The sequence below is a fragment of the Pseudarthrobacter sp. C4D7 genome (genome assembly GCF_013359725.1).
Lineage (GTDB): Bacteria > Actinomycetota > Actinomycetes > Actinomycetales > Micrococcaceae > Arthrobacter.
In genome coordinates, this window is sequence record NZ_JABFMW010000025.1 from 1 (window position 1) to 56,537 (window position 56,537).

51 protein-coding genes are annotated in these 56,537 nt (G+C 66.8%); 24 read left to right on the forward strand and 27 right to left on the reverse strand.

The genetic code is table 11. From position 1 onward, the window contains the following. Positions 1-93 precede the first annotated feature (93 nt). Both HNO81_RS15565 and HNO81_RS15570 read right to left on the reverse strand, forming a co-directional pair. A complete protein-coding gene (locus tag HNO81_RS15565) occupies positions 94-1,164 on the reverse strand; it encodes a quercetin 2,3-dioxygenase (protein ID WP_175319018.1) in 1,071 nt (356 codons plus the stop codon). Positions 1,165-1,290: 126 nt separating this feature from the next. Beyond that, positions 1,291-1,590, reverse strand: a complete 300-nt coding sequence (locus tag HNO81_RS15570) for a DUF4193 domain-containing protein (protein ID WP_175319019.1) — start codon at positions 1,588-1,590, stop codon at positions 1,291-1,293. A 220-nt stretch (positions 1,591-1,810) separates the two neighbouring features. Here HNO81_RS15570 and HNO81_RS15575 point away from each other — a divergent pair, with 220 nt between their 5' ends. The 4 genes from HNO81_RS15575 (at position 1,811) to HNO81_RS15590 (ending at position 5,424) form a co-directional block, all read left to right on the forward strand. Next, complete coding sequence (locus HNO81_RS15575) at positions 1,811-2,581, forward strand: SDR family oxidoreductase (RefSeq protein ID WP_175319020.1); 771 nt, start codon at positions 1,811-1,813, stop codon at positions 2,579-2,581. Next, positions 2,581-3,660 (forward strand): L-idonate 5-dehydrogenase, encoded by a 1,080-nt coding sequence (locus HNO81_RS15580; protein WP_175319021.1) that lies wholly within the window; start codon positions 2,581-2,583, stop codon positions 3,658-3,660. The genes HNO81_RS15575 and HNO81_RS15580 overlap by 1 nt, the downstream gene beginning before the upstream one ends. A gap of 76 nt (positions 3,661-3,736) precedes the next feature. Continuing rightward, entirely contained in the window at positions 3,737-4,348 is a 612-nt protein-coding gene (locus tag HNO81_RS15585; protein ID WP_175319022.1) for a TetR/AcrR family transcriptional regulator, read from the forward strand. After that, positions 4,345-5,424: a DMT family transporter gene (locus HNO81_RS15590; protein WP_371818288.1), complete on the forward strand. Its 1,080-nt coding sequence runs from the start codon at positions 4,345-4,347 to the stop codon at positions 5,422-5,424. Before HNO81_RS15585 ends, HNO81_RS15590 begins: the two co-directional genes overlap by 4 nt. Here HNO81_RS15590 and HNO81_RS15595 read toward each other — a convergent pair. Further along, positions 5,368-5,664, reverse strand: a complete 297-nt coding sequence (locus HNO81_RS15595; RefSeq protein WP_254703513.1) for a DUF3040 domain-containing protein — start codon at positions 5,662-5,664, stop codon at positions 5,368-5,370. The genes HNO81_RS15590 and HNO81_RS15595 overlap by 57 nt on opposite strands. A gap of 104 nt (positions 5,665-5,768) precedes the next feature. Further along, the gene (locus HNO81_RS15600) at positions 5,769-6,815 is read right to left on the reverse strand and encodes an aldo/keto reductase (RefSeq protein WP_175319023.1); all 1,047 of its coding nucleotides are present in this window, start codon (positions 6,813-6,815) and stop codon (positions 5,769-5,771) included. Between the two features lie 178 nt (positions 6,816-6,993). Between HNO81_RS15600 and HNO81_RS15605 the strand changes: the two genes are divergently transcribed. Together HNO81_RS15605 and malQ are read left to right on the forward strand one after the other, a co-directional pair. Beyond that, positions 6,994-7,728: a GAF and ANTAR domain-containing protein gene (locus tag HNO81_RS15605; RefSeq protein WP_175319024.1), complete on the forward strand. Its 735-nt coding sequence runs from the start codon at positions 6,994-6,996 to the stop codon at positions 7,726-7,728. Between the two features lie 174 nt (positions 7,729-7,902). Further along, positions 7,903-10,125, forward strand: a complete 2,223-nt coding sequence (malQ, locus tag HNO81_RS15610) for a 4-alpha-glucanotransferase (protein ID WP_175319025.1) — start codon at positions 7,903-7,905, stop codon at positions 10,123-10,125. A gap of 69 nt (positions 10,126-10,194) precedes the next feature. Here the strand turns inward: malQ and HNO81_RS15615 are convergent, their stop codons facing one another. Continuing rightward, positions 10,195-13,335: an alpha-amylase family glycosyl hydrolase gene (locus tag HNO81_RS15615; protein ID WP_175319026.1), complete on the reverse strand. Its 3,141-nt coding sequence runs from the start codon at positions 13,333-13,335 to the stop codon at positions 10,195-10,197. Positions 13,336-13,581: 246 nt separating this feature from the next. On the opposite strand from HNO81_RS15615, the gene HNO81_RS15620 reads away from it, so the two are divergent. After that, positions 13,582-14,625: a putative protein N(5)-glutamine methyltransferase gene (locus HNO81_RS15620; protein ID WP_175319027.1), complete on the forward strand. Its 1,044-nt coding sequence runs from the start codon at positions 13,582-13,584 to the stop codon at positions 14,623-14,625. Positions 14,626-14,752: 127 nt separating this feature from the next. On the opposite strand, the gene HNO81_RS15625 is transcribed toward HNO81_RS15620, so the two are convergent. From HNO81_RS15625 to HNO81_RS15675, 11 genes are all read right to left on the reverse strand, one after another. Continuing rightward, complete coding sequence (locus HNO81_RS15625; protein ID WP_175319028.1) at positions 14,753-15,166, reverse strand: YtxH domain-containing protein; 414 nt, start codon at positions 15,164-15,166, stop codon at positions 14,753-14,755. Between the two features lie 125 nt (positions 15,167-15,291). Further along, entirely contained in the window at positions 15,292-15,558 is a 267-nt protein-coding gene (locus tag HNO81_RS15630; protein ID WP_043451908.1) for a GlsB/YeaQ/YmgE family stress response membrane protein, read from the reverse strand. A gap of 132 nt (positions 15,559-15,690) precedes the next feature. Further along, positions 15,691-16,524, reverse strand: a complete 834-nt coding sequence (locus HNO81_RS15635; RefSeq protein ID WP_175319029.1) for an aldo/keto reductase — start codon at positions 16,522-16,524, stop codon at positions 15,691-15,693. Positions 16,525-16,558: 34 nt separating this feature from the next. Next, positions 16,559-19,120: a rhamnogalacturonan lyase gene (locus tag HNO81_RS15640; protein ID WP_175319030.1), complete on the reverse strand. Its 2,562-nt coding sequence runs from the start codon at positions 19,118-19,120 to the stop codon at positions 16,559-16,561. 195 nt (positions 19,121-19,315) lie between these two features. After that, entirely contained in the window at positions 19,316-20,872 is a 1,557-nt protein-coding gene (locus HNO81_RS15645) for a long-chain fatty acid--CoA ligase (RefSeq protein ID WP_175319031.1), read from the reverse strand. Between the two features lie 40 nt (positions 20,873-20,912). Continuing rightward, positions 20,913-22,109, reverse strand: a complete 1,197-nt coding sequence (locus HNO81_RS15650) for an acetyl-CoA C-acetyltransferase (protein ID WP_175319032.1) — start codon at positions 22,107-22,109, stop codon at positions 20,913-20,915. 49 nt (positions 22,110-22,158) lie between these two features. Continuing rightward, a complete protein-coding gene (locus HNO81_RS15655) occupies positions 22,159-23,415 on the reverse strand; it encodes an acyl-CoA dehydrogenase family protein (RefSeq protein ID WP_175319033.1) in 1,257 nt (418 codons plus the stop codon). 136 nt (positions 23,416-23,551) lie between these two features. After that, the gene (locus tag HNO81_RS15660) at positions 23,552-24,286 is read right to left on the reverse strand and encodes a TetR/AcrR family transcriptional regulator (RefSeq protein WP_175319034.1); all 735 of its coding nucleotides are present in this window, start codon (positions 24,284-24,286) and stop codon (positions 23,552-23,554) included. Between the two features lie 86 nt (positions 24,287-24,372). After that, positions 24,373-25,395 (reverse strand): NAD-dependent epimerase/dehydratase family protein, encoded by a 1,023-nt coding sequence (locus HNO81_RS15665; RefSeq protein WP_175319035.1) that lies wholly within the window; start codon positions 25,393-25,395, stop codon positions 24,373-24,375. Continuing rightward, positions 25,389-26,360, reverse strand: coding sequence for an aldo/keto reductase (locus tag HNO81_RS15670; RefSeq protein WP_175319036.1), 972 nt, complete (start codon positions 26,358-26,360; stop codon positions 25,389-25,391). The genes HNO81_RS15665 and HNO81_RS15670 overlap by 7 nt, the downstream gene beginning before the upstream one ends. A gap of 57 nt (positions 26,361-26,417) precedes the next feature. Next, a complete protein-coding gene (locus HNO81_RS15675) occupies positions 26,418-27,239 on the reverse strand; it encodes an aldo/keto reductase (RefSeq protein ID WP_175319037.1) in 822 nt (273 codons plus the stop codon). Between the two features lie 212 nt (positions 27,240-27,451). On the opposite strand from HNO81_RS15675, the gene HNO81_RS15680 reads away from it, so the two are divergent. Then, positions 27,452-28,372: a helix-turn-helix domain-containing protein gene (locus HNO81_RS15680; RefSeq protein WP_175319038.1), complete on the forward strand. Its 921-nt coding sequence runs from the start codon at positions 27,452-27,454 to the stop codon at positions 28,370-28,372. Positions 28,373-28,520: 148 nt separating this feature from the next. Next, on the forward strand, positions 28,521-28,727 hold the full coding sequence (locus tag HNO81_RS15685; protein WP_175319039.1) for a hypothetical protein: 207 nt from the start codon (positions 28,521-28,523) through the stop codon (positions 28,725-28,727). A 76-nt stretch (positions 28,728-28,803) separates the two neighbouring features. Here HNO81_RS15685 and HNO81_RS15690 read toward each other — a convergent pair whose 3' ends face one another. Both HNO81_RS15690 and HNO81_RS15695 read right to left on the reverse strand, forming a co-directional pair. After that, positions 28,804-29,016, reverse strand: coding sequence for a dodecin (locus HNO81_RS15690; protein ID WP_175319040.1), 213 nt, complete (start codon positions 29,014-29,016; stop codon positions 28,804-28,806). Between the two features lie 114 nt (positions 29,017-29,130). Beyond that, positions 29,131-29,835, reverse strand: a complete 705-nt coding sequence (locus tag HNO81_RS15695; protein WP_175319041.1) for a FadR/GntR family transcriptional regulator — start codon at positions 29,833-29,835, stop codon at positions 29,131-29,133. Between the two features lie 173 nt (positions 29,836-30,008). Between HNO81_RS15695 and HNO81_RS15700 the strand changes: the two genes are divergently transcribed. The 7 genes from HNO81_RS15700 to HNO81_RS15730 all read left to right on the forward strand — a co-directional run bounded on the left by HNO81_RS15700 (position 30,009) and on the right by HNO81_RS15730 (position 37,246). Then, a complete protein-coding gene (locus HNO81_RS15700) occupies positions 30,009-31,496 on the forward strand; it encodes a four-carbon acid sugar kinase family protein (protein ID WP_175319042.1) in 1,488 nt (495 codons plus the stop codon). A gap of 105 nt (positions 31,497-31,601) precedes the next feature. After that, the gene (locus tag HNO81_RS15705) at positions 31,602-32,501 is read left to right on the forward strand and encodes an NAD(P)-dependent oxidoreductase (protein ID WP_175319043.1); all 900 of its coding nucleotides are present in this window, start codon (positions 31,602-31,604) and stop codon (positions 32,499-32,501) included. A 152-nt stretch (positions 32,502-32,653) separates the two neighbouring features. Further along, positions 32,654-34,120, forward strand: a complete 1,467-nt coding sequence (locus HNO81_RS15710; protein ID WP_175319044.1) for a GntP family transporter — start codon at positions 32,654-32,656, stop codon at positions 34,118-34,120. Continuing rightward, a complete protein-coding gene (locus tag HNO81_RS15715) occupies positions 34,120-34,983 on the forward strand; it encodes a class II fructose-bisphosphate aldolase (protein ID WP_175319045.1) in 864 nt (287 codons plus the stop codon). The genes HNO81_RS15710 and HNO81_RS15715 overlap by 1 nt, the downstream gene beginning before the upstream one ends. 108 nt (positions 34,984-35,091) lie before the next feature. Continuing rightward, on the forward strand, positions 35,092-35,496 hold the full coding sequence (locus tag HNO81_RS15720) for a DUF1304 domain-containing protein (protein WP_175319046.1): 405 nt from the start codon (positions 35,092-35,094) through the stop codon (positions 35,494-35,496). A gap of 85 nt (positions 35,497-35,581) precedes the next feature. After that, positions 35,582-36,901 (forward strand): acyltransferase, encoded by a 1,320-nt coding sequence (locus tag HNO81_RS15725; protein ID WP_175319047.1) that lies wholly within the window; start codon positions 35,582-35,584, stop codon positions 36,899-36,901. A 15-nt stretch (positions 36,902-36,916) separates the two neighbouring features. Then, the gene (locus HNO81_RS15730; RefSeq protein WP_175319048.1) at positions 36,917-37,246 is read left to right on the forward strand and encodes a GNAT family N-acetyltransferase; all 330 of its coding nucleotides are present in this window, start codon (positions 36,917-36,919) and stop codon (positions 37,244-37,246) included. A gap of 33 nt (positions 37,247-37,279) precedes the next feature. Here HNO81_RS15730 and HNO81_RS15735 read toward each other — a convergent pair whose 3' ends face one another. After that, positions 37,280-37,603 carry a hypothetical protein gene (locus HNO81_RS15735; protein WP_175319049.1) on the reverse strand — a complete coding sequence of 108 codons (324 nt, stop codon included), beginning with the start codon at positions 37,601-37,603 and terminating at the stop codon, positions 37,280-37,282. A gap of 200 nt (positions 37,604-37,803) precedes the next feature. Between HNO81_RS15735 and HNO81_RS15740 the strand changes: the two genes are divergently transcribed. Then, positions 37,804-38,577 (forward strand): SDR family oxidoreductase, encoded by a 774-nt coding sequence (locus HNO81_RS15740; RefSeq protein ID WP_175319050.1) that lies wholly within the window; start codon positions 37,804-37,806, stop codon positions 38,575-38,577. A gap of 26 nt (positions 38,578-38,603) precedes the next feature. Here the strand turns inward: HNO81_RS15740 and HNO81_RS15745 are convergent, their stop codons facing one another. Continuing rightward, the gene (locus tag HNO81_RS15745) at positions 38,604-39,680 is read right to left on the reverse strand and encodes an FUSC family protein (protein ID WP_175319051.1); all 1,077 of its coding nucleotides are present in this window, start codon (positions 39,678-39,680) and stop codon (positions 38,604-38,606) included. A 206-nt stretch (positions 39,681-39,886) separates the two neighbouring features. Then, a complete protein-coding gene (locus HNO81_RS15750; protein WP_175319052.1) occupies positions 39,887-41,476 on the reverse strand; it encodes an MFS transporter in 1,590 nt (529 codons plus the stop codon). A 433-nt stretch (positions 41,477-41,909) separates the two neighbouring features. On the opposite strand from HNO81_RS15750, the gene HNO81_RS15755 reads away from it, so the two are divergent. Continuing rightward, a complete protein-coding gene (locus tag HNO81_RS15755) occupies positions 41,910-42,167 on the forward strand; it encodes a hypothetical protein (RefSeq protein WP_175319053.1) in 258 nt (85 codons plus the stop codon). Between the two features lie 152 nt (positions 42,168-42,319). Here the strand turns inward: HNO81_RS15755 and HNO81_RS15760 are convergent, their stop codons facing one another. Further along, entirely contained in the window at positions 42,320-44,806 is a 2,487-nt protein-coding gene (locus HNO81_RS15760; RefSeq protein ID WP_175319054.1) for an ATP-dependent DNA ligase, read from the reverse strand. A gap of 40 nt (positions 44,807-44,846) precedes the next feature. Between HNO81_RS15760 and HNO81_RS15765 the strand changes: the two genes are divergently transcribed. The 3 genes from HNO81_RS15765 (at position 44,847) to HNO81_RS15775 (ending at position 47,401) form a co-directional block, all read left to right on the forward strand. Further along, positions 44,847-45,971, forward strand: coding sequence for a Ku protein (locus tag HNO81_RS15765; protein ID WP_175319055.1), 1,125 nt, complete (start codon positions 44,847-44,849; stop codon positions 45,969-45,971). A 153-nt stretch (positions 45,972-46,124) separates the two neighbouring features. Beyond that, the gene (locus HNO81_RS15770; RefSeq protein ID WP_175319056.1) at positions 46,125-46,973 is read left to right on the forward strand and encodes a class I SAM-dependent methyltransferase; all 849 of its coding nucleotides are present in this window, start codon (positions 46,125-46,127) and stop codon (positions 46,971-46,973) included. Next, positions 46,970-47,401 (forward strand): SRPBCC domain-containing protein, encoded by a 432-nt coding sequence (locus tag HNO81_RS15775; protein ID WP_175319057.1) that lies wholly within the window; start codon positions 46,970-46,972, stop codon positions 47,399-47,401. Before HNO81_RS15770 ends, HNO81_RS15775 begins: the two co-directional genes overlap by 4 nt. Positions 47,402-47,519: 118 nt before the next feature. Here the strand turns inward: HNO81_RS15775 and HNO81_RS15780 are convergent, their stop codons facing one another. The 5 genes from HNO81_RS15780 to HNO81_RS15800 all read right to left on the reverse strand — a co-directional run bounded on the left by HNO81_RS15780 (position 47,520) and on the right by HNO81_RS15800 (position 52,252). Continuing rightward, the gene (locus HNO81_RS15780; protein ID WP_175319058.1) at positions 47,520-47,798 is read right to left on the reverse strand and encodes an HPr family phosphocarrier protein; all 279 of its coding nucleotides are present in this window, start codon (positions 47,796-47,798) and stop codon (positions 47,520-47,522) included. A 65-nt stretch (positions 47,799-47,863) separates the two neighbouring features. Beyond that, positions 47,864-49,942: a fructose-specific PTS transporter subunit EIIC gene (locus HNO81_RS15785; protein ID WP_175319059.1), complete on the reverse strand. Its 2,079-nt coding sequence runs from the start codon at positions 49,940-49,942 to the stop codon at positions 47,864-47,866. 2 nt (positions 49,943-49,944) lie between these two features. After that, positions 49,945-50,925 (reverse strand): 1-phosphofructokinase family hexose kinase, encoded by a 981-nt coding sequence (locus HNO81_RS15790; protein ID WP_175319060.1) that lies wholly within the window; start codon positions 50,923-50,925, stop codon positions 49,945-49,947. Beyond that, a complete protein-coding gene (locus HNO81_RS15795; RefSeq protein ID WP_175319061.1) occupies positions 50,922-51,728 on the reverse strand; it encodes a DeoR/GlpR family DNA-binding transcription regulator in 807 nt (268 codons plus the stop codon). Before HNO81_RS15795 ends, HNO81_RS15790 begins: the two co-directional genes overlap by 4 nt. Before the next feature lie 266 nt (positions 51,729-51,994). After that, entirely contained in the window at positions 51,995-52,252 is a 258-nt protein-coding gene (locus HNO81_RS15800) for a DUF6458 family protein (RefSeq protein WP_175319062.1), read from the reverse strand. Positions 52,253-52,425: 173 nt separating this feature from the next. Here HNO81_RS15800 and HNO81_RS15805 point away from each other — a divergent pair, with 173 nt between their 5' ends. The 3 genes from HNO81_RS15805 to HNO81_RS15815 all read left to right on the forward strand — a co-directional run bounded on the left by HNO81_RS15805 (position 52,426) and on the right by HNO81_RS15815 (position 56,462). After that, complete coding sequence (locus tag HNO81_RS15805) at positions 52,426-53,043, forward strand: dienelactone hydrolase family protein (RefSeq protein WP_175319063.1); 618 nt, start codon at positions 52,426-52,428, stop codon at positions 53,041-53,043. Between the two features lie 197 nt (positions 53,044-53,240). Continuing rightward, positions 53,241-53,978: an HAD family phosphatase gene (locus tag HNO81_RS15810; protein ID WP_175319064.1), complete on the forward strand. Its 738-nt coding sequence runs from the start codon at positions 53,241-53,243 to the stop codon at positions 53,976-53,978. A gap of 138 nt (positions 53,979-54,116) precedes the next feature. Further along, positions 54,117-56,462 (forward strand): glycoside hydrolase family 65 protein, encoded by a 2,346-nt coding sequence (locus HNO81_RS15815; RefSeq protein ID WP_175319065.1) that lies wholly within the window; start codon positions 54,117-54,119, stop codon positions 56,460-56,462. The last annotated feature ends 75 nt before the right edge of the window (positions 56,463-56,537 follow it).

Below are 56,537 nucleotides of genomic sequence, written 5' to 3' on the forward strand. Positions count from 1 at the left end.
AACGGCAGTTACTCAGCAATCGATGGTTTTTAAAGACCAGAAGGCCCGGATTTCCTCTCGGACGTCCGGGCCTTCTGTGGTGGTGGATGTGGGTTAGGGGATGTCCAGTGCTGCGCGGCGCTGCGGCGGCGGCCCGACGACGGTCAGGTCCATCTCCGCCTGGGCGCGGCCGAAGCCTTCCATATCCATGTAGGGCTCGCCGCCCTCCGTGTACATGTAGTCCTCGGTGGGTTCGTTGAAGTACTCGAAGAAGCCGTTGAACACCGACGGGGTCAGGAAGCCCACCATCTGGGTATTGTGCGCATCGAGCGCGAATGAGTGGACGGTCCCTGCGGGGGCATGGACAAAGTCGCCCTTGGTCAGGAGCATCTCCCGGCCGTTGGCGTAGAGCCACATCCGGCCTTCGGTGCACAGGAAGTTCTCCGTGTGCTGGGAGTGGAAGTGCAACGGGATGTAGGGGCTCTTGGCACCCTTGGTGTGCACGGCGAAATAGTTGGATCCCGTATTGGCGGGCCTGGACAGGTAGGTGAACATGGTCTGGTAGCTGACCAGGCGATCACCCTCGCCGGCACTGAGGAAGTACGGGCTCTGCGTGGGCGGCAGCCCGGCGTCGTGCTTGAACGACGGCGCCACCCGCTCAACGTCGGGGAACGTGATGCCAAACTCGGCGCCCACCTCGGCCTGGTGCTGCAGGCTGGCCTGGTGGCCCGGGCGCACCGGCGGGACGTGCGAATCGATGGGCGTGCCCACCCGCTCGTAGTAGGCCTCGCCGCCGCCGGGGGTCATCCAGTTCAGGAAGCGGGTGTAGTGGCTGGCCATCCGGTACGCATGCGGGGTGTTCGGCGGGATGACCACGGAGTCGCCGGGGGTGAGGATGCGGCTTTCGCCCGGCAGCCAGACGTGCAGGATGCCATCGAAAACGTAGAGCGTCTTGTGCTCCACTTTGTGGCTGACGAACGGGGACTCGGCACCCATGCCGCCGGAAATGTAGGCAGCGCTGAAAATGCCCCCGGTGTCGGCGGCGCGGGCGATCACCGTGACCAGCTGGCCGTTGATCTCGTAGCGCGCACCCTCGCCTGACGCCATGTAATACGGCACCGCCTCGCCGGGCAGCGCGTTGGCCACCGGGAGCTGCTTGTTCATTTCCTCAACGCTGAGGGACATGGTTTCCTTCTTTCCAGTCAGCCGGCCCTTGCCGGAGCGTGACCTACATCATGGCTGCCCCGCCGCCGGACCACGAGCCCGGATTCCATTGGTTGAAATCCGAACCTGGCTGCCCGTCACGTCCTGTTACCCCTCACATTCCTTGCAGTACTTCTTGCCGTCCTTCTCACGTGCCAACTGGCTGCGGTGGTGCACCAGGAAGCAGGACATGCAGGTGAATTCGTCCGCCTGCACGGGTACCACCTGGACGACGAGTTCCTCGTTGGAGAGGTCCGCGCCGGGCAGCTCAAAGCTGTCCGCAAGGTCCGCTTCGTCCATGTCGGGAGCGGCCTCCCGGCGGCCGGACTTGTCGGACTTCAGCTCATCCAGGGCGACGTTGGATTCATCCTCGGGAGCCACCCGTGGAGCGTCATAGTCAACTGACATGTGGTGTGTTCTCCTGTCCAGCGGCTGGTGTCCAGATTGTTCTGGACAGATCGACAACGCCGGATGGGCCCAACTAATTCCCACACCGGGTGGAAACCGCAATCTTCGGCGGCAGCGGGTGATTGTTGGCATGCTTGACCTGTGGCCAACCTGTTGAACACGGGTAGCGGCACCGGACCACAAGGGCGCCGGACAACAATCTAGAGGAAGTAACCAGGACATGACAGGGCTTTTTGATCTCACGGGGCGCGTAGCCCTGGTCACCGGTTCCAGCAGGGGCATCGGCTCGGCCCTTGCCAGGGCGTTGGCCGACGCCGGAGCCACGGTGGTGCTGAACGGCGTCAACGAGGAGCGGCTCAAGGATGCCGCTGCCGCCATGGCGGCGGATTTCCCGCCAGGCCGGATCCACAGCGTGGCCTTCGACGTCACCAGCGACGACGCCGCGGCCCGCAGCATCCGCTGGATCGAGGAGAACGTGGGCCCGCTGGAAATCCTGGTGAACAACGCCGGCATCCAGCACCGGGTCCCCATGCTGGACCTGGACGTAGCGGACTGGGAACGCGTCCTTTCCACGGACCTGACCAGCGCCTTCCTGGTGGGCCGGGAGGCCGCCCGGCACATGATCGGCCGTGGCCGGGGCAAGATCATCAACATCTGTTCCGTGCAGACCGACCTGGCCCGGCCCACCATCGCCCCCTACATCGCGGCGAAGGGCGGGCTGCGGAACCTCACCCGCGCGATGACCGCGGAGTGGGCGGCTTCGGGGCTGCAGATCAACGCCGTGGCGCCCGGCTACATCCACACCGAAATGACCCAGAACCTGGTGGACGATGAGGAGTTCAATTCCTGGATCCTGGGCCGGACACCGGCGCACCGCTGGGGGACGGTGGAGGATCTGGCCGGCCCCGTCGTGTGGCTGGCCTCGGACGGCTCCAACTTTGTCAATGGACAGACCATCTTCATCGATGGCGGAATGACAGTGGTGGTCTGATGGCAACGCCTGTTGATATTGCCTTGCCCGCCACCGGCCCGGCGCTGGTGGCACACGCCGCCGGGGACTTGCGGATCGATGAGGTCCCGCTGGCCGAACCGGCGCCGGACCAAGCGGTGGTGGAGGTCCTGTATGGCGGCATCTGCGGCTCGGACCTGCACTACTGGCTGCACGGGGCGGCGGGGGAGTCCATCCTCAAGGCGCCGCTGGTCCTGGGCCACGAAATTTCCGGCACGGTGGTGCGGCAGGCGGCAGATGGGTCCGGCCCTGTTGTGGGGACCGCCGTCGCCGTCCACCCGGCTACACCCAGCCCGGGTGCTGCGCGCTATCCGGCGGACCGGCCCAACCTCTCGCCCGGCTGCACGTACCTGGGCAGCGCCGCCCGCTACCCCCACACGGACGGTGCCTTCAGCCGGTACGTCACCCTGCCGGTCCGGATGCTCCGGCCGCTTCCGGACGGCATGGACCTGCGCACCGCGGCGCTGATTGAACCGGCCTCCGTCGCCTGGCACGCCGTGTCCAGGGCCGGGGACGTCCGCGGTAAAACCGCGCTGGTCATCGGGTCCGGCCCCATCGGCGCCCTCGCCGTCGCCGTCCTCAAGCGCGCCGGCGCGGCGCACATCACCGCCGTCGACCTCCACCCCAAACCGCTGGAAATCGCCACGGCCGTGGGCGCCGACCAGGTCATCAACGCCGCGGACACCGACGTCATCGCGGCCGTGGAGGCTGACGTCGTCATCGAATCCTCCGGCAACCACCACGGGCTGGCCTCGGCCATCCGGGGCGCGGTGCGCGGCGGCACCGTGGTGATGGTGGGGCTGCTGCCCACCGGCATGCAGCCGGTGCCCATCTCGCTGGCGATCACCCGCGAACTGGACCTCAAGGGATCCTTCCGCTTCAACGACGAGATCGATTCCGTGATCGCCGCCCTCGCGGACGGGTCCCTGCACATCAGTCCCGTCATCACGCACGAGTTCCCGTTGGCCGATGCCCTCCACGCCTTCGGGGTGGCCAAGGACTCCACCACCTCCGGAAAGGTGCTCCTCTCCTTCGGCGAAGCGGGGCAGCAGGTCCACTAAGCGCCGCTGGGATACTCCGGGCCAACAATGGTGGTAGGTAGACTGGTCTACCTACCACCCATTGTGAGGAGTACCCGTGGCTGCTTCAGGCCTTCCGGCGTCCGTCCGTTCGGCCCCTGCCCGCCGCCCTGCCCGCGAGCTTCTGCTGGAGGCGGCCGCGAGGCTTTTCTACGCGCACGGTGTGGCGGCTACCGGGATCGACACCATCACGGCCGAGGCAGGAGTGGCCAGGAAGAGCCTCTACAACAACTTCAGCTCCAAGGCGGAGCTGGTGGCTGCCTACCTGGAAGCCAGGCACGGGGAATGGCTCGGCCTGTACCGCCGGCGGCTGGACACGGCGCGGACACCGCGGGACGGGGTCCTGGCGGTCTTCGATGCCTACCTGGACCATGCCAACTCCGCCTACCAGCACGGTTTCCGGGGCTGCGGGTTGCTCAACGCCGCGGCCGAACTCCCGGCAGGGGACCCCGGCCGCCAGGCTGTGCGCCGCCATAAGGAAGAAGTCCAGGAACTCCTGGCCCGGCACGTGTCCGGGATGTTGCCCGGCCTGCCGGAACAGGCGCCGGCAATCGCGGCCCACCTGGCGTTCCTGCTCGAGGGCGCCATGGCCAGGGCCGGACTGGAAGGCAACGACGGCCCGCTGACGGAAGCCAGGCGCATGGCCGGGCAGCTGCTGGACACCCTGTGACCAACAGCCAGGCCCACCCCCGGACGCAACTATGGGGAGCCCTGTCCGTGGTGGCTGCTTCCGTCCTGTGGGGCACCACCGGCACCGCGGCCACTTTCGCCCATGGCGTGGGCCCGCTGGCCATCGGCGCCGTGGCCATGGGCCTGGGCGGACTGCTGCAGGCCCTCTACGCCGCCCGGCAGATTCGCAGCCAGGCAGGCATCCTGATCGACCGGCGGCGCCTGGTTGCGCTCGGCGCCGCAGCCGTTGCCGTCTACCCCCTGGCCTTCTACAGTTCCATGCACCTCTCCGGGGTGGCCGTGGGAACCGTCGTCTCCATCGGCTCGGCCCCCGTGGCGGCAGCCCTCATCGAACGCTTCGCTGACAGGAAACCGCTGAGGCGGCAATGGCTGGCCGGGGCCGTGCTGGCAGTCGGCGGCGCCGCGCTGCTGTCCTTCGCCGGCCACGCTCCGGCAGGACCGGCTGCGGCGGGTGCAGCCAGGGATTGGAGCTCGACGGCGGGAATCCTCCTGGGCCTGCTGGCCGGCACCACCTATGCCCTGTATTCCTGGGCAGCCCACCGCCTGACCGACCAGGGCATCACCCCCCGGGCTGCCATGGGGTGCATCTTCGGGCTGGGCGGACTGCTCCTGATGCCCGTCCTGGCCCTGACGGGCACGCCCTTACTGGAGTCCTGGGGCAACGCGGGCGTAGGAGCCTACATGGCCGTAGTGCCGATGTTCGCCGGGTATGTCTTCTTCGGCTGCGGACTTGCCCGGGTGGGAGCGAGCACCGCCACCAGTATTTCCCTGCTGGAAACCGTGGTGGCTGCCGTGCTGGCGGTGCTCGTGGTGGGAGAACGGCTCCCTGCGCTGGGGTGGCTCGGCGCCGCCGTCGTGCTAACCAGCCTGTTCATCCTGACGCCCCGCGCCCGGACTGCGACGCCGGCGGCTGCCCAGGCCGGAGCCAGCGGCCCGCATGCAACGGCACGGCCACCCATGAGTGCGCAGCCGCAGGACAGGGAAGAGCCGGCAGCAGGGTCAGCCGGTGTGCTGCCGGCGCGCGCTCCGGGCCAGCACAGCGGGGACCAGCACTAGGGAGGCGCCCAGCCCCAGCAGCAGAATCCCCAGGAACACCGCACCCGGTGCGGGGATGCCGGCCCCGGCGAGGATGAGCACCACCCCAATCAGGACCGCCGCCACTCCCGGGAACAGGCCGGCAGGAAGGCGGCGCGCCGGATAGCCGGAGAGCAGCTCCATGGCCAGGTGGGGATCGTCCGCAATCAGGCCCAGTTCGAGCTCTTTGAGCAGGCGGCGCTCCTCGTCGGACATTGGCATGGCAGGTCCCTGAATTCCTTGGGAGGCGGTTAGGTTTCGACCGTAGGAGCCTGCCGGGGGTTAGTCAAGGGCTCCGGCCGCCCGGGCTGCCTCGGGGAAGCCGGCTACCGTCGTCGCAATTCCGCGAACTCGATGGAGGGCACGATGGCGCCGGCGTCCCGCTCCACGAAGTTGGTGCCCGGTGGCACCAGGTCGTCGATGGCGTCGAGCACCGTTTCGCCCGGCTGGACGTCCGCGGCGCGGAGGTACGCCTGGAGGTGTTCGCTGCTGCGCGGTCCGATGATCACGCTGCTGATGGCAGGGTGGGCCAGGGCGAACCCCACGGCCAGGTCCACCAGGGACAGCTCCAGCTTGTCCGCGAGCCGGGCCAGCGAGTCTGCGGCGAGCAGCTTCCGCTCGCTGGCGGGGCCGGACAGGTCGTACCGGCCGGGAAGCGAGTGGACGCGGGTGGGCGGCTTGCCCGATTCCAGGACGAAATTGCCTGAAAGCCAGCCGCCCGCCAATGGGCCGTAGGCGAGGACGCCCAGGCCGTACTGCTGGGCGATGGGCAGCACGTCACGCTCGTTGCCGCGGACCAGCATGGAATACGGAACCTGGTTGCCCAGCGGCGGAATGAGGTGGTTGGTGGTGGCCAGCCACTGAGCCTCCACCAGTTGGGCGGGTGTGAACACGGAGGTGCCGTAGTACAGGATCTTGCCCTGGCGGATGAGGTCGTTCAGGGTGGTAATGGTTTCCAGGACATCGGTGTTGTAGTCCGGCCGGTGCGCCTGATACAGGTCGATCCGGTCCGTCTGCAGCCGGCGGAGGCTGCCCTCCACGGCCTGGGTGATCCAGCGCCGTGAGTTGCCCGAGTGCGCGGGATTGGGGCTCATCTGGCCGTGGAACTTGGTGGCCAGGAAGACGTCGTCCCGGCGGCCGCGGAGTGCCCGGCCCACCACCTGCTCCGATTCGCCTTGGGAATAGACATCTGCGGTGTCAATCGCGGTGACACCGGCGTCCAGCGCGGCATGGATGATGCGGATGCTTTCATCAGCGCCGGTGGGGGCGCCCTGGCCGTTGCCGGTCCCTTCACCGAAATTCATGGTCCCAAGGGTGAGGGGACTGATGGGGGTTCCCGACCTTCCGAACACCCGCAGCTCGCTCAGGCTCATCTCCGGTCTCCTCCACTCATTTGCCGTGCCCTGGATCGTCACGACGCTACACAGATCCGGCAGGCCGGCGAAGATTTCCGTTGCAGTCCTTCGCTTTTCGTCGCATGGAGTAACCGGGGGCCGCGGGGATGACGATTTGTGGCGCGCAAACAGCGGGAAAGAGTGCCTATATTGAGGCATGGGCACCATCAGCAGCGATGAACAGTTCGTCCAATTGCACGACCTTGTGATCGGCAGCAGCAACGTTGCGGACTTCCTGTCCGAGTTGTCCGCTGTTGCCGCGTCAACGCTCACCGAAGCCGCGGGCGTCCTCATCGAATGCGGGGTCACGCTGCGCCGCCGGAAGCGCAACGCCACCGTTGCCGGCAGCAGCGAGCGGGCCGCCGTCCTGGACAAGCTGGAACAGGCCCTCGGGGAGGGGCCCTGCATTGCCTCCCTGGACGCGATGCGCACCATGGTCCTGTCCGACGTCCAGACCGATACCCGGTGGCCCGACTACCAGAAGGTGCTGGCAGAGAACGGCTGCCGCAGCGTGCTGGGCGTTCCCTTGGCGCTGGACCAACACCAGGCTGCCGCCCTGAACTTCTTTGCCGCCGAGCCTGGAGTGTTTGCCCCCAACGTCATTCGCACGGCGGAGGGGTTCGCGGACCTCGCCGGGCGGGCGCTGAGGCTGGCCCTGCGGATCGCCGACGCCCAGAACCTGGCGGATGACCTGAAGGCGGCCATGGCGAACCGCACCACGATCGACCTCGCGTGCGGGGTGATCATGGCGCAGAACCGGTGTACCCAGGATGAGGCCATGGCCCTGCTCACCAAGGCATCCAGCCACCGGAACCAGAAACTGCGGGACCTGGCCGGCGACGTTCTTGGCCGGGTGAGCGACGGCCCGGTGACCACGCACTTCGAACCATAACCGGCCCGGGATGCACGCTAAAACTACGTCCTGACCTGCTGGTATGCCGTCCGGGTTTCGTCTCTGCGCTGCCCTGCAATAATCTGAACGAACGGTTGTGCACGGGGGTGTATGCGCCCGGCATGGCAGGCAGCACTGTAAGTTCCGGGACCATCACAGACGAGGCGGACACCCATGACGGCTTCAGACCAGCAGTATGCAGCACGCCCGGCAACGCCCGCAGGCACGCCGGCCGCTGCCGCGGGGACGGTGGATCCGGACCTGCTGCAGCAACTGGCCGACGCACATGGCGTGGGCACGTCGTTCCAGGGCTGGGACGGGCTTCCGCACTCCGTTGCCGAACCCACGCTGATCAAGGTGCTGGCCGCGCTGGGGGTCCAGGCCCACACCAACCAGCAGATCGAGGCCGCCCTCGCGGAGGTGGAACTGGCGCCCTGGCGGCGCATGCTGCCACCCGCCGTCGTCATCAAGCAAGGCGAACCCGCGCAGGTGCCCGTCCACGTACGGGACGGTGCCACAGCAGGCCTGAAGATCACCCTCGAAGGGGGCACCGGAATCCGGGACGCGGTCCAGGAGGACCTGTGGATCCAGCCCCGGGAAGTCGACGGCGTTTCCACCGGGCGGGCCACGTTCTCCCTTCCCGGGGACCTGCCTTTGGGGTGGCACACCCTGCACGCGGAATCGGAGGGTGCCACGGCCACCGCAGTCCTGGTGGTCACGCCGGCCCGGCTGGCCACCGCACAACCACTGGAGGAACGCCGCGGCTGGGGCCTGGCCACCCAGCTGTATTCGGTCCGGTCCAAACGGTCATGGGGCATCGGCGACTTCGCGGACCTGGCAGACCTGGCGGCGATCAGCGGCGCACGCGGCGCCGACTACGTCCTGGTCAACCCGCTGCACGCCGCCGAGCCCATCCCTCCCATCCAGCCCTCGCCCTACTCGCCGTCCACCCGCCGGTTCTTCAACCCGCTGTACATCCGTGTTGAAGCCATCCCCGAACTGGCATACCTCCGGCCACGGAAACGGGCGGCACTGGAAAAACTGCACGAGGAAGCTGCAGCCCTGAACAAGGACGGGGACCGGCTGGACCGGGACACTGTCTACGCGGCCAAGCTGCAGGCACTGGAGATGCTGTACCACACACGGCGCTCGCCGTCCCGGCAGGCGGCCTTCGATGAGTTCTGCCGCATCTCGGGCAGCGGGCTGGATGACTTTGCGCTGTGGTCCGCCATCCGTGAGGACCTGCCGCCCGGTGACCCCTTGTGGGCGGATCCGTCCTGCGCCATCGGAACGCCGGAGGCGGAAGCCCTGCGGGAGAAGCTGGCGGACCGGATCGGCTTCCACCGCTGGCTGCAGTGGATCTGTGACGAGCAGCTGGAAAACGCCCAGCAGGCTGCGCTCCGCTCCGGCATGCGGCTGGGTGTGGTGCACGACCTCGCCGTCGGCGTGGACCACAACAGCGCCGACGCATGGACGCTGGGCGGCGTGCTGACTCCGAACACCAGTGTGGGTGCCCCGCCGGACATGTACAACCAGCAGGGCCAGGACTGGGGCCAGCCGCCGTGGCACCCCGCCCGCCTGGCCGAGGCGGGCTACCAGCCGTTCCGCAACATGCTGGCCAACGTGCTCCGCCACGCCGGCGGTATCCGCGTGGACCACATCCTTGGCCTGTTCAGGCTGTGGTGGATCCCCAGGGGGAACGCGCCCGGGGATGGTGCGTACGTCCGGTATGACCACGAGGCCCTGATCGGCATCCTGGCCCTTGAGGCGCACCGCGCCGGTGCCGTGGTGATCGGAGAGGACCTGGGCACCTTCGAACCGTGGGTGCGTGACTACCTTGCCGCCCGCGGCATCCTGGGCACGTCCATCCTCTGGTTTGAGTACGACGCCGATGCGCCCCTTGCGCCGGAAAAGTACCGCACGCAGGCGCTGGCCAGCGTGAACACCCACGACCTTCCGCCCACGGCCGGCTACCTTGCGGGGGACCATGTGGGGCTTCGGAGCCGGCTGGGACTGCTGGAACGGTCTGAGGAGGAGGAGCGGGCCGAGCACAACGCCTCGCTGGAGAAGATGTTTGCCCTGCTGCGCGACCGTGGATACGCCTCCGGTGGCACTGCGCCCGGAACCGACCGGCAGTCCGCGGAGGAGCGCACCATCGAGGCGCTGCACCTGCTGCTGGCCGAGGCGCCGTCTGTGCTGTTGGGCGTGGCATTGGTGGACGCGGTGGGGGAGCGGCGGGTCCAGAACCAGCCCGGCACTACCGGTGCCGTGTACCCCAACTGGCAGGTTCCGCTGGGCGGCCCGGACGGCAGGCCTGTCTACCTGGACGATCTTCCCGGCAACAGGCGCTTCAACGCCCTGCTTGCCTCCGTGGAGGGAGCCCTGCACGGGTCCTGACTGGCTGGTTAGGCACCAAGGCCCCGCCGCTTCCTTAAGCGGCGGGGCCTTGGTGCTTGTCCGCTGGGCCTAGCCGGCGGTGATCACATGGGTGACGTGGTCGTACCGGAACGTGACCGGGCCGCCGTCGTGCTCAAACACGATGTTGGCTCCAGGCGTTGCCCCGCCGGCCCCATAACTGAGGTCCCATGATTTGTTCAGGGCCGCCTTGAACTCGTAGCTTCCCGCCGGCAAGTCCGGCACGGTGAGCTTCCAGACGAGGTCTGCCGGGTCCAGGACCAACTGCGCCTGCTGGCAGGCCGGCTCCCAGTCGGTGGCGCAGCCCAGTTCGCTGTCCATGCTTCCGGCTGCCGCCACGGCGGACGGCTGCTGGGACGCGTAGGCGGCGCTGAGCAGGTGTGTGCTGTTGTCGTAGCGGAAGGTGACCTTCCCGCCGGGGTGGTCCAGCACGATGTTCTGGCCGTTGAGCTGGCCGTCAGCGCCGTAGTTTTCATCCCAGCCGCCGTTGATGGCTGCCTTGTACTCGTACTTCCCGGCCGGTAGGTCGGTGGTCAGCCGCCAGATGCGGTCCGCCGGGTCCAGGACCATTTTGGCCTGCGGGCAGGTAGGATCCCACTGTGCGGTGCAGCCCATGGCCTGGTTCAGTGATCCGGCCACCGTCACCGAATCGGGCTGCGGCGCCTGGCCTACCGTGACGGTCCTGGTGCCGCTGGTGGCATCGAATCCCTTGCCCGCCATGACGGCCCGGTATTGGACTTTCGTACCTTCAACAAGGGTGGAGACGTCATCGATCGCCGAATACACGGGCGAGGAGGAATCCGTGCCCACCTCGGTCCAGTTCCCGCCGTCCACGCTGCGCTGGAAGGCCACCACGTAGCTGGCCTTCTCCGGATCGGCGGTGGCGCTCAACTCCACTTTGCCTTCCACGCTGGCGCCTTCGGCGGGCTTCTGCAGGGCCAGGACGGGCGCGGGGACGCTTGCCGGGCGGCTTTGGCTGGTGGCGGTGTGGCCGCCGTTGTCCAGTACGGTGGCGCGGTACTCCAGGGGCGTGCCGGCGTCCAGGGCCGCGACGTCGTGAAACACCTGGTACGGCGCGGTGTCGTCCGTGCCAATCGGCTGCCATGGGCCGCCTGCCGTCCGGGCTTCGAAGGTGACCTCATAGAACGAAGCACCCTCGACGTCGGCCGTCACGTTGATGCGCCCGTTGTCAGTCGGTGCTGCGGCCGGCTGCTGGAGGGCGACGGCGGGGGCGGCCTTTGAGTGCGGGATCCGGCCGGAGGATTCATAGACGACGGCGGAGAGCGGCGGCACGGTGACCGTCAGCTTGGCGTCCTCCGAGGTCTTGGCTTCGTCGGGCCCTTGCCCGTAAATCCTGGTGTAGCTGCGCTTGGCGATGTAGGTGGGGATCGCGGCTGTCTGTGGCTGGGCGCTGTTGTTCAGGGCCACCACGTATTCGCGCTGGTCCTGGGCGTCCGTGCGGGAGAAGGCGTAGATGCCGGGTCCGTCCGCGGCGTAGCGGTGCTGGTGGGCACCGTTGCGCAGTGCCGGATGGTCCTTGGTGAGGGCAGCCAGCTCCTTGATCTTGGCGTACAGCGGGTGGCCCGGGTTGAAGTTGTCCGTGGCGTGCGTGGCATCGGTGCCCAGCAGGTCATCGTCAAGGTACTCCGGCACCTTGCTGGCGAAGAGGGTCTGGCGGGCATCCTGGTCCCCGCCGGGGCCGGTGAAGCCCTGTTCGTCACCGTAGTAGACCACCGGGTTGCCGCGGGAGAAGTACATCAGCTCGTGGGCCAGTTCGTCGCGGGCCACCTTCTCGGCGTCGCTGGCGGCCGGGTTGTCCTGGCTGATGAAGCTGCCGATGCGGCCCATGTCGTGGTTGCCCAGGAAGGTGGGGAGCTCGTAGACGTTGGAATCGGCGTCGGTGTACCAGTCGTCCCCGGCGAAGAAGTCCTGCAGCGCCGTGGCGTCCTGGCTCTTGGACGCGAAGTTGCGCGCCGCGTCCTGGAAGGGGAAGTCCAGGACTGCCTGCATCTTGTTGCGGGTGGTGAACTGGGAGGTGAAGCTCTTGGAGGTGTCGAAGACTTCGCCGAACATGAAGAACTCGTCCTTGCCGTGCTCCTTGGCGTAACTGAGGACGTTGGGGCCGAATTCCTGCCAGAACTCGTTGTTGACATGCTTCATGGTGTCGATGCGGAAGCCGTCTACGCCGAAGTCGCCGATCCAGGACTGGTAGATGTCCTCCATGCCGTGGACCACTGTGGGGTTCTCGGTGAAGAGGTCGTCAAGGCCGAAGAAGTCCCCGTACATGGAGTCCTCGCCGGTAAAGGTGGTGTCGCCCCGGTTGTGGTAAAGCGTGGGGTCGTTCAACCAGGCGGGCACCTTGAGGTTTTCTTCACCGGGGGCCAGGAGGGGCTTGTAGGGGAAGGAGGTGTTGGCGTCCAGCTGGGGGAAGGTACCGGTGCCGGCGTAATCGCGGTCGTCGAAGGGTTCGCTTGTGGCCGTTTTGTAGGGGACGGCGTCCTTGGAGACGTAGCCCTTGCGGTCGCCTTCCTGGTAGCCGATGACATCGGCCGTGTGGTTGGTGATGATGTCGAAGTACACCTTCATGCCGCGTGCGTGGGCTTCGTCGATGAGGCCCTTGAGTTCGTCATTGGTGCCCAGGTGCGGATCGATCTGGGTGAAGTCGGTGACCCAGTAGCCGTGGTAGCCGGCGGACTTGTCCTCCGGCTGGACCGCCTTGTTCTTGAAGCTGGGGGTCAGCCAGATCGATGTGGTGCCCAGGCCCTGGATGTAGTCGATCTTGTTGCGCAGGCCGGCCAGGTCACCGCCGTTGTAGAAGCCCTTTTTCGTGGGATCGAAGCCCGACACCATGGGGTCCGGGCCCAGGCCGCCCTGGTCGTTGGCCGTGCTGCCGTTGCTGAAGCGGTCCGCCATGACGAAGTAGAAGTTTTCGTCGGTCACGGGCCCGCGGAGCGAATGCAGGGCAGCTGCGGAGCCTTGGTTAGTGTTGCCGGGGCCCTTGGAACCGGGGCCGTTGGGGGCGGCCTGGGCCGGGAGGACTGCCGCGGAGACGGCGACGGCGGCCGCCAGGAGCCCGGCGGCGGACCGGGCAGCAACGCGGTGTTTCCGGGTTGGCCGGGGGTGCGGGGTACCTGCCGGGCCTGCCGGCAGCTGGGCGCGCGGGGGAGCGCCGGGTGGGGTGCGGAATAACAAGGGCGAGACCTTCCTGGGAAGCAGCGCTGCTGTACAGGCTTGCCGTTGACATTGGGGATGCGGCAGGAGGGTTCACAGGTCAGCATGCTGACCTGTGAACCGAGTCACAACTGTAAGCGCTTGCACTGGATTACTCCAGTGTTTGGGGGAGGGCCGTGGGGCGGCCGGCGCCTGCGGTCCAGTCGTGCCAAATGATGGTCCTGTTCCCGTACCTGGGCCCGCCGGTTAGCATGGAATCTCCGGCAGATGCGGACGGAAGGTGGGCGCGGTGACGGAAAAATCCATGCCGGGCGGGCCCTCCCGCCGCCCTTCAAGGGCCTGGGCCTAGGCCGCGTGCCGGTGCCTGCGGGTTCCCCTGGCGGTACCGCTCCGCTGACCCCTGGGCCCGGGGAGGCTGGGAACCAGTTGCCGCTGGGGTTCGGCCGGATCGTCTCCCTGCTGAAGTCTGCAGGCTGTGTCTTTGCCGAAGATGAGGCCACCCTCCTGCTGGCTGCGGACAGCAGCCCCGCGCAACTTTCACTCAACGTCCAGCGCCGGATCGAGGGCGTCCCGCTGGAACACATCCTGGGATGGGCAGAGTTTGCCGGCGGCCGGATTGCGGTTGAACCCGGCGTTTTCGTGCCGCGGCGGCGCACGGAACTTCTGGTCAATCAGGCCCTGGATCTGCTGTCCGGCGGGGTCTTGGAGGTGCCGCCCGACGGAGTGCTGGCGGCACCTCCGGTAGTGGTGGATCTCTGCTGCGGCTCCGGTGCCGTGGGGACGGCCATCCTCCGCCGTGCCCCCTACGTGGAGCTGCACGCGGCGGATATCGAGCCTGCCGCTGTACGGTGCGCCTGGCGGAACCTGGAACCCCTGGGCGGCCATGTTCATTGGGGTGACCTGTTCTCAGCCCTCCCGCCCGCGCTGCTTGGCCGGGTGGCGGTGCTCGCGGTGAACGCTCCGTATGTGCCGACGCAGGCAATTCGCACCATGCCGCCGGAAGCCCGCCTTTATGAACCTGCCGTCTCCCTCGACGGAGGCCCCGACGGCCTGGACTTCCATCGGCGGGTCGCTGCCGGGGGTATTCACTGGCTGGCCCCCCACGGTCACTTGCTGATCGAAACCAGTGACCGGCAGTCGGGCCGCACCTCCGACATCATGGCCGCCGCCGGATTTGCCGTTCGTACGGTGCGGTCAGACGAGGTGGACGGGACCGTGGTCGTTGGACGCCGGCCAGCCATCACCGACATCCAAGGAGCCACGAAAGCGCTCCATGGGAAGCGGCCGAACAGCAATGGACCAGCGCCTTAAACACTGCCGGCCGCCGCGTCCCCCAAGGATCGCGACGGCCGGCAAGGCGATTCAGTTGTAGCACACGGCCGTGTCATCGCCATGTCACATGGCGGACCGCCCGTAATAAGCGGCGCCGAAGCACCAATCAGGACTTCGCGGCGGTCCCGCCGGAGGTACCAAGGTTGGTGGTTTCCGGGTGGGTGCTGTGGGCGGGGATATGGTCCCCGCCCAGGCCGGCTGCCTCGCCGGCCACGGACGTATCGGCGGAAGTTCCGGCAGCAGGCCCTGAGTGCTGGTCGCTGGCCGCTGCGCCGTCACGGTGCATTGCGGAGCCGATGACGGTGCCTGCCCTGCGTGCCGCTTCCCCCAGCTGGTCTGCCACCTCAGGGGCTTTTTCCTTGATGGTCTCCGTCGCCACGGACACTTTGTCCTGGACGGGCTTGCTGTCCCAAATGCCGGCCGCGCGGGCCTTCAGCTTGTCGTACGCTGCGCGGCCTGACCGCGAACCGAGGACGTATCCCACGGCTACGCCGACACCCAAAAGAAGCTTGTTTTTCACGTTGAACTCCTGCTCTGCGAGAAGGTTGTCAGTCCCGGCCGGGCAGCGGGCGCCCGTTACCGGAGAAAACGAAAGCCGGCCCGGGGATGATGTCCCCAGGCCGGCTTCCTGGCTTGCCCGTGCAGTTACCCGCGGGCGCTGCGCTTGGTGACCATGCCGTAGATGGCAAGGACGATCAGCGAGCCGACGATTGCCAGCAGCCACGTCTGGATCGAGAAGAACTCCTGCAGTCCACTGCCGAAGATCATGCCGCCCAGCCAGCCGCCGAGCAGAGCGCCAACGACGCCCAGGATCAGGGTGATGACCCAGCCGCCACCCTGCCTGCCCGGGAGGATCGCCTTAGCGATCGCACCAGCAATAAGTCCGAGAATCAGAAATGCAATAAATCCCATTTGAAGCTCTCTTCCTAAGTAAAGGAGGCCTCCAGTTCCTGGAGGCACTTCATCCTTCTGGCTCAATAGTAATCATGCTTACTATCTTTTTGCCAACCCCACTTTTCGAAAAAGATGCAGTTCAGGCCGGTTTCAGTGACCGGTTTTGTCCGAATCGTTGCCAGCTCCGGGACCCTCGTCAAGGATCGATAATTCCGCTAGATCCTGCGGGTCCAGGGTGAAATTGTAGATGTCCAGGTTCTCTGCCATCCGTTCCGGCGAAGCGGTCTTGGGAATCGTTACCAATCCGTTTTGTATGTGCCACCGCAGGACGAGTTGGCCAGGGGTTTTGCCGTGCTTTTCGGCCAGTTGGGAGAGGATGGGGGCGCCCAGCAGGCCTGCTCCCGAGCCGCCCAGCGGGCTGTAGGACTCCGTGACGATGCCATGGCCGGCATGGAATTCCCGCTCGGCGCTCCGGGTGATGGCAGGGCTGAGCTGGATCTGGTTTACCGCCGGAATTACATCGGTTTCCGCCATGAGCCGTTCCAGGTGAGCCGGCTTGAAGTTGGAGACTCCGATGGAACGGACTTTCCCTTCTGCCTGCAGCCGTTCAAACGTCTGCCAGGTGGAGATGTACTGGTCCCTGCCAGGCAGCGGCCAGTGGATCAGCAACAGGTCCACATATTCCAGGCCCAGCCGCTTCAAGGACCCTTCCAGGCCGGCGACGGCACGGTCGTGGCCCTGGAATTCACCGTCCAGCTTGGTGGTGATGAACAACTCGCTGCGGTCCACGCCGCAGGCCCTGATGCCGTTGCCCACGCCGCGCTCGTTGCCGTACTTCACTGCGGTGTCGATGTGCCGGTACCCGGCTTCCACGGACTGCACGACGGCGGTCGCCGCCTGTTCGTCGTCCAGCGGCCAGGTGCCAAGCCCCAGCTGCGGAATCCTGTTGCCGTCATTGAGTTCGATGAGCGGTGCAAGTGTCATGCCATCAGTCTCTCTCTATCGGCCGCTCCGGCCTTCAGTGCCCTGGATGCGGGAAGGCCCGGAGGATGTTGCCGGCGTTGTAGTCCAGCGATACCCGGGCCGTATTTGATACCGTATCCGGCTTCTTCTGCTGGGCAAGGAAATCCACGAATCGCTGAACCGCCTGGCCGGCCTTGGCTGGGTCGCCGTCCTGCACGGCCTTGGCCGCCTGCCTGATGCTGGCGCTTAGCTGGCTGGCCACCGGACCGGAGACATCCCCCGACTCAACCAGGTCCGCCAGGACGTCCTGCAGTGCCTTGATGCTGCCCGGAAGCCACGCGCCCCGCAGGGGAACGTCGCCGAAGTCCATGTCGGAGGCGAAGTAGAAATCGGTGTAGGCCGGCTGGTTGTAGGCCGTGTTCTGCCGGGCCACCTCGGCCCGGTACTGCGGATCGTGCATCAGGGTGTACAGCTTATGGTTCGTCACATCGGTGCTGAGGTGGATGCGCAGGGCCGAACTGTCTGCAGTCCGCACCACCATCTCCTCCCGCCAGTCGCCCATGATGTCGGCCACCAGGCCGGGAGTGCCCTTGGTGCTGTTATTGGTCCGGGTGCTGTCAGCCGTCAGCAGTCGCCCGCGCTTCCAGTCCTCGATGGTGGGCGTCTGGTCGCCGGAGCCGCTGATGATCTGCGTGGTCATGTCCGCGGCCCACTTGATGCTCATGTTGGTGCCCGGTGCGCTGCTGGAGAGCTTGCGTCCGTCTGCTGCCTGCATGCCGATGGCCCAGTTCTCAATGCCGGGAACGGAGGGGTCCACGTCGCCGATCATGCCGCGTCCCGTGTCCTTTCCGGAGTAGGCGCCGAACAGGACCTCGCCCGTTGCGGCGTCCCGCATGGCGTAGCCGTACGGGGCGTACGCAGCTCCTTCGTGCACGGTGAAAATTTCCTTGCCCGGCCGGTTGGGATCGATGTCGGTCACATGCATGGCATCGCCGTGTCCCAGCCTTGCCTCGTCGCCGGGAGCGGCGCTGCCCGCCGGCAGGGTGTCGAACGACGTGTACAGAACCGAGCCATCGTCGTCGAGCGTGGCCGATCCGTACACGATCTCCTGCCTGCCGTCGCCATCAACGTCGGCGGCGCTCAGGGAGTGGAAGCCCTGGGTGGTGAGCTTGCCGTAGGTGGGATCTGTTCCGTCCCGGCCGTGCGGGGAGTCATTGAAGGGATTGGTCATGGGGGTCCAGCCCGAATCCACGTTCCAGACGGGCGAGAGGTTGGTCCCGTCCCAGGTATAGGTGGCCAGCGTGGTGCGGGTGTAGTACCCGCGGGCGAACACCGCGGCGGGTTTCCTGCCGTCCAGGTAGGCGACGCCGGCGAGGAACCGGTCCACGCGGTTGCCCGGTTCAATCCGGGCCATGGCGTAGTCGCCCCACATCAAGCCGTCGTCGGTTCGACCCGGCTGGTAGGCGACCGTCTTCAGTTCCTTGCCCGTGGCCCCCTCGAAGACGCTCAGGTATTCGGGGCCGGACACGATGAATCCTTCGAACGCGCGGAGGTTGTTCCGGGCGCTGCGGGAGGGGGCGTAGACGTCCATGAAGTAGTCGGTCAGCGCCTCGGCATCAGCCTGGGACAGCGGGTACTTGTACTTCGGTGCGATGCCGAACGCCTCTTCGAGGGTGGCCGGCCAGTTCCCGGCCTTCACCTCCGGGTGCTCCGTCCAGCCCTGGAAGGTCTTCACCATGTGCCGGTAGTAGTCCGCCGCGCTCATCCGGTAGTCGTCGGTATTCGCATAGCCGGCGTTGATGTCGGACTGGAGCATGGTGATGAACGATTCCGCGGCCACGCTGCCGTCCGCGTTGAAACTGGTGCTTTTGGTCCCCGGGGCGGTCTTCATCATCATCTCCGCCCGGCCGTCGCCGTCGAAGTCGTTGACCAGCAGCTGGGTGTAGTGGGCGCCGGAGCGGATGTTGACCCCCAGATCGATGCGGCTGAGGAGGGTGCCGTCGGCCTTGTATGTGTCCACATAGGTGTTGCCCGTGTAGCCCACCTGCGAGACGTCCTTGGAGTTGTTCGGGTCCCATTTGACGATGAACTCGTACTGCCCGTCACCGTCCACGTCGCCCACCGACGTGTCGTTGGCGGAGTAGGTGTAGGCCTGGCCGGCCGGGGTCACGCCGTCGGCCGGCTTCTTCAGCGGGATGTCCTTGAAGTTGCCGCCCCACGGGGTCGCGGCGGCGCTGCGGTCCACTTCGGCACCTCCGACGACGGCCCGCACCACGTACGTCGACGTGGCGGTCCCGGCGGGGTCCTGGTAGTTGGTGCTGTCCGTGACCGTGGCCAGCTTCTGCCCGTCCCGGTACACGGTGAAGTCCGTTCCGGTCAGGCCGGTTGCCGAGGACCCGGTGGCCTCGTTGCCGAGCAGGCGCCAGCTGAGGAAGACGCCTTCGGAAGTCTTCGCGGCCACCAGGCCGCGGTCCAGGTAGTCGAGCTGGATGCCCGGATTCCCGGGTTTGGGTGAAGGCCCGACGGCGGAGGCCGGGGCGGCGAGGCAGCTCAGTGTCAGTGCCAGGCCGGCTGCGCCCACCGACAGCATGCGAAGGGGAAGAGTGCGGGGATTCATCAGTGAATCCTTTCAATTTTGAGACCGGAAAACGCTTCCCCAGCAATCTAGCGGTGGGGGAGGGGGTAGCGGAAGCCTTGTTTTCCTGCCGCAAAAGGACTATTTAGAACGTTGTAGAAGGGTGCGGGGCCTGCCGCAGCCGGCGCAGGCCATGCTGCGGGCCCTGCGCCAGGCCCCGCATCCTGCAGGCTGCGCCTAGCTGGGCTCCTCCGCCAGCTTCCGCTTGAGAATCTTTCCACTGGGTCCCAGGGGGAGTTCGGACAGGATTTTGACCACGCGCGGATACTTGTACGCCGCCAGCTGGGCGCTGGCGAAATCCATCAGCTCGGACTCGGTGACCGACGCCCCTGCGTCCAGGACGATGGCCGCCGCGATCTCCTGGCCGTGGACGTCGTGCGGGATGCCGTAGACGGCTGCGCTGACCACCGCAGGGTGGGTCAGCAGGACTTCCTCCACTTCCCGCGGGTACACGTTGTAGCCGTTGCGGATGATCATGTCCTTCTTGCGGTCCACGATGGTGAGATAGCCGTCGTCGTCCTTGGTGCCAAGGTCCCCGCTGCGAAACCAGCCGTCCACCACGGCCTCCGCGGTGGCTTCGGGCCGGTTGAGGTAGCCCTTCATCAGCAGGTGGCCGCGGATGACCAGCTCTCCGAGTTCCCCGTTGGGCAGCAGTTCGATCCGCTCCGTCACCTCGGGCCGGGCGATTTCAATATCCACGCCCCAGATCGGGACGCCGATGGTGCCTGGCCGGGGCTGCATACCCACGTGGTTGAAGGCCGCCACCGGCGATGTCTCGGTCAGGCCGTAGCCTTCATGGATTTCCACGCCGAAAACGTCGCGGAAACGGTCCATGACGGCCAAGGGAAGCGACGCCCCGCCGGAGATGCCGTACCGCAGTGCGGTGGGCCGGTCCGGCACGGTCTTGGCCGCTTCCAGGAGCGCCACGTACATGGTGGGCACGCCAAGGAAGATGTTCACGTCATGCTCCGCCAGCAGCTTCAAGGCATCCGGGCCGTTGAACCGGGGCATCAGGACAATGGTGGCACCGGCACGCAGCCCCGTGTTGAGCACCACCGTCTGGCCGAAGGTGTGGAACAGCGGAAGCCCCCCGAACAGTGTGTCGCCCGGCCGGAAGTCCATCACGCTGGTCAGCAGGACGGACGTCTGCTCCACCAGGGCAAAGTGGCTCCCCAGCGCGCCCTTCGGTTTGCCCGTGGTGCCCGAGGTGTAGAGGATGGTGGCCGTATCCGAAGGCCGGCACGGTTCGTACGTCCGGATCGGTTCCGCGGCGTCCGCCTCCGCTTCGAGCCGCGGGAACCCGCCGTCGTCGCCGGCCATGACGGTCAGCACATCAACTCCGCTGGCTGAAGCTCCGGCGGCGCCCTCGGCGAGCAGTGGAGCGGCGCACACCAGCAGCCTGGCGCCGCTGTCCTGCAGGACGTACTCGATTTCGCGGGCCTTGAGCAGGGCGTGCACCGGGACCACGATGGCGCCCAGCGACAGGATGGCGTAGTACACGCGGGCGAAGTCCGGGACGTTGGGGATCAGGACGGCGACGGCGTCTCCCGCACCAATGCCTCGGGCCCGCAGCGCCCCGGCGTAGGCGCGGGTTTGGTTCCAAAGGTCGGAGTAGCTGACCCGGTCCCCGCCCACCACCAGGGCGATGCTGTCCGGAGTCCTTTTGGCTGATTCAGCAAGGATCGCTGCCACGGAGATGGTGGCGAAGCCGTCGGCGGTGGAGGTGTTGGTCATGGCCTGCTTCTTTGGTGGGAGGGTTGCGCTGGTGGGTTGGTTACGCGGTGAGGATGAGGGCGTCGCCTTGGCCGCCGCCCCCGCAGAGGGCCACGACGCCGGTGCCGCCGCCGCGGCGTTTCAGCGCCAGCGCCTGGTGCAGCACCAGGCGTGCGCCCGAGGCGCCCACCGGGTGGCCCAGGGCGATGGCGCCACCTTCAGCGTTGACGGTTTCGGTGTCGATGCCCAGATCGTTGGCGGACTGGATGAGGACCGAGGCGAAGGCCTCGTTGATTTCCACCAGGTCCAGGTCCTGCGCGGAAAGCCCCTGGTCCTTAAGCGCGCGCTCAATGGCCCGGGCCGGCTGGGAGTGCAGGGATCCGTCGGGGCCCGCGGTCTGGCCGTGCGCGCCGATCTCGGCGATCCACTCCAGGCCTGCCGCTTCGGCGGCTGCCTTGCTGGCAATGACCAGGGCCGCGGCACCGTCGGAAAGGGGCGATGACGACCCGGCCGTGATGGTGGCGTTCTCTGCCTTGGAGAATGCCGGGCGGAGCTGGGCCAGGGATTCTGCGGTGGTGTCCGGACGGATGCCCTCGTCGTGCTCGATCTTTACGGCGGGTCCCTTGCGCTGCGGGACCTCGATTGGTGCGATCTCCTCCGCCATGGTCCCGGCGGCCCGGGCGGCCTCGGCGCGCTGGTGGGACCGGGCTGCCACAGCGTCCTGCTCCTCGCGCGTGATGCCCCGTTCGGCGTTGCCGGAGTCGGTGGCCTCACCCATGAGCTTCCCGCTTACCGGATCCTGCAGTCCGTCGTGGTTCAGCGAGTCCAGCATGGGGGCATCGCCGATGACGACGCCGGCGCGCAGGCCGGGGACCAGGTGCGGTGCGTTGGTCATTGATTCCTGGCCGGCGGCCACGATGAAGTCGGCTTCGCCGGTGCGGATAATTCGCGCGGCGTCAATCACTGCCGTGAGGCCGGACAGGCAGAGCTTGTTAATGGTGATGGTGGGGACGTCCCAGCCGATTCCGGCGGCCAGGCTTGCCTGGCGTGCGGGACCCTGGCCGGCTCCGGCCTGGATGACCTGGCCGACAATGACGGCGCCGATCTGCTCGGGAGCCACGCCGGTGCGTTCCAGCGCGGCACGGATGGCGTGGGCGCCCAGTTCGCTGGCGGAAAAGGGCGTGAGGCCGCCGCGGAACCTGCCGAACGGGGTGCGGGCGCCGCCCAGGATAACGGGGATGTTGGCGTTCTGGTTCAAGAACGGTCCTTTCAGAGGGGGTGACGGGTGGCGGCGCCGGGCGGCGGGCTCAGGCAAAGGCGGAGGTACCGGTGATGCCGCGGCCGATGATGAGGGCCTGCATGGTTTCGGTGCCTTCGTAGGTGTGGATGGCTTCGATGTCGGCAAGGTGCCTGGCGACACGGTTTTCCAGCAGGATGCCGTTGCCGCCCAGCAGGTCGCGGGCGTTGGACGCGATGCCACGTGCGGTCCGGGTGCAGGTGTACTTCACCAGCGAGGCCTGTTCGGGCGTGAGCATCCCGGCCTCGTCCAGGCGGGTCATCTGCACCACCATCAGCTGCATGGTGGCCAGTTCGCTGAGCATCCGGGCCAGCCGTTCCTGGACGATCTGGGAGGCGGCCAGCGGCCGGCCGAACTGCTTGCGCTGCTTGGCGTACTGGACGGCCGTTTCGTAGCAGGCGGTGGCATGGCCGACGGCGGACCAGGCCACGCCCAGCCGGGTCGCCAGCAGGACCCGGGCCGTGTCCTTGAACGTGCGTGCGCCCGGCAAAACGTTGTCTTCCGGGACGAAGACGTCCTCCAGACGGATATGTGCCTGCCAGATGGCGCGGAGGGCGAGCTTGCCTTCAATCTTCCGGGCGGTGTAGCCGGGGGAGTCCTGCGGGACAAGGTAGCCGTGGACCTGGCCGTCGTCGCCGCGGGCCCAGACAACCGTGACGCCACCCACGGACCCATTGCCGATCCACTTCTTTTCACCGTTAAGCAGGAAGCCGCCGTCCGTGCGGGTTGCTGTGGTTTCCAGGGCTACGGAGTCGGAGCCATGGGTGGGCTCGGTGAGGGCAAACGCGGCGTATTCCGTGCCTTTGGCGATTGTGGGCAGCCAGCGTTCCCGCTGTGCTGCCGAACCACAGTCCGCCACGGAGCGCAGGGCCAGGCCGCCCTGGACGGCGATCATGGTGGCCACGGAACCATCGCCCCGGCTGATCTCCATATTGACCAGCCCGGCGGCCATTTTGCTCATGGGCGCGAAGCCCTCCACGGTGATGCCGTCGCGGAGCAGGTCCAGTTCGCCCAGGCGGCGGAGGAGGTGCAGCGGGTACTCGCCGCGTTCCCAGTAGCCGTCAATGACAGGGAGGACCTCATCCTGGACAAAGGTGCGGGCGCGGTCCCAGTACACACGGTCCTCGTCGCTGACGCCGGCCAGGATCGACGCCGGGTCCGTCCCGAGGGCTTCGGTCAGCAGGTACTCCGGCTCAACGGTTCCGGAGGGGAAGCCTGTAGGGTCTCCGGTGCGGGCGGGCGCGGGACTGGGCGACGTCGTCGTCATGACTATGCATCCTTTGGATCAGCGGCGGCGGGGTGGCCGGGGCCATGTGGCATAAACCACACCGTCCAAGAATGCAGTGAAACCCAGTTCCACGTCAAGAAACTCGGTGCCAGGCGGGTGGGCGTGGCGCGGCGGCCTACGGAAGCGCGTCCCGCACTGCCCGGGCAATGGCGTCCTTGTCAGCGGGGCCGGGAAGGACGGTGACCACGACGGTCGGCGCAGCCGGGGCGGCAGCAGCCCCGGCGGGGGAGCCCAGGAGCGCTGGTCGGAACGTTTCGGCCAGCGACTGGAGTTCCGCGGCGAGGGCGGTGGCCCGGCGCTGATCGGCCGCGGAGGCGTCCCCGGCACCGGGTCCGGACCGCAGCCAGTCCCGCAGGAAGGCGTTGTGCACAGCCACCACGGCAGCCGCGAAAGCGACGGCCTTGTATTCGTGCGGGCCGTTCCGGGGCAGTTCGGCATTCAGGTAGTGCAGGAACGCCCGCTCGTACCGGTGCGAGGTCACCAGCTCCCGGTCCCGGAGCGCCGGGACCGCCTGCAGCAGGCCGTACCGGGCCCGTGAAGTTTCCGGGCTCCGCAGGTGGTGGTCGAAGACCAGGAGCGCCGCATCCGCCACGGCGGCCGGCGGCTCAAGCCTGGATGCGGCGAGCCGTTCGTTGACCTGGCGCAGGATCCGCTCGTGGTCGGCAAAGACGACGTCCTCCTTGGAACCGAACCTGCGGAAGAACGTGCTGCGGCTCATGCCCGAAGCTTCTGCGAGTTCCTCTACGGATGTTGCGTCGAAACCCTGCTCCGCCAGGAGCCTGATGGCAGCCGCCACCGGCACGTCGGCAGGATGGCCGTCGGCGGGACGGCTGGGAAGGGGCGAAGTCATGCGCCGAAATGTAGCACAGCAACTCCCGGTGCCTTCTTGTCGCGGCGGGGCGGCAGGAAGGCGCCGGGAGTGTCATTCGGCCCGGTTCAGGCCCCCTGCCGTGCCCAGCCGGTGAGCTTGTCGGAAAGCTGCATGTAGGACTCGTTGACCTGCTGCAGTTCCGGGTGGCTGTCGTACCACTCCACGATCTCCCTGGCACCGTCCGCGAACGGGATGGTGGCCGTGTAGTCCGGGATCAGGGACTTGATCTTGGTGTTGTCGAAGACCACGGAGTGGGACCGGTCGCCCAGGAGGTTGGAACCCAGCTCGGGGTCATGCGCGGCGATGGTTTCCGACGCCACATGCACCAGTTGGGGCTCCTTGACGCCTGCAGCCCGGGCGAAGAGCCGGTAGATCTGGTTCCAGGGCAGGTACTCGTCAGAGGTGATGGTGTAGCTCTCGCCGATTGCCTGCGGCCTGCCGAGCAACCCCACGAACGCCTTCGCGAAGTCCTTGCTGTGCGTCAGCGTCCACAGGGAGGTACCGTCGCCGTGCACCATGACCGGCAGCCCGCTGCGCATGCGGTGGATGTCTGTCCAGGCGCCCACCATGGCGATCTTGGTGCGGTCGTAGGTGTGCGAGGGGCGGATCACCGTCAGCGGGAAGTCGTCCTCCCGATAGGCCCGGAAGAGCAGTTCCTCGCAGGCGATCTTGTCCCGGGAGTACTGCCAGAACGGATTCTTCAACGGCGTGGACTCACGGATGGGCAGCCTGGTGGGCGGCTTCTGGTAGGCGGAGGCAGAGCTGATGAAGACGAACTGCCCGGTCCGCTCCCGGAACAACTCCATGCTGGCTTGCGCCTGGTCCGGCGTGTAGGAGATGAAGTCCGCGACGGCGTCGAACTCTCTCCCGCCCAGAACCTCCCGGACGGAGGCCGCGTCACGGATATCCGCGTGCAGCACTTCCGTTCCCTCCGGGATGGGCCTGCCTGACTGGCCCCGGTTCAGGATGGTCAGGCGGTGGCCCAGCGCGGCGGCGCGTTCCGCCGCCGCCGCGCTGATGACCCCGGTGCCGCCAATGAAAAGGATGCTCCGGGGTGCCACCGTGTCCGCCGGGATGGTGACTACCACGCGTAGTCTTCCGGTGCCGTGCGGTGTCCCGGGAAGATATCGTCCAGCCGCTTGAGCGCGTCGGCGTCGAGGGTGACGTCCAGGGCGCGGATGGCAGCGTCCAGTTGGTCCTGGGTCCTGGGTCCCACGATCGGGGCCGTCACGGCCGGCTGGTGAAGGAGCCAGGCCAGGGCGACGTCGCCGGGTTCGTGGCCCAGTTCGTCCGCGAAGTCCTCGTACTGGCGGATCTGCTCGTGGTGCTTCTGCAGCGTCTCCGCTGCCCGGCCCTCCATGCGGCGGACTCCCTGGCGTTCCTTCTTCAGCACGCCTCCCAGCAGGCCGCCCTGCAACGGAGACCAGGGAATGAGGCCCAGGCCGTACTGCTGCGCGGCTGGAATGACTTCCAGTTCCACCTGCCGCATGAACAGGTTGTAGATGGACTGTTCGCTGACCAGGCCGGTGTAGTTCCTGCGGTGGGCGGCTTCCTGGGCCTGGGCGATGTGCCAGCCGGCAAAGTTGCTGCTGCCCGAATACAGGATCTTTCCCTGCTGCACGGCTACGTCGATGGCCTGCCAGATCTCGTCCCACGGGGTGTCGCGGTCGATGTGGTGAAACTGGTACACATCGATGTAATCCGTCTGCAGGCGCTTGAGGCTGGCATCGAGTGCGCGGCGGATATTCAGTGCCGAGAGCTTGGACTCATTGGGCCGGTCCGTCATGGTGCCGTAAAGCTTGGTGGCCAGGACGGTGTGCTCCCGGCGCTCGCCGCCCTTGGCAAACCATCGCCCGATGATTTCCTCGGTCCAGCCGCGGTGCTCGGCCCCGCCGTACACGTTGGCGGTGTCAAAGAAATTGATGCCGGCTTCGTGGGCGGAGTCCATGATGCTGTGGGCGTCCGCCTCCTCCGTCTGCGGCCCGAAGTTCATTGTGCCCAGGCAAAGGCGGGAGACTTTCAGGCCGGAGCGGCCCAGATGTGTGTACTGCATGGAAATTCCTTTCAGTGGCAAATCGCTGCGGCCCTTGGCGGGCGGGTGCGCTGGAACCTACATCTGGGTGAAGGATGCGACGGCGGGATCGGAGCCGATGCGCGCCCCGGACTCCAGTGCGGTGATGGCGGACAGTTCGTCGTCGGACAGCGTCAGCGAGGACGCCGCGAAGTTCTCCCTGATCCGGCCGGGGTTCGCGGACTTCGGGATGACGATGTTTCCGTTCGCGAGGTGCCAGGCGAGCACCACCTGTGCGGTGGTGGCGCCGTGCGAGTCGGCGATGGACGTGACGGCGTTCCCATTGAGGTCCCCGCCCTGTCCGAGCGGGCTGTAGGCCTCCACCGCGATGCCGTGCCGGCGGCACTTGGCGGCAAGATCTGCCTGCTGGTAGCTGGGATGAAGCTCGATCTGGTTGACGGCCGGCACCGTTTCCGCGGATTCCAGCAGGGTGTCAAGGTGGTCGGAGAGGAAGTTGGAAACACCGATGGCGCGGATTTCCTTGTTCTCGTACAACCGCTCCATTTCCTTCCACGCCTGGACGAAAAGTCCCTGCGACGGGACCGGCCAGTGGATGAGGTAAAGGTCAATAAAGTCCAGGCCCAGCGCCTTGCGGCTGTTCTGGAACGCTTCCTGTGCCCGCCCCTGCTCTCCGTTGCGGAGCTTGGTTGTCACGAAGATTTCCCCGCGGGGGATCCCGGTGGCCGCCAGTGCGGCACCTACTCCTGCTTCATTGCGGTACGCGGCAGCGGTGTCGATGTGCCGGTATCCGGCTTCGAGGGCGTCCTCCACGGTCCGCTGCGTGTCCTCCGGCGGGACTTGGAAAACGCCGAAGCCAAGCTGCGGAATGGTGACGCCGTTGTTGAGTGTCAGCTCTGACATGGGTGTGCTCCTTGAACGTATGGTGCTGGGCAGTGATGCCGGCTGCTCGACAAGAGGAACGAGGGTGAGAAATCGGTTTCCACCGGCTCACTCCTGAGCCTATGCACTTTCGGCAGGCAAGTCAGCAGCCAAAGCTGATCCTGCTTTTCCTAGGACTGCCAGTCCTACCTTCGTTGTAGAGCGGGACGCCTGGCGCGGGCACAATGGTCTGCATGGGTCAAAGCGCCGAGTTCGGAAAATTCCTCAAAGCCATGCGTTCCCGGTTAAGTCCGGAAGTCGCCGGGGCGGGTCCCAGCACCGGCGCCCGCCGGGTTCCGGGCCTGCGGCGGGAGGAAGTGGCGCGGTTGGCCGGGGTCAGTACCGATTACTACGTGCGGCTGGAGCAGGGCCGCAACATCCATCCGTCACGTACGGTCCTGGACGCCGTGGCCAGGGCCCTTCGGCTGGACAGCAGCGAGCACGCGCACATGTTGGACCTGCTTGAGAACTGTGCGGGGGCGCCCCGTGAGCCAGGTGCCAACGCTGCCCAGGGTGTACGGCCGGCGCTGCGTCAGCTCCTGGAAGCCGTGGGCGAGGTGCCCGCCCTGGTGCTGGGGCGGCGCAACGACGTGCTTGCCGGAAACAGAATGGCCTTCCTGCTGTTCGCCGATTTCCCTGCGCTCCCGCCGGCCGAGCGGAACCTGACCCGCTGGACCATCCTCGACCCCGCCGCGCGGGAACTGTTCCGGGACTGGAAGACTGTGGCGGCGGAAGCGGCCGGCTCGCTCCGCCTGGATGTGGGGCGGCATCCCAATGATCCCCAAGCGAGCCACCTGGTGGGCGAACTGGCGGTCCATAGTGAACACTTCCGCCAGTGGTGGGCGGGGCACCGGGTTGCCACCCGGGCCGCCGGCACGGTCCGGCTGCACCATCCCTCGGTGGGGGACCTGGAACTGAACTTTGAAAACCTGGTCCTTCCAGAGGACCCCGACCAGACACTCCGGGTGTATTCGGCCCGGCCGGGATCGCCGTCGTCGGACGCGCTGGCGCTCCTGGGCAGTCTCGGGGCGGTGCGGGATCCCGGCGCGGTGCAGGATCCCGGCGGGGAGCGGAATTCCGCCGCCGCCGTTGCCGAGGGCGGGGACGCGGGCTGAGCAGTCCGCGCGGCCAATCTGCTGTACATTCGTCCAGCAGATTGTGGTGATTCTGGCCAGCCGTCCATTGGTGGCGGCTGTGGCGTTTCCTAGGCTGGGAGTACCAGTTCCCCTGCCCACTCCGCAACACCCCAGGATGGTCTCAACGATGAAACGCATCGCCCTGCTGAAGGAGCGCCAGGCGTCTGCCGGCTCTCCCGCCACCGCCACCGGCTCACACTGCCCGGCCTCAGGCCTGTGGAGCCCGGACCTCGACCCCCATACAGTCCTGTCCTTCTTTGAAGGCCATGTGTTCCCGGCATTCGATGGCGTTCCCACCGTCTGGCGGCGCCGCAGCCCGGGCACTGCCAACTGACTCCTGGCTTAATGCCGGCTGGCCCGCGGCCGGCACCGCGGGTGCGGTGCCGGCCGCGGGCCAGGCGCGTTTAAGGTCAGTGTTCTTCCAGGCGGAAACCAATCTTGATGGTGACCTGCCAGTCCGCGATTTTCCCGTCCTCCAGGTGTCCGCGGACCTCCTTGACTTCGAACCAGTCGAGGTTCCGTACGGTCTTGGCTGCCTGGGCAATCCCGTTGCGGACGGCGTCGTCCACACCCTGGGTGGAGGTGCCGACAATTTCAGAAATGCTGTACGTATGGTTGGACAACTTCGCTCCTCGTGATCGTCGATGCTCCCGGTTGCGGGCCGTTCCTGAAGCCTAGTGGGACGGCGGGAGCGTTGAACAGGGCCCCGCGGCTTTCGGGAGTTGTGTGCCGGGGAGCTACTTGGCGTCCAGGACCAGCTGCTTCAGGTCATCGAGCGTCTGCTGCATGTGCGCGTCCATGGCTTCCCGGGACCGGGTGGCATCACGGGATTCCAGGGCCTCGGCGATCTTCTGGTGATGGCCGATCGCGTGTTCCTGGATCGCGGGGACGGCTGACGTTTCGGTCCTGCGCTTTTCCAGGACCCGGTGCAGCGGTTCAAACAGGACCGACACGAAGACATTTCCCGAGGCGTGCAGGATGACGTCATGGAAGGCGAGGTCCGCTTCCACGAACGCGGCAACGTCGTTGATGCTGTGGGCGGCCTTCATTGCGGAAATGTAGTTGAAGAGGGCCGTGATGTCCTCTTCAACGATCCGTCCAGCGGCCAGTTCGCAGGCTCCTGTTTCCAGCATCCTGCGCAACTCGATGAGCTGGATGGAGGCGTCGGCGTCGTTCTTGCCCTCGGACGCGAAGCGGAGCACGGCTTCCAGCGACGCCCAGCGGCTTAGGGGGTTGACGAAGGTTCCCCGGCCGCGCTCCACGCTGAGGATGCGCTGGGCCTGCAGCGTCTTCATGGCCTCGCGCACCGTCATGCGGCTGACCTCGTGGCGGGCGCTCAGTTCATGCTCGCCGGGAACGGTGGAGCCGGGCGGAAACTCACCTTCGATGATGCGGTCCAGCAGCTCGTCGGCCACCACGCCCACCAGTGACTTCCTTGCCATGTTGCCCCCGATCACTCTTTCCGGCCGACGCCTGGCGGATATGTCAGACAAGTGTACTTGCGCGTCCGTATGCCGTGTGCCACACTAATTTTCAAATGCAAGATGTCAGACATCTTACAGTTACCTTTACATCAGGATCCGCCAGCCCGGATCGCTACACAATGGAGTGCACTGTGACGCTTGAAGCAGACGTTCTGGCCGCCTACCCGGCAGACCTCGAGATTCCGGCCAGCGTGGTTGCCCGCTCGCTGGCAGCTTCCAACGCGGCCGTTCCCCGCGTCCTGGTAGTGCTCGACGACGACCCCACCGGCACGCAGTCTGTGGCGGACCTGCCCGTGCTCACCCGCTGGGAAGTGGAAGATTTCACCTGGGCCTTCAGCCAGGGCAAGCCCGCCGTGTACGTCCTGACCAACACCCGCAGCCTTGACCCCGCCGAGGCGGCAGCCCGCAACGAGGAAGTGGTCCGCAACGCACTGGCGGCGGCAGGATCTGCGGATTCCGCTGGTTCCGGCCTTCGGCTCGGCTTCGTCAGCCGGAGCGACTCCACCCTCCGCGGCCACTTCCCCCTGGAACCGGACGTCATCGCCGCCACGGTGAAGGAAGCCAGCGGCGAGAAGACCGACGGCGTTGTCCTGGTGCCCGCGTTCCCGGACGCCGGCCGGCTCACGATCGGCGGTGTCCACTACATGCGCGGGGCTGAAGGCACCCTGGTCCCCGTGTCCGATACCGAGTTCGCCAAGGATGCTTCCTTCGGCTTCAGCACATCCGTCATGGCCGACTACATCGCAGAGAAGTCGCACGGCAGGTACCCGGCCGATTCCGTGATCGTCCTGGACCTGGACATCATCCGTGCCGGGTCCGCCGCCCAGGATCCAGCCATCTCCGCCAAAGCGATCGCGGACGCCATTGAACCGGCCACCGATTCCACCCCGATCGTGGCGGACATCGTCACCGAAAACGACTTCTGCGCCCTGGCCCTGGGACTTGAGGAAGCCGAGCGCCGCGGCAAAAAGCTCCTGTACCGCGTGGGCCCGCCGTTCGTCCGCGGCCGCATCGGCCAGGAAATCCGCACCGCGCTGACCTCCGAAGAGGCCTACGAAGGCAACACGCCGTCGGAAGCTGGGGGCCTGATCGTGGTGGGCTCGCACGTCGGCGTCACCACGCGCCAGCTCAACGTCCTCACCGCGGAGCACAGCTCCGCGCGCATTATCGAGATCGACGTCGAGAAGTTCCTCGGCGACGAGAATGAGGCCAAGGCGCACCTGGACCAGACAGTTGCCGCCGTCGTCGAGGCCCTGCACGCCGGCGACGTCATCGTCCACACCAGCCGCCTCCTCATCAAGACCGACGACCCCGCCGAAAGCCTCCGGATTGCCCGGACCGTTTCCGCCGCCGTCGTCGCTGTGGTCAACCGGACCCTGAAGACCTTCCCGCCCCGGTTCGTCATCGCCAAGGGCGGCATCACCTCCTCGGATGTGGCAGCCCACGGCCTGGAAATCCGCCACGCCATTGTCCGCGGCCCCATGCTCCCGGGCATCGTTTCGCTCTGGGAACCGGTGGACGGTCCCGCCAAGGGCATCCCGTACATCGTCTTCGCCGGCAACGTGGGCGACGACGACTCCCTGGCCCAGGTCACCCGCAAGCTCAGCACCACTTTCTAAGCCCCACCGGCTCCCAACCCTCGCAAGCTCGGGCCGGGGCCCTCGCCGGCGTGGGCCCACCCACCGGCTCCCCACAACACCCCAAACATTCAACGGAGAAACACCATGACCAGCAACTACACCGTCACCGTCCTGGGCCTGGGTGCCATGGGACTGCCCATGGCCACCCGCCTGGCCTCGCAGCTGACCGTGCACGGCTTCGACATCGCCGAGCCCCGCCTGGAGCTCGCCCGGGACGCCGGCATTGCCACCTTCGGCACCGCCCGTGAAGCCGCCAAGGGTGCCGACGCGGTGCTCCTGGCCGTCCGCAACGGCGAACAGCTCAATGACGTACTCTTCGGCGAGAACGGCGTGGCCTCCGTCCTGGAGCCCGGCGCCGTCGTCATCCTCGGCAGCACCGTGGGCACCGATGCCATCCCCGCCACGGTGGCCAAGCTGGCCGAATACGGCGTGGACCTTGTGGACGCCCCCCTCTCCGGCGGCCCCAAGCGCGCCGGCGAAGGCGACCTCCTGATCGTCGTCGGCGCATCCCCCGAAGCCCGTGAAAAGGCGGCTCCCGCCCTGGACCTGCTCGCCTCCACCCTCACCGTGGTGGGCGACAATCCCGGCGACGGCCAGGCCCTGAAGACCGTCAACCAGCTCCTTTGCGGTGTCCACATTGCCGCCGCCGCCGAGGCCCTGGCCCTGGCCGACGCCCTTGGCCTGGACCAGGCCAAGACCCTTGCCGCCCTCGAGGCAGGCGCGGCAGGTTCCTTCATGCTTTCCAACCGTGGGCCCCGCATCCTGGAGGCCTACAACGAGGAAGGCGCCGAGGTCCTCTCCCGCCTGGACATCTTCGTCAAGGACATGGGCATCGTGGGCAAGGCCACCCGCGCCGCCGGCTTGGCCGCCCCCGTTGCCGCCGCCGCCGAGCAGCTCTACCTCCTGGGCCAGGCCCAGGGCCTCGCCGCCGCTGATGACTCCGCCGTCATCAAGGTGGTCGCGCCCGCCAAGCGCACCAAATAGGCGTCTTCCCCCACAAACGGTACGACGACGGCGGTCCCCCCTCCGCCGTCGTCGTACCTCCCCGTGTTGCCGGCCCAGTCCCGCAACGCCCCTCCCCACCCATTCCCTGATGCCGTCCTGCCCCGGGACCGGCACGTCAAAGGAGACACCCCGTGAACCATCTGATGAGTCCGCTGATCCAGCGGGCCGCCGACGCCCCGGCCATCAAGCCCGCCGTGGAGCTGGGCACCCCGCTGCTGCTCACCATCGCGGCGGTGGGCATCGCCATCCTGCTGGTGATGATCATCCGCTTCAAGATCCAGGCCTTCGTAGCCCTGCTGACCGTCAGCATCCTGGTGGCCGTGGCGGCAACCATCCCGCTGCAGGACATCTTCACCGTGGTATCCGGCGGCGTGGGCAGCACCATGGGCAAGGTTGCCATCCTGATCGCGCTCGGCGCCGTGCTGGGCCGCATGATCGAGGTATCGGGCGGCGTCCAGTCCCTCGCGGACCACTTCACCCGCAAACTCGGAGCCCGCCGCGTGGCCGTGGCGCTGACCGCCGTCGGCTTCCTGGTGGCCATTCCCGTCTTCTTCGAAGTGGGCATCATCGTCCTGGTGCCCATCGTCTACGCCTTCGCCAAGATCGCCAAGGTCCACCCGGTCAAGTTCGGCCTCCCCATGGCCGGCATCATGCTGGCCATCCACGTGGCAGTGCCCCCGCACCCGGGAATCGTTGCCGGCGCCGGCGTGCTGGGCGCGGACATCGGACTGATCGCCCTGATCTCGCTGTTGATCTGCATCCCGCTGGGCTTCCTGTCCTACTGGGTGGCCTCCATCATGAACCGCAAGGACTACGAGCTGCTGCCTGCAGTCAAGACCCAGGTGGAAGAGTTCGGCTCCGACTCCCTGGTCAAGGTTGGCCACGACGGCCCCGGTGCCGCAGCCATCGCTCCGCCCCGGCCGGGCCTGATCATCTTCCTCATCGCAGCCCCCATCGTGCAGATCCTGCTCGGCACCGTGGGCACGCTCATGATCCCCAAGTCCGATCCGCTGTACGGCCTCGCCGCCTTCATCGGCAACCCCTTCCTGGCCTTGCTGGTGGCCGTGGCGCTCTCCTTCTTCCTGCTGGCGGTCCGCCGCGGCTGGTCCTTCAAGGAAACCGGCGAAATCTTCGAAGGCGCCCTGCCTCCCATCGCCTCCATCCTGATGGTGGTGGCCGCCGGCGGCGTATTCGGCAACGTGCTGCAGGTTTCCGGCATCGGCTCCGCGCTGTCCAAAACCTTGGACACCCTCGGCGTGCCGCTGCTCCTCCTCGGCTTCATCATTTCGCTGGCCCTGCGCGCCGCACAGGGTTCGGCCACCGTGGCCATCGTGACCACCACCGGCCTGCTGTCCGCAGCAGTCAGCGGCGGCGGTTACAGCCCCGCACAGATCGCCGTGATCGTCATCGCCATCGGCTTCGGCGCCCTGGGCCTGTCCCACGTGACGGATGCCGGCTTCTGGGTGGTGGTGCGGTACTACGGCCTCACCGTCTCCGACGGCCTGAAAACCTGGACCGTCCTGACCACCATCCTGGGCGTGGCCGGTTTCCTCCTGACCTTTGTCGCCTGGATCCTGGTGGGAGGCCTGGGAGCCTGATGAAAACCCGTCTGGACCACCTGGTCACTTCCGCCCTGCAGCATGGTTCCGCCGTTCCGGCCTTCACCTGCTACGACTTCACCACCGCGCTGGCCGTGGTGGGCGCCGCCGAGGAATCCGGCAGGGGCGTGATCCTGCTGGTGGCACCGAAAACCGCCGCCACCGCGAACGGCCTCCGGCTGATCTCGGCGCTGCGCGGCCTGGCCGACGCCGCTGCCGTGCCGGTCGCGGTGCAGCTTGACCACGCGTCAAACCTCAGTGTCATGGCCGACGCCGTCAGGGCGGGGGCGGATTCCGTCCTCGCCGACGGTTCGTCCCTGCCCTACGAGGACAACATTGCGCTGGTCCAGGCTGCGCGTGCCATGCTGGGCTCCGACGTGGTGCTTGAAGCCGAACTCGGCGGCCTGGCAGGCGACGAGGACCGTGCGTTCTCCGCCGACCAGCCGGCCGGCCAGTCCGGCGGAGACGCTGCAGGCCTGACGGACTCTGCGCAGGTGGAGGACTTCGTGTCCCGGACCGGCGCCGAACTGCTGGCCGTGGCGGTGGGCAACGTCCACGGCAAGTACAAGGGCGAGCCACGGCTGCGCTGGGACGTGCTACAGGACATCGCCGCCCGGATCCACATTCCGCTGGTGCTGCACGGCGCCTCCGGCATCCCCGCGGAGGAACTGGTCAAGGCCGCGGCCATGAACGTAGGCAAGGTCAACTTCAACACCGAACTGCGGACCGGCGTCCTAGCCACCCTCCAGGACCAGCTTCCCGCGCACCGTGCCGACGGGGAGAACCTGCAGGGCCTGCTTGCGCTCTGGAACACGTCGGCGAAGGGCTTCGCGGCCACCACGCTGGCCACGCTGGCGCGGTAACCTTCCACGAACGGGAGGCCAGGATCAAGCAGCCGGTCCTGGCCTCCTCCCTTTCCTTCGCCCGCCTGCCCGCGGGATGAAGATCCAACGGGAGGCTAGGATCAAGCAATGATCCTGGTCTCCCTTCTTTTTGCCTTCCTTGCCGGAGCGCTGCACGTCTTCATTTTCACCATGGAGTCCTTCACCTGGACCAGGCCCGCCACCTGGAAGCGGTTCGGGATTGCCTCCCAAGCGGACGCCGAGACCACCAGGTCCCTGGCCTACAACCAGGGCTTCTACAACCTGTTCCTGGCCATCGGTGCATTTATTGGCGTGGGGCTCGTGGCTCTTGGCGGTGCGGGAACCGTACAGAACGTGGCAGGCTGGACCCTCATCTTCAGCTGCTGCGGTTCCATGCTGCTGGCCGCCGCCGTCCTGGCCTTGACCGGGCGGAAGTACCTCCGCGCAGCGGCCACCCAGGGCACCACGCCGCTGCTCGCCGTCGTATTCGGGCTCCTCGCAGTCCTGCAGTAGCGGCAGAAGGGGCGGAAGTCCTTAAACCCCCGCAGGCAACAAGGCAGAATGGAGCCGTGGGCAGCGTCGAGCCGTTGTAGGTCCCATGCGCAGCACCGTGGGGCGGGGGACAGGAACCGGGGCGGACACGGCGGACCGTGATCCGGCCATCGACCTTGTGCGTTTCATCTGCCTGGCGCTGGTGGTGGTGGGGCATTCCATGATGGTCAGTCCGGTCCTGCACGTGGACGGAACGGTCACCACCGAGAACACCCTGGCCCAGCAGGACTGGTTCGAGCCCATTATCTGGATCTTCATGGTCATGCCCCTGTTCTTTGTCACGGGCGGCATCACCGGACTTCAGTCCTGGCGGCGGCTTGAGGCCGACGGAGGCACCGCGGCCCAGTTCATCCGGGCCAGGCTCCTGCGCCTCCTCCGCCCCGCCACCCCTTTGCTCGCAACGATGGTGGCAGGGTTGTCCGTCGCGGCTGTCCTGGGGGTGGACCCCCAGGTGGTCCAGCTCATGGCCGCGGGGGCGGCCATGCCCCTCTGGTTCCTGGCCGCCTACCTCGCGGCTCAGCTGAACATCCCGGTCCTGGCAGCGCTCCATACCCGGGCTCCGTGGCTGTCCCTGTGCCTGCTGGCAGGGCTGGTGGTTGCCGTGGACTGCCTCCGGGGAGTTCTGCCGGATCTCGCCAACGCCAACCTGGTATTTGTGTGGTGCACGGTCCAGCAATTGGGTTTCCTGGCCGCCGACGGCTACTTTTCCCGCCTTTCCCGTTCCGGGCTGGTGGGCCTCGCCGTGGCTGCCCACCTGCTGCTGGGCATCGTGACCGGGCTGGGGCTGTACCGCGGAAACATGCTGGTGAACCTCAACCCGCCCAACCTCACCCTGGTGGTCCTGGCCGTGGCACAACTGGCCACTATGGACCTGGCTCGTCCTGTGCTGGAACCACTGGCTGGGATTCGCTGGATCAGCCTGCTGCTGGCCCTGGCCGGCAGCAGGTCATTGACCGTCTACCTGTGGCACCTGCCGCTGCTGGTGGGCATGTCCGGGCTGCTGCTCCTGGCCCCGGTTCCCACGCCCGCTTCCGGCAGCGCCGAATGGTGGTGGTCCAGGCCCCTTGTGGTGATGGCGCTGGTGGTGCTGCTCCTGCCGGTGGCTGCGGCCTTTGGCCACCTGGAGGAACGGACGAAGGCGAACCCCGCCGTACACTTTCGGCCCACCAGGGCGGTCGCCGCCGTCGTGGTGGTCCTGATCCCCGTGGCGGATGCCGCACTCAGCGGACTGTCACTGGCGCTGCTGGCGGCCGGGACTGCCTGCTTTTCGGTGGCGATCGCTTTGCTGGACGGATTCCCGGTGCATCGCCGGGACCGACGCCGGGGGCGCCATGGCCGAAGGACCATTGCCACCGGACTGAAGTAGTGCCAGTGTCGAACCATGACCGAGAACACCACGTCCGCCGAGGACGAGTTCACCGCAAATGTTTCGCTGCGTCGCAATGACGAACAGCACCGGTACGAACTATTGGTGGACGGCAGGCTGGCTGTCCAGTCCTTCTTCCGCGACCTTCCCGGACACATCGATTTCACCCATACGGAGACCGGCCGGGATTTTGAAGGGCAGGGCCTGGGAAAGGTCCTGGCGCACTTTGCCCTGGATGATGTGGTGGCTACGGGCAAACGGATCATCCCGCATTGCCCGTTCATTGCGGGCTACCTGCGCAAGCATGACGGTTACGGGCAGTTCGTCGACTGGCCGGAAGGATGATCCCGGGCCGGCAGCGTCAGCGCCGGTGGTGGGTTAGCTGGCCAGGGCCTGGTCGGTGACCGACAGGGCGGTGCCTGGATCGTCGATGGTGAAGCCGCAGGCGCAGCGGTAGGTGACGATGCTCTTCGGGACGGATCCAGCGCGCAGCGACACCACGGTGTTCCCGTCGACGTAAACAGGCTGCCGTACCGGAAGCTCGTCGTGATCAACCGGCTGCATGGGCGTACGGCAGTGCATGCGCGAATCCAGGGTCATCAGCAACCCTGCGTCAACGGCTACGGTGCCGGACAGGGGCTGCCCAGCTGCCTCGGTGCGCTCCCCAAACGCCGTCAGCTGGTGGTCAATTGCGGTGGTCATTATGTTCGTCCTTGGGCTTCTTCACGGAGCCGCCGGCGTCGGCAGCCCCGCCGCGAACTGCTTGCGGAGTTTCATCTATCCCCACAAGCAAAGCATGCTTATTATTTGATGCACAAGTTGCGGGTGGGACGTTGTTGCCCAGCCGCGCCGCCGCTGCCAGTGCCAGCCCGCAAAATACTCCCGCTGGCTAGGCTTGCAGCATGACGTCAACCAGCACCCGCACCACAGCTCTCGTTACCGGCGCCAGCGCCGGCCTGGGCCACGAATTCGCAAAGCAACTCGCCGCCCAGGGGTACGACCTGGTGCTGGTGGCCCGCAATGCCTTCCGGCTTGAGGCGACGGCAGAGGAATTCCGGCGCCGCTATGGCATCTCGGCTGAGGTGCTTCCCGCTGACCTGACGCAGGACGGCGACGTCGCCGCCGTCGTCGAACGCCTTGCGGACACCAAGCGGCCGGTGGGCATCCTGGTGAACAACGCCGGAATTGGGCTGCTGCACAACTTCGAGGACAATCACGCCGCGGAGGAGGTACGCCACCTGAAGCTGCACGCGGAAACGTCCATGGTGCTCACCCACGCCGCCCTCAAGGGAATGCTGGAACGCGGCGAAGGCAGGATCATCAATGTGGCCAGCGTGGCCGCGTTCCTGCCCCGCGGCACCTATTCCGCGGCGAAGGCATGGCTGGTCAGCTTCAGCCGGTGGGCCAACCTGGCGTACCGGAAGCGTGGCATCAAGGTCACGGCCGTGTGCCCCGGCTTCACCCACACGGAGTTCCATGACCGGATGGGAATGGATAAGTCGGTGGCTCCGTCCTGGACATGGCTGCGCGCCGAACGAGTGGTCAGTGAAGGACTGGCGGACAACGCGCGTGGCAGGGCGGTGTCCGTCCCCTCCAAGCGCTACAAGGTGGTTGCAGCCGTGGCCAAGGTGGCTCCGGCGCGGCTCATGGCCGGACCGGCGCGGAAGCCGAAGTAGGCCGGAGTGCCTGGCGGGAGGGCCGGTCAGGGCGCCCCGCGCCGCGCGCCCGGCCTGCGGACGGCCACCACCACCAGGATCCCCAGCGCCGCGCCCACCAGCGTCTCCACGGCCCGCTCAAGAATCAGGACCCGCGGTTCGGACGGGGCGGCCAGCTGGGTTATCAGCAGGATGACCGGGGTGAACCACACCATGGCCAGGCCGTAGTGCCGGGTCATGAAAAGTTCGGTGGCGAACTGGAAGACGATGACCAGCAGGGCCAGCACCATGGCCCGCTGAGCCGGCTCCTGCAGCGCCGGGTAGAACGCCGCCAGGGTCCAGGGCCCCGGCAGGAGGACGACGGCGGTGACCGCCAGTCCCCATAGCGTCCCCACGATGCGGTGGACACCCCGCCGGACGCTGCTGGGCAGGTCTGCGCCGGCCAGGGGGACAGCCGCGGCAGCCATGGCCCAGTGGGGATGGCCGCTGCCGCTGAGAACCCCTACGGCGCCGGCGGCACCCACGGCCAGCACGTAGCGGGCGGCGTGGACCGTCAGTTCCCGCCGGCCTGCCGCCGAGCGGGCCGGGACGTTCCTGGTGGCGCCCGGCTCCCAGGACCTCCGGCGCATCCAGCCGCTGAAGCCCACCAGGATGGAGAACACAGAGGACCCCACTGCTATGAGCATGGCTGCATACCAGGGGACTGCGGTGGGAACGGAGGCACACGCGCCAAGGGCGAGGATGCCGAAGAACGGCCCATTGGGTTTCAGCCGCACCCTGTCCGAATACACCGACCCGACGCCGGCGAGCGTAGCTTCCACGGCCACCAGCCACCAGGAGTGGATGTGGTTGATGGACAGCGTTACTCCCACGGCCACGCCGGAAAGCAGTACCAAGGCACCCTGGCCTTGGTGGCGAAGCCGCAGTTGGTGCGGCTCCAGGCGGCCATACATCCCGGTGAGTGCGCCGAATACGGCGTAGATGATCAGGTCAGTGTGGCCCGCGGCCAGCAGGAGCAGCGAAGGGGCGGCCACGCTAAGGGCAACGCGGAGCGCCGCGAGGTGGTCTCCGCTGGCGGGTTCCAGCCGGTGGAGGGCGCGTACCTGCTCCTTGACGCGCTTCATGTCCCAGCCTGTCCTGTTTTTGTTGATGCACTGCGGCCCGAAGGCCCTTGCGAACGTATCACTGCGTCCCGGGTGCCGCCACACGCCGGCAGTCACGGAAAGACATCCGGCGGGGACGCAAAAGCCCGTCCCGCATGCTCCCTTGAAGAAGCACGCGGAACGGGCTTGTGAGCGTGGGCTACAAGAATGCCCTGGCCGCAGGTCCCCTACGCGCCGGCCGGAACCCCGCGGTGGGACTGGGGGCCGGTGCCGTCCTGGGTTTCAAACGGAAGCTCGTCCAGGTTGATCAGCGGATTGTCGTCCTGGGTGGCCACCAGTTCCTTGGCCTCCGCCTCGGTGTCAACGCTGGGCATTGATCCGGGAAGGGGCCGGTTGGCGGATTCCTTCAGGAAGTAGATGGCCACGGCGCCGGCCAGCGATGTTGCCATCAGGTAGTAGGCCGGCATCATGTCGTTGCCGGTCGACTTGATCAGCAGCTCCACGACGAAGGGCGTGGTCCCGCCGAAGATGGCCACCGCGAAGTTATAGGCGATGCCCATGGCTCCGTACCTGCTGGAGGTGGGGAACTGGGCCGGCAGGGCAGAGGCCAGGTTGGCCACGTAGAAGGTGACGGGGAATGCCACCAGGGCCAGGCCCAGCAGCGTGGACCAAATGGCGCCAATGCCGATCAGCAGGAAGGCCGGGATGACCAGGACGATGGTGCTGATAGCGCCGATCCAGAGCACCGGGCGGCGGCCGATCCGGTCGGACAGCTTGCCGGTGAGCGGGATGCAGAGGCTCATGACCACCAGGACGGGAATGGTCAGCAGCGTGCCGTGGAGCTCGTCGTAGCCCTTGGCAGCGGTCAGGTACGTGGGCATGTACGACGTGAGCGCATAGCCAGCCGTGTTGGCGGCGGCCACCACGATCATGGCAACAATGATGGGGCGCCAGTAGGCCTTGACGATCCCCACAGGTCCCTTGGTTGCGGCAGTGTCGCCGTCGGAGGCATTCTTGGCGTTTGCTTCCTGGGCGTCAAGGGTGGCCTGGAACTGCGGCGATTCCTCGATCTTGCTCCGGAAGTACACGGCGATCAGGCCCAGCGGACCGGCAAGCAGGAACGGGATGCGCCAGCCCCAGTCCTCCATGGTTTCCTGGCCCAGCGTTATCTGCAGGACAGAGACCAGGGCGGCGCCGATGGCGAAGCCCATGTAGCTGCCGAGGTCCAGGAAGCTGGCGAAGAAACCACGTCGTTTGTCAGCGGCATATTCGCTGACGAACGTGGTGGCGCCGGCGTATTCGCCGCCGGTGGAGAAGCCCTGGATGACCTTCAGGAGGACCAGCAGCGCGGCCGCCCACAGTCCGATCTGGGCGTACCCGGGCAGGAGGCCGACGGCGAACGTGCTGGCCGCCATGATCATCAGCGTGGTGGCCAGGATTTTCTGCCGGCCCACCTTGTCACCGAGCCAGCCGAAAACAACGCCGCCGAGGGGGCGAGCAATGAAGGTTGCCGCAAACGTGCCCAGCAGGAACAGGTTCCTGGTGGTGGGATCCGATTCCGGAAGGAACACCGGGCCCATGGTGGTGATGAGGTAGCCGAACACGCCGACGTCGTACCATTCCATGGTGTTTCCGACGATGGTGCCGCCGAGTGCCTTCTTCAGCATCGGCTGGTCAACCACGTTGACGTCAGATTCCTTGAGGCGGCGGCGTGGCAGCAGCCTGGGCTTCTTGGCGGCCGTGGCGGCTGCCGGGTCAGTTCCGCGGGCGTTCCTGGCGCCTGCTGGAGAGTGGTTACTGCTTCGGTCTGTGGGCATTTGGGCAACTCCTGTGGAGGTCATTTGCTTGCGACTTGTAGCTGCCCCGCTCCGGGCAGGCCTTCAATTTTACGGGATGTCTGTGGCGTTTGCTCGGTCCGATGGCGTAGCATGCTCCCTTTTGGGCCGATCCAGGGCCGCTTCCGGGAATCATCCGCCCCGGCTTTTTCCGCGCTATCACTGGGAAGCAGGCTGATGATTGGCGCCGTTACCAAAAATTTTCCAAAAAACTCTCTTTTGAGGCGGCTGCGGCGGGATTTAGCCGGCAAACATGGCCGGGACAGAGCTGCCGGCGGGGGTTCACAGGAGGGCTCGACGTGCCTATGGTAGAGCGATGAACACACTTCTTTCCGGGCAGTAGTGCAGGCGCGCCCGGGCGCTCTGATCGGCGTTTCGTTTCACGGAAGAACGAGGGAAGAAGGGAAAAACCAAAATGGGTGAAGAATCCAGCCAGTTCCACATCAAGCCTGAGGTGGCAGACCACTTGGCTGCGGCAATGGACGCGCCAGTGGCACCTGGCCCGGCAGCAGCCGGTGCACTTCCGCTGGCAGAGCAGGGCAGGTGGCCGGACGGCATGGGGAAGCGGCGGCATCCCAAGGACCGGGCCGCAGGCCATGGCCGGATGGGTCACGAAGCAGCAGTGACGGCGGTCCACCGCACCGGCCGGCCCCAGATGCCGCACTCGTCATAACAGCCGGCCTGCGCGGGAATCCAGCAGGATGACGCGCGTTGTCCGTATCGCCACGCACAGTACCTGGCGCTCGCGAAATATGGGGGCTGCCAGGTAATGTGCGCGTCGCTGACCTTCAATCGCGTCGAGAGCCCCTTCCCGGGCACCGGATTTCAGCTTTCCCGCACCACGTCCGAGGGGTTCTTGTCCACGCGCCAGCCCCGCCACCGCGGGTGCCGAAGCCTCCCTTGCCCTGTCCATTCGCTGTAGGTCACCTCGCCCACAAGCTGCGGTGCCACCCAGTTGGCGTCGGCGGAATCCGGGCGGGGCACCTCGTGGAAGGGCGAAGTCTTCCGTCCAAGCCGTTCCACCGTCCGGCGGAGTTCCGTGAGCTCCCGGCTGCTGAAACCAGACCCCACGCGGCCCACGTATTGCAGCCTGCCGCCGTCGGGAATGCCCACCAGCAGCGATCCCACCGTGTCCTGCCGGCCGCCTTTTCCGGGCCGCCAGCCGCCCACCACCACTTCCTGGGTCCGCTCCGTCTTGAGTTTGATCCACGTCCGGGTGCGCTGCCCGCTCACGTACCGGCTGTCCGTCCTTTTGGCCATCACGCCTTCGAGGCCGAGCTCCCGGGCGCTGTCCAGGAGGAGCTCCACGGATTCTGCGAGCACCGTGGACAGGTGCACCGGGCCGCCGGAGGGGCGGAAGAACTCCTCGAGCCGCTGCCGCCGTGAGCTGAGCGGCAGGCGCCGGAGGTCCTCGCCGTTGTCGAAGAGCAGATCGAACAGCATCAGCTGGACCGGGATGGCGTCGCGGGCCCTGGCGATTTCGGCCGCCTTGGTGAGCTTCATCCGTCCCTGCAGCAGGCCAAAGTCTGGCCTGCCCCCGGGCCCGGCGGCGATGATTTCACCGTCTGCCACGAACGGCTGTTCCGGCCAGCAGGACCGGTCCGTGAGCTCGGGGTAAGTCTTTGTGACGTCATTGCCGTTGCGGGAGAAGATCCGGACCTTTTCGCCGTCAGCCACCAGGAGTGCCCGTACTCCGTCCCACTTGAGCTCGTACTGCCAGGTGCTGCCCTGCAGGTCGGCAATGTTCCCGGCCGTGGCCATCATGGGTGCGTAGTCCAGCGGGTCGGCGTTGGTGCCGGGGTCCGCGGCAGGTGCGGCAGTTTTTTCCGGCCCGGCAGCCGCGGCCGCCTTTGCCGCCTGGACTGGCTGCCGGCGTCGTCCGCCCGGGTGTTCCCGGTCCATCCGGTGGATGAGCCATTGGTTTTGGCCTTCCTTGCCCTGCCCGTGTCCGGTGTGGATGAGGGCCACCTTAGTGCTGCCGCCCAGTCCGCCGCCGTCAGATCCCGTCAAGGTGACAATGACTTCCTTGCCGTTGATCCACTTGTGCAGCTCGTAGGTGCCGGTATCCCAGATGGTCATGTCGCCGGCACCGTATTGCCCCTTGGGAATGGTTCCGTGGAAGGTGAGGTAGTCCATGGGATGGTCCTCGGTCTGGACGGCCAAATGGTTCTTGTCCCCGGCCTCGGGGATGCCTTTGGGTAGGGCCCACGATGCCAGGACGCCTTCGTGTTCCAGCCGCAGGTCCCAGTGCAGGCGGCTGGCGTGGTGCTCCTGGATGACGAAGCTGTTGCCGCCGGCCGGAACGCCGGCGAACGGTTCGGGAGTTTCCTTGGGATCGCGCATGGAGCGGTACCTGCCCAGGCGGGCGTCGCCGTCGTCTGCGTCAATATGCTCCGCCCCGCCGCCCGCAGCCCCGCCGCCCGCAGCATTGACGACGGCGGCGAACGGGTCCTTGCCGTCCCGCACCCGCCGCAGCACCTCCTGGTAGTCCAGCTGCTTCAGCGCGGGGGACTGGATTTCCCGCCACGTCCTCGGCGCGGCCACCATGGGTGTGGGCCTGCCGCGCAGCGAGTAGGGGACCACCGTGGTTTTCGCCGCGCTGTTTTGGCTCCAGTCCACCAGCACCTTGCCCGTGCGCAGCGACTTCTTCATGTCGCTGACGGCGAGGTCCGGGTGGTCGGCCTCGAGCGCGCGGGCCAGTTCCCGGGCGAAGGCGGAGATCTGGTCCGAGGTCTGGGTACCGTCCAGCGCTGCGTAGAGGTGGATGCCCTTGCTGCCGCTGGTCACCGGGACCGGGTCCAGGCCCACGTCCTGCAGGATGGACCGGGCCAGGAGGGCCACCTCGCGGCACTCCGGCAGCCCGGCGCCCTCGCCCGGGTCCAGGTCCAGCACCAGCCGGTCCGGATTGAGCTGGGTGCCGTGCGAATCCACCCGCCACTGCGGCACGTGGATCTCCAGGGAATTGATCTGCCCGAACCACGCCAGCGTGGCGGCGTCATTGACCAGTGGGTAGTGGATGGTGCGGTCCTTGTGCGTGATCGCGGCCCGCGGCAGCCAGCCGGGCGCCGAGTCCTCAAGGTCCTTCTGGAAGAACACCTCGCCCGGTTTGTCCGCGGTGCCCACGCCGTTCACCCACCGTTTCCGCGTGGCGGGCCGGTTGGCCGCTGCCGGGATCAGGACGTGCGCCACGGCGGCGTAGTAGGCCAGGACGTCGGCCTTGGTGGTGCCGGTCTCCGGGTAGATGATCTTGTCCAGGTTTGTGAGCGTCAGTTCGCGCCCGGCTACACGGACACGTTCCCGGCTACCTGCCACGGGTCTTCACCTCCGGCCCGCTCTGCTGTTGACTGTAGGAATGAGAGCCATCTGGAAAGGTGCCATCGCGTTCGGACTGGTCAACGTGCCCGTGAAGGTCTACAGCGCCACTGAGGATCATGACATCAGTCTGCACCAGGTTCACAACGCCGACGGCGGCAGGATCCGCTACCAGCGCCGGTGCGAAGTCTGCGGCGAGGTGGTGGACTACTCGGACATCGAGAAGGCGTTCGAGGAGGACGGCCGGACGGTGGTGCTGTCCAAGGATGAGCTGAAGTCCATTCCTGCGGAAAACAGCCATGAGATCGAAGTGGTGCAGTTCGTGCCCTCCGATCAGCTTGAGCCGATGATGTTCGAGAAGAGCTACTACCTTGAGCCGGATTCAAAGTCGCCCAAGGCCTACGTGCTCCTGCGCCGTGCGCTGGAGGACACGGACCGGGTGGCGGTCGTCCAGTTCGCCCTGCGGGAGAAAACACGGCTGGGTGCCCTGCGGATCAAGGACGACGTCCTGGTGCTGCAGTCCCTGCTATGGCCGGATGAGGTCCGTGAGGCAAGCTTCCCGTCCCTTGAGGCCGATATCCGGATCTCCGCCCAGGAACGGGACATGTCCGCGGCGCTGGTGGAATCCATGGCCGCCGACTTCGAACCCAGCTCTTTCACCGATGAATACCAGGTCCAGCTCCGCCAGCTGATCGAGGCCAAACTGGAGCAGGGCGAATCGCTGGACACCGAAGAAACCTTCGGTGCCGAGGCCGGGGAAGGCAGCAAGGGCGAGGTCATCGACCTCATGGAGGCCCTCAAACGGAGCCTGGACAGGAAGCGCGGCGGGGACGCCGCGGCCGCGGGCGGAACTTCCGACGACGACGCCGGCGCCGGGGATGATGAAGCTGCGGCTGCCACACCGGCCCGCAAATCCTCAGCTGCGAAGACATCCGGTTCGAAGGCAGGCGGTGCCCGATCGTCCACAACGAAGGCCCCGGCCGCGAAGACCGGAACGGACGACGCGAAACCTGCCGCGAAATCCACGGCGTCCAAATCAGCAGCGGCCAAATCCACACCGGCCAAATCCACGCCTGCCAAATCGACGGCCGCCAAGTCCACCGCGGCTAAGTCCGCCGCCGCCAAGCCGGCCGCGAAGAGCACCAGGGCGCGAAAGCCCGCCTGACCTGCCGGCGGGGGCGGGGCTGCCCGCCCAAAAGGGTGCAGCCCTGCCTTTACACCGGCTCCCATCGCGTCCACAATGAGTCGCACCACAGCCTCCGCTGTGCCAACAGCGTGCTGTCACCGATTTGGACCGGACACGTGGAGGGGCACTGACATGAGCCAGCAGACGGATGCAGCGGAGGCGGACCGGGAGCTCAAGAAAAAGCACCGCGCCATGTGGGCGTCGGGGGACTACCCGGCCCTTGCGGACGAGATGCTCCTGGAACTGGGCGCCGTCCTGGTGGAAGCCAGCGGCATCAGGCCCCGGCAACGGGTCCTGGACGTTGCGGCCGGGACCGGCAACGCGGCCATCCCGGCAGCGATGATGGGCGCCAAGGTGGTGGCCAGCGATCTCACGCCTGAGCTTTTCGAGGCAGGCCGGAGGGAGGCCGCCAACCGGGGCGTCAGCCTGGATTGGCAGGAAGCCGACGCGGAGGCCCTGCCTTTCGGGGACGGAGAGTTCGACGCGGTCATGTCCTGCATCGGGGTGATGTTTGCGCCGCACCACCAGGCCGCAGCAAATGAGCTCCTGCGGGTCTGCAGGCCCGGCGGCTCCATCGGGCTGCTCAGCTGGACCCCGGAAGGTTTCATCGGCCAACTGTTCGCCGCCATGAAGCCGTTTGCGCCGCCGCCCCCGTTAGGTGCGCAGCCGGCACCCCTCTGGGGGAGTGAGGACCACGTCCGCGGGCTGCTGGACGGGAAGGTCACCGACATCCACACCCGCAAGCAGAACCTGGCCGTCAGGAGCTTCCACCAGGCCGGGGATTTCGTCAGGTACTTCAAGTCCCACTACGGCCCCATCATCTCCGTCTACAAATTCCTGGGCGAGGACAAGGACAAGGTGAAGGCACTGGACAAGGCCCTCACGGATCTGGCCGATTCCTTTGCCGATGCGCACGGGGATGCTCCGTTCCAGTTGGAATGGGAGTATCTGGTCTTCACGGCAAGAAAGGCTGCAGCATGACCGAAAACCATGTGGCGACGTCCGTCATCACCATCGACGCCCGGCCGGAGCAGGTGTGGGAAGTGATCACCAACCCCGCCGCCGTGAAGGAGTTCATGTTCGGCGCCATCCTGCACACGGACTGGACGGTGGGAAGTCCCATCACCTGGGAAGGCGAATGGGAGGGGAAGCCCTTCCAGGACAAGGGGCGGATCGTCGCGGTGGAACCGGGCCGGAGGCTGGTCTACACCCACTTCAGCCCGCTGTCCGGCCAGGAGGACCGGCCGGAAAACTACCACACACTCGAATGGACGCTCGAGGACCAGGGCGGCACCACCCGGGTGACGCTGGCGCAGGACAACAACCCCAGCGAGGAAGCTGCCGCTCATTCCAAGGGCATGTGGGACAAGCTCGTGGCGGACGTGAAGGCGCTCGCCGAGCGCGGCTGACTGCTGCCCGCCCGGGTGGGCCGAAGGTTAAAACCAAGCGGCCGCCGTCGGGCGTTTCCCTGGGAAGGAAAGCCCGACGGCGGCCGCCGGCATTGTGCTGCGTGGAGCAGCCCGGCTGCTACTCGGCGTCGTGGTCCGTTTCGAGGATCTGCACCAGGCGGTCCAGGGCGTCGTCTGCGCCGGCACCTTCGGCGCGGAGGACCACCACGTCGCCATGCGAGGCGCCCAGGCTCATGAGGGACAGGATGCTGGCGGCATCCATGGCCTCGTCCGCGGGCTCGCCTTCACGGGCGATGGTGATTTCCAGGTCGAACTCCCCGGCTGCCTCGGCAAAGATAGCGGCGGGACGGGCGTGCAGGCCCACGCGGCTGGCGACTGTTGCGGTGCGTTCTGACATTTTTGCTCCTTTGTCTTGCGGCGTGCTGATGGTTCAGCGCCGGGAAGGTTTGTGGCTGAACCGGCTCAGACGGTTACGGGAACCGGTTCAACCGTATCAACGGTCTTCTTGACTGCCCAGCGCTTGAGGGCGATGACGGAGAGGGCGGTGATCACCACGCCGACGATGATCGAGACAACGAACATCACGAAGTTGTCGATGGCGAAGAAGACGAAGATGCCGCCGTGGGGTGCCTTCGATCCGACGCCGGCAGCCATGGAGATCGCGCCGGTCACCGCGCCGCCCAGCATGCTGGCCGGGATAACGCGCAGCGGGTCGGCCGCGGCGAACGGGATGGCGCCTTCGGAGATGAAGGATGCGCCCAGCAGCCACGCTGCCTTGCCGTTTTCCTGCTCGGCCAGGCTGAAGAGCTTCTTGTTCAGGACGGTGGAGGCCAGGGCCATGGCCAGCGGCGGAACCATGCCGGAAGCCATCACGGCGGCCATGATCTGCCACGGCGCCTGGTTGTCGATGGTGGCGGCACCCAGGCCGGCAACGGCGAAGGAGTAGGCAACCTTGTTGACCGGGCCGCCGAGGTCGAAGCACATCATCAGGCCAAGGATCACGCCGAGGGCGATGGCACCGGCACCGGTGAGGCCGGACAGCCAGGAGTTCAGGCCGTTGGTGATGGCGACGATGGGGCCACCGAGGATCAGGAACATCAGGCCCGAAGCCACCAGGGAGGCAAGCAGCGGGATGATCACCACGGGCATCAGGCCACGGAGCCAGCGTGCCACCTGCAGGCGGCCCACCACGTGGGCGATGTAGCCGGCCAGGAGGCCGCCGACGATGCCGCCCAGGAAGCCGGCACCCATGAACCCGGCGACTGCACCGGCGACGAAGCCGGGGGCGATGCCCGGGCGGTCAGCGATGGCGTAGGCGATGTAGCCTGCCAGCGCCGGGACCAGGAACCCAAGTGACAGGGCGCCGATCTTGAACAGGACAGCGCCGAGGTAGGCACCCAGCGGGCCCCAGGCGTTTTCGGGGAACTCGGTGGGCAGGTTGAACAGGCTGTTCTGGACCACGATGGTGTCCGCGTACTTGGTGATCAGGTAGCCGCCCATGAGGAAGCCGAGGGCGATCAGCAGGCCACCGCCGGCCACGAACGGAATCATGTAGCTGACGCCGGTGAGCAGGGCCTTCTTGAGCTTCTGGCCGATGTGCTCGCCCTTTTCCTCAGCCTCGTGCTCGGCCTGCTCTTCCGCGCCGAAGTGCGGGACGCGGCGGGCGTTGGGGTTCTCGGCGGCGGCGAGGGCCTCCTGGACCATCTTTTCCGGTTCGTCGATGCCCCGCTTTACGGGGGCGTTGATCACGGGCTTGCCGGCGAAGCGCTCCTTGCCGCGCACGTCCACGTCCACAGCGAAGATGACGGCGTCTGCTGCGGCGATGACCGCGGGGTCCAGTGCCTTGGCGCCGGAGGAACCCTGGGTCTCCACCTGCAGGTCAACGCCCGCTTCCTTGGCAGCTGCCACGAGGGAATCGGCTGCCATGTAGGTGTGGGCGATGCCGGTGGGGCAGGCCGTCACGGCGACGAGGCGCTTGGGTCCGCGGGAGGCGGAACCGGTGGATGCCCCTGCAGCGGCACCCGCTGCACCTGCTCCGGCGCCCACGGGAACTGCGTCAGCCGGGGCTGCTGCGGCATGGGCCGCGGGCTTGTCCGCCAGGGCGCCGTCCACGAGGTCCACGATCTCCTCCGCGGAGGAGGCGTTGCGGAGGGCCGCGGTGAAGTCCTTTTTGATGAGGGAGCGGGCCAGCTTGGAGAGCAGCTTTAGGTGCTCCTGGTCCGCCCCGTCCGGAGCGGCGATGAAGAACACCAGGTCAGCGGGGCCGTCCTTGGCGCCGAAGTCCACCTTCGGATTCAAGCGGGCCATGGCCAGGGTGGGGACAGTGACGGCGGCGGAGCGGCAGTGCGGGATGGCAATGCCGCCGGGGATGCCGGTGGCGGTCTTCTGTTCCCGGGCGTAGGCGTCCGCGAAGAGGCCTTCGACTTCTGATGCGCGTCCGGTGGCAGCAACCTTGCTTGCCAGATGCCGGATCACCGTCTCGGGGGCGTTGCCCAGGTTCTGGTCGAGCTCGACCAGGTCCGTGGTGATGAGCTGGGTCACTGTCAATCCTTTCGAAGGGCCGTGATGGTTACGGCATCCGGGGTGGTTTGGTTTACTGCCGGGACGGTGGACCCCGGCAGCGAGGCAGCGGCGGCACCGTGGGCCACCGCCTGACGCAGGCAGTCGGCAGGGGCGGAGCCCCGGCCATGGGCAAGCAGGTAGCCGGCAAGTGCGGAGTCGCCCGCGCCTACCGTGCTGACAGCGGCGACCGGCGGGTGCGTGGCCAACCACGCGCCGTCGGCCGTAACGAGGACAGCTCCCTTGGAACCGAGAGTTGCCAGCACAGCACCCACGCCGGTGCGGACGACGGCGGCTGCGGCGTCGGCAGCAGCAGCCGGGTCCGCTTCCAGTTCGTCACCGGATGCCGGGGGGAAACCGGCGGCTGTTGCCAGCTCAGCCAGTTCCTCGGCGTTGGGCTTCAGGAGGTCCGGCATGCCCTCCGCGCCGCCGGTGAGGGCAGCGGCGAGTGGCAGGCCGGACGAGTCGACGGCGATGCGCGGGGCGGCGCCGTCGAAGGATGAACGCAGGCGGTGGGCCACCGTCGCGTAGAAGTCTGTGGGGAATCCCGGCGGAAGCGAGCCAGCCAGGACCACCCAGGTGGCACCGCGCGAGCTTTCGACCAGCAGCTTGATGAGGGCTTCCTGCTGGTTCTCATCCAGCGCCGGGCCCGGCTCGTTGATCTTGGTGGTCACGCCGCCGGGTTCGGTGAGGGCAACGTTGGTGCGCAGCGGCTCATCGATGGGAAGCGATACGAAGGGCACGGCGCTTTCGCGCAGGCCGGCCAGGACGGGATCGCTGGCCGCGCCGGGAAGCACGGCAAGGGACTCCAGCCCGGAGGCCACCAGTGCGCGGGAGACATTGACGCCCTTGCCGCCGGACTCCTGACGGACGGAGACGGCGCGCTGCACCTCGCCCCGCTCCAGGGGGCCGGGGAGGGCCACGGTGCGGTCAAGGCTGGGGTTGGCCGTGAAGGTGACGATCATGCGATCACCACGTCAACGCCGGCCTCTTCCAGGGCGGCTGCGAGTTCAGGTCCGGGTTCACTATCTGTGATCAAGGTGTCCAGATCTTTCAGGGAGGCGAACTGGACCAGGGTTTCCGTGTCCAGCTTGGAGGAGTCGGCCAGCACCACAATGCGGCGTGCCGACTGGACGAAGGCTGCCTTGACGGCGGCTTCTTCAGGATCGGGAGTGCTGACGCCAAAAGCGGCGTGGATGCCGTTGGTCCCGATGAACGCGATGTCGGGGCGGATCCGGGCGGCGGCGTTTACCGTTGCCTGTCCTACAGCCACCTGGGTGAGGCCGCGGACGCGGCCGCCCAGGATCTGCAGGGCGACGCCGGGGACGTTGGAGAGTTTGCTGGCGATCGGTACGGCATGGGTGATCACCACCAGCTCGTGGTGGGGGCCCGCGGCGTCCGAAGGTTCGACGGCGGTGCGGCGGGCCAGCAGCTCGGCGAGCACTTCGGTAGTGGTGCCGCCGTCCATCAGGACACTGGCGGACGAGTTGCGGGGAATGAGGGAAAGGGCGGCTTCGGCGATCCGGATCTTCTGGTCCGGCCGCTGGATGGCACGTTCGGTGACGCTTTCCTCGGTGGTGCTGAAGCGATCCGCGGCCACGGCGCCGCCATGGACGCGGCGTACCGTGCCGGCGTTTTCGAGGGCGGCAAGGTCCCTGCGAACGGTTTCGGTGGTGATGCGGAAACGCTCAGCCAGCAGGGTCACGCTGACCCGGCCGCTGCCGGCTACAAGCTCGGCAATCTGTTGCTGGCGCTCTTCGGCGAACACGTACCCTCCGTTGCGTAGGTCCTGCTGTGACTCTGTCCGTTGCCCGGCGCTGCGGCCTTGCGTGACTGGAATCACATTGATGTTGAGTTACTTGACTTTATCTTTGCTTCTGTTGGTTTGTCAATGGAAACCAACATGAAACAAGATCCGGCCATTGAAGTGCTTTCCGGGCGCGCGAATAAGCCGGGCCGGACCCGCAATGGTCCAGCCCGGCTTATCGGGTTCACTGGGCGGCGCCCGGGAGGCCCGTGCCGCCGGCGTTCCGGCTAGATGCCGCCGTCCCGGGTTTCGTGGCGGGTGATGCGTTCGCCGGTGTTGGGGTCCACCACCGAACGGGACTCGCTGACCCGGCGGCTGCGGCCCGGGGACGCAAGGATGAGTGATGCGACCAGCCCGATGACGCCCACCGCCATGAGGATGTAGCCGATCAATTGCTGGTCCACGAACGGGATCAGCCCGGGGGCCACCGCCCATGCGAGGATCGCGCCAAGGGCGATGAGGAAGATTGACGATCCAATTCTCATGACTTGCTCCTTATGGCCGCGGCCTGCGCGGCGCTGGTAGGGCGTTGCGGGAAGGTGGTGCATTCACTGCGAAAAGCTAAGCCTGCTGTCTTTCAAGCGTCACGCTACCTCCCGGCGATTACTGATTCAATGACCCGGCCGGGTCGGCGTGCGTCCCTCGTTAGTCTTGACCAGTGGAAACAGTTGTGTGGTCCAAGCCGGAAGGCCAGCGCGCCGGCACCCCTTTGCTGGTGATGATGCATGGCTATGGCACGGACGAGTCCCGGATGGTCCGCCTTTTCGAACACCTGCCGCCCGAATTTACGTTCGCCGCTTTGCGGGCGCCCATGCCCATCGGCGACCACTGGGGTTGGTTCCTGCTGGACTACTTCCTGGCCAATGACTTTGCGGATGTCATCTCCGCTGCCAACTCGGTACGGGCCTGGATCAGCTCCGTCAAGGACCAGCACAGCAGCGTCACGCTGATGGGCTACTCCCAGGGAATGGCCATGGCCAGCACCCTCCTGCGGCTGCACCCGGAGGACTACAAGGCCGTGGTGGGCCTGTCCGGTTTTGTACTCAACAATGAACTCCTCTCCGTAACCGACTCCTTCGAGGCCAAGCCCCCGTTCTTCTGGGGCCGGGACAAGGCGGACCTGGTGATCAACGACGATGCTGTTGCCTACACCGCGGAATGGCTGGAAACAAACACCCTGCTCACCGCCCGGACGTACCCGGGAATGGGGCACGCCATGTCCCGGACCGAAATGGTTGACGTCAGCGCCTTCCTGCGCCACTACGTGCTTCGCTGACGATGAACTTGCCCGGAAACGCCCAAAAAACAGTTGCCAGCGAAATTTGCAAGCGCTTACACTCGTCTACGGCCATGATCGGTCCTGCAGTGGGCGGACAAGGAAGTAATGCTGCGCGCATGTGGCGCAGCTGAACCCTCCTTCAGGCTGCCCCGGCAGGGCCGGCTGTCCCAAACCGAAAGGACACCGCACTGCCGATGACTTCCCAAACTGCAGCTGACACCGCCGGCTGGACCGGCGCCGCAGCAATCCTGTTTGACCTGGACGGAGTCCTGACGCCTACCGCCACCGTGCACGAGCGTGCTTGGCAGGAACTGTTCGATGGTTACCTGGCCTCGCATCCGGAGGTCCCGCGGTACCGGGAAAGCGACTATTTCGACCACATCGACGGCAAGCCCCGGTTTGACGGGGTGCGCGACTTCCTGGCTTCGCGGGGGATCACACTGCCGGAAGGCCCCCTTGACGACGACCCTGCCCACGAAACAGTCCAGGGCCTGGGCAACCGGAAGAACGCGATCTTCAATGACATCGTGAGCGCCGGCGTCGAACCATTCCCCGGCTCCGTGCGTTTCCTCGACGCCGCGCTGGAACGCGGACTCAAGGTCGCCGTCGTCTCCTCCTCCCGCAACGCTCCCGCCGTCCTGAAAGCCGCGGGACTCAGCCACTACTTCCCGGTGGTGGTGGACGGGGTGGTGGCCGCCGAACAGGGACTGCCCGGAAAACCAAGCCCGGCGACCTACGAATACGCGGCCAAGCTGCTGGACCTCTCCAGCCCGGAGTGCGTGGTGGTGGAGGACGCCGTGTCCGGGGTGCAGGCCGGACACGCGGGATCGTTCCACTCCGTCATCGGCGTGGACCGGGGCGCGGGCCGCCAAACGCTCCTGGACGCCGGCGCCACTCTGGTGGTCAGCGACCTGCAGGAACTCGTTCCCTAAACCACCGGTCTCAAACCGTTGCCTTCCCCGGGGCAACACCGCTGCTTCCCCGGCAGCACCCACCCCAGCACTCCCCTTCCCCAACATTCCGTACCGGCCAGCCCGGCACTACAGCAAGGCCAAAAGGAAACACCGACCATGGCACTGATTACCGCGGACCGCGAACGGTTCCCCGACACCCCCTGGCAGCTCGTTGAAACACGCTACGAAGCCGATGGCGGCGGCACCCTTGAAACCCTGTTTTCCCTGGGCAACGGGCATTTGGGCATCCGCGGCGCACACTGGGCGGCGGCCGACGCCGGGCTGCCCGGGAGCTTCATCAACGGCCTGCACGAAATCTGGGACATCAAACACGCGGAAAACGCCTTCGGGTTTGCCCGGACCGGCCAGCGCATCCTTTACATCCCGGATGCCAACAACTTCGCCGTAGTGGTGGATGGCGAAAACCTCAGCCTCTCCGAGTCGGAGGTACTGGACTACCGGCGGAGCATCGATTTCTCCACCGGCCTTTACGAATGCCGCATCACCTGGCAGTGCCGGTCCGGGGCCACTGTCACCACCACGGAGCGCCGGGCGGTGGGCTACGAGTCCCGCGGCTGCCTGGGTATTTCGCTTGAGGTGGCCGCGGACCGGCAAATCTCGCTGGATGTCACTTCCGCGGTGATCAACCGCCAGGACCAGCCGGTGGAAGACCACTCCGTGCACGATCCCCGCCGGGCCGGCCGGCATGCCGGGCGCGTGCTGATCCCGCTGCGCCTGGACGGAGGCGATGGCTCGCTGCGGTTGTCTTGGGAGGCGGCCGAATCCAAGCAGCGGGTGGGGATCGCGGTGGACCACTGGACTTCCCCGGGGCACCAGCCGTTCGAGACGGTGGTGGACCAGGACGACAGCTCCGTCCGCTATGTCCTGGCCGTTGATCCCGGCGACCCGTTCCGGCTGGAAAAGAGCGTCAGCTACGCGGCCGGCCGCACCATCCAGGATCCGGAGGTGGATGCCGCCGCGGTGGCCGAAGAGGCGCTCCGCCCGGTGGACAGCATCTTTGCTGAAAGCATGGCCCACTACCGCGGCTACTGGGCCACATCCGACATTGTGGTTGAGGGTGGCCGGCCCGGACTGCAGCAGGCCATCCGCTGGAACCTGTTCCAGCTGGCCCAGGCCACGGCGCGTGCCGACGTGGCAGGCATTCCCGCCAAGGGCGTGACCGGCTCGGGCTACGAGGGGCATTACTTCTGGGACCAGGAGGTATACCTGCTGCCGTACCTCACCTATACCAACCCGGACGGGGCCCGGCAGGTCCTCGAATTCCGCCACGGCATGCTTCCCGAGGCACGGATCCGTGCCAAGGAATTGAGCGTGGACGGCGCCCTCTTCCCGTGGCGCACCATCAACGGCCTGGAAGCCAGCGCCTACTACGCCGCCGGCACCGCACAGTTCCATATCGCCGCGGCGATCGCCTTCGCCACCAACAGGTACCTCTGGGCAACGGGGGACGCCGCGTTCCGGGACGGATTGGGCGCCGATCTCTTGATCGAAACTGCCCGGATGTGGATTTCGTTGGGCTTCTTTGGCAAGGACGGGCTCTTCCACATCCACGGAGTCACCGGTCCCGACGAGTACACGGCGGTGGTGAACGACAACCTGTACACCAACGTGATGGCCCGCTTCAACCTCCGCGCCGCGGCCGCGCTCCAGCACGGCGAAATCACCCAGGAGGAACGACAACTGTGGGAGGCCGCCGCCAACCGCATGCACCTGCCCTTTGACGAGCGCATGCAGGTGCACTCCCAGGACAACGACTTCATGACCCTGGAGGCCTGGGACTGGACCACCCCGCGGTCCAAGTACCCGTTGCTCCTGCACTTCCACCCGCTGGTCATCTACCGGCACCAGGTGCTGAAGCAGGCGGACACCGTCCTGGCCATGTTCCTGCAGTGGCAGGACTTCACGGCCGGTGAAAAGCAGCGGGCCTTCGACTTCTACGATCCCATCACCACCGGCGACTCAACACTGTCCGCCTGCGTCCAGGGGATCATGGCAGCCGAGGTGGGCTATTCCTGGGAAGCCCTGGACCACTTCACCAACGCCGCGTTCATCGACCTGGACGACACCCACGGCAACACCATCGACGGCGTGCACATCGCTTCCACCGGCGGGGTGTGGAGTTCGCTGGTGTGCGGGTTCGCCGGCATGCGCGACCAGGGGCCGGTCCCGTACTTCGATCCCCGGCTGCCCGTGGAATGGGAAGGGCTCGCATTCAACCTGAAGATGCGGGGCCGGCTCCTGCTGGTCCGGCTTTCAGTCGGGGCCATCACCCTGACGGTCCAGGAAGGCGGTCCACTGGAGGTGGACGTCCGCGGCCAGCGGCTGATGGTGGGCAACGAACCCGTGCAGGTGCCGCTGGAGCGCGTCGCGGAACCGGAGCCCACGGTGTTCCCCAGCGGACTGCCGACGGCGAGCATCCCCGTGGTGCGCGGCAACAACTGAGGCGCCGCCCGGGTTAGCCGGCCAGGAGGGTGGCGGCTTCCTGGCGGGTGGTGCCGGAGTCCTGGATGCCTTCTG

What these genes read in the sequence shown, in the direction of transcription:
- HNO81_RS15765 (WP_175319055.1), top strand. Translation starts at nt 44,847, where the DNA reads ATGAGAGCCATCTGGAAAGGTGCCATCGCGTTCGGACTGGTCAACGTG.
- HNO81_RS15655 (WP_175319033.1), bottom strand. Translation starts at nt 23,415, where the DNA reads ATGACGACGACGTCGCCCAGTCCCGCGCCCGCCCGCACCGGAGACCCT.
- HNO81_RS15815 (WP_175319065.1), top strand. Translation starts at nt 54,117, where the DNA reads ATGGCACTGATTACCGCGGACCGCGAACGGTTCCCCGACACCCCCTGG.
- HNO81_RS15565 (WP_175319018.1), bottom strand. Translation starts at nt 1,164, where the DNA reads ATGTCCCTCAGCGTTGAGGAAATGAACAAGCAGCTCCCGGTGGCCAAC.
- HNO81_RS15605 (WP_175319024.1), top strand. Translation starts at nt 6,994, where the DNA reads ATGGGCACCATCAGCAGCGATGAACAGTTCGTCCAATTGCACGACCTT.
- HNO81_RS15685 (WP_175319039.1), top strand. Translation starts at nt 28,521, where the DNA reads ATGAAACGCATCGCCCTGCTGAAGGAGCGCCAGGCGTCTGCCGGCTCT.
- HNO81_RS15705 (WP_175319043.1), top strand. Translation starts at nt 31,602, where the DNA reads ATGACCAGCAACTACACCGTCACCGTCCTGGGCCTGGGTGCCATGGGA.
- HNO81_RS15780 (WP_175319058.1), bottom strand. Translation starts at nt 47,798, where the DNA reads ATGTCAGAACGCACCGCAACAGTCGCCAGCCGCGTGGGCCTGCACGCC.
- HNO81_RS15570 (WP_175319019.1), bottom strand. Translation starts at nt 1,590, where the DNA reads ATGTCAGTTGACTATGACGCTCCACGGGTGGCTCCCGAGGATGAATCC.
- HNO81_RS15790 (WP_175319060.1), bottom strand. Translation starts at nt 50,925, where the DNA reads ATGATCGTCACCTTCACGGCCAACCCCAGCCTTGACCGCACCGTGGCC.
- HNO81_RS15680 (WP_175319038.1), top strand. Translation starts at nt 27,452, where the DNA reads ATGGGTCAAAGCGCCGAGTTCGGAAAATTCCTCAAAGCCATGCGTTCC.
- HNO81_RS15810 (WP_175319064.1), top strand. Translation starts at nt 53,241, where the DNA reads ATGACTTCCCAAACTGCAGCTGACACCGCCGGCTGGACCGGCGCCGCA.
- HNO81_RS15695 (WP_175319041.1), bottom strand. Translation starts at nt 29,835, where the DNA reads ATGGCAAGGAAGTCACTGGTGGGCGTGGTGGCCGACGAGCTGCTGGAC.
- HNO81_RS15750 (WP_175319052.1), bottom strand. Translation starts at nt 41,476, where the DNA reads ATGCCCACAGACCGAAGCAGTAACCACTCTCCAGCAGGCGCCAGGAAC.
- HNO81_RS15595 (WP_254703513.1), bottom strand. Translation starts at nt 5,664, where the DNA reads ATGCCAATGTCCGACGAGGAGCGCCGCCTGCTCAAAGAGCTCGAACTG.
- HNO81_RS15670 (WP_175319036.1), bottom strand. Translation starts at nt 26,360, where the DNA reads ATGCAGTACACACATCTGGGCCGCTCCGGCCTGAAAGTCTCCCGCCTT.
- malQ (WP_175319025.1), top strand. Translation starts at nt 7,903, where the DNA reads ATGACGGCTTCAGACCAGCAGTATGCAGCACGCCCGGCAACGCCCGCA.
- HNO81_RS15675 (WP_175319037.1), bottom strand. Translation starts at nt 27,239, where the DNA reads ATGTCAGAGCTGACACTCAACAACGGCGTCACCATTCCGCAGCTTGGC.
- HNO81_RS15580 (WP_175319021.1), top strand. Translation starts at nt 2,581, where the DNA reads ATGGCAACGCCTGTTGATATTGCCTTGCCCGCCACCGGCCCGGCGCTG.
- HNO81_RS15620 (WP_175319027.1), top strand. Translation starts at nt 13,582, where the DNA reads ATGCGGACGGAAGGTGGGCGCGGTGACGGAAAAATCCATGCCGGGCGG.
- HNO81_RS15775 (WP_175319057.1), top strand. Translation starts at nt 46,970, where the DNA reads ATGACCGAAAACCATGTGGCGACGTCCGTCATCACCATCGACGCCCGG.
- HNO81_RS15635 (WP_175319029.1), bottom strand. Translation starts at nt 16,524, where the DNA reads ATGACACTTGCACCGCTCATCGAACTCAATGACGGCAACAGGATTCCG.
- HNO81_RS15800 (WP_175319062.1), bottom strand. Translation starts at nt 52,252, where the DNA reads ATGAGAATTGGATCGTCAATCTTCCTCATCGCCCTTGGCGCGATCCTC.
- HNO81_RS15640 (WP_175319030.1), bottom strand. Translation starts at nt 19,120, where the DNA reads ATGAATCCCCGCACTCTTCCCCTTCGCATGCTGTCGGTGGGCGCAGCC.
- HNO81_RS15715 (WP_175319045.1), top strand. Translation starts at nt 34,120, where the DNA reads ATGAAAACCCGTCTGGACCACCTGGTCACTTCCGCCCTGCAGCATGGT.
- HNO81_RS15630 (WP_043451908.1), bottom strand. Translation starts at nt 15,558, where the DNA reads ATGGGATTTATTGCATTTCTGATTCTCGGACTTATTGCTGGTGCGATC.
- HNO81_RS15770 (WP_175319056.1), top strand. Translation starts at nt 46,125, where the DNA reads ATGAGCCAGCAGACGGATGCAGCGGAGGCGGACCGGGAGCTCAAGAAA.
- HNO81_RS15755 (WP_175319053.1), top strand. Translation starts at nt 41,910, where the DNA reads ATGGGTGAAGAATCCAGCCAGTTCCACATCAAGCCTGAGGTGGCAGAC.
- HNO81_RS15740 (WP_175319050.1), top strand. Translation starts at nt 37,804, where the DNA reads ATGACGTCAACCAGCACCCGCACCACAGCTCTCGTTACCGGCGCCAGC.
- HNO81_RS15730 (WP_175319048.1), top strand. Translation starts at nt 36,917, where the DNA reads ATGACCGAGAACACCACGTCCGCCGAGGACGAGTTCACCGCAAATGTT.
- HNO81_RS15725 (WP_175319047.1), top strand. Translation starts at nt 35,582, where the DNA reads ATGCGCAGCACCGTGGGGCGGGGGACAGGAACCGGGGCGGACACGGCG.
- HNO81_RS15645 (WP_175319031.1), bottom strand. Translation starts at nt 20,872, where the DNA reads ATGACCAACACCTCCACCGCCGACGGCTTCGCCACCATCTCCGTGGCA.
- HNO81_RS15575 (WP_175319020.1), top strand. Translation starts at nt 1,811, where the DNA reads ATGACAGGGCTTTTTGATCTCACGGGGCGCGTAGCCCTGGTCACCGGT.
- HNO81_RS15720 (WP_175319046.1), top strand. Translation starts at nt 35,092, where the DNA reads ATGATCCTGGTCTCCCTTCTTTTTGCCTTCCTTGCCGGAGCGCTGCAC.
- HNO81_RS15600 (WP_175319023.1), bottom strand. Translation starts at nt 6,815, where the DNA reads ATGAGCCTGAGCGAGCTGCGGGTGTTCGGAAGGTCGGGAACCCCCATC.
- HNO81_RS15745 (WP_175319051.1), bottom strand. Translation starts at nt 39,680, where the DNA reads ATGAAGCGCGTCAAGGAGCAGGTACGCGCCCTCCACCGGCTGGAACCC.
- HNO81_RS15735 (WP_175319049.1), bottom strand. Translation starts at nt 37,603, where the DNA reads ATGACCACCGCAATTGACCACCAGCTGACGGCGTTTGGGGAGCGCACC.
- HNO81_RS15660 (WP_175319034.1), bottom strand. Translation starts at nt 24,286, where the DNA reads ATGACTTCGCCCCTTCCCAGCCGTCCCGCCGACGGCCATCCTGCCGAC.